Raw genomic sequence first — 56,431 nt, 5'->3', positions numbered from 1 at the left:
TATCGAGCGGGTCCGCGCAGTGATGGACGGCACCTGGCAAAGCGACGACACCTGGGACGGGATCGGCGCGGGCATGGTGAAGATCGGCGAGATCTCCTCGGCCGTGCCGGAAGAGGTGAAGGCCGAGGCGCTGGCGCTGAAGGACAAGATCGCGAGCGGAGAGTATCACCCGTTCACCGGGCCCCTGAAGAAGCAGGACGGGTCGGACTGGCTGGCCGAGGGCGAGACGGCGGACGACGGCACGCTGCTGGGCATGAATTTCTACGTCGAGGGTCTGACGGGCGACATCCCGAACTGAGGGCCTGTTCCGTGACAGGCGAAGGGCGCGCTCCTGCGAGGGGCGCGCCCTTTTTCGTTCGGGAGATGCGGGGTGACGCGCGGGCCTAGCGGATGGCAAGGCCGTCCTTGTCGAAGAAGTGGAAATCGCCCCTTGGCGCGATGCCGATGCGGTCGCCGGGTTTGCGGCCTTCGGTGTCGGCGGTGCGCACGGTGATGCGGCCGGCCTTTTCGGTCTCGACCAGCAGGAAGCTGTCGGCGCCGAGGTATTCGACCACTTCGACCGTGCCGCCGACAAGGCCTTCTCCGGGGGCCGCGGTCGCCAGGTGTTCGGGGCGGATCCCGAGCTTGACCGCCGGGCGGCTGCCCGGGAAGTCGAGCGACGCGCCGCCCGCCACCGTGGCCCGCCCGCCTTCGGTGGTGCAGGGCAGGATGTTCATGGCGGGGGAGCCGATGAACTCGGCCACGAACAGGTTGGCGGGGCGTTCGTAAAGCTCGCGCGGGGTGCCGGCCTGGGCGATGGTGCCGTATTCCAGCACCACGATCCGGTCGGCCAGCGTCATCGCCTCGACCTGGTCGTGGGTGACGTAGATCATCGTGCGCCCCAGCGACTGGTGCAGCTTGGCGATCTCGTAGCGCATTTCGACCCGGAGAGCGGCGTCGAGGTTCGACAGGGGTTCGTCGAAGAGGAACGCCGTGGGGTCGCGGACGATCGAGCGGCCGATGGCGACGCGCTGCCGCTGCCCGCCCGAAAGCGCCTTGGGCCGACGGTCGAGGTAGTCGTTCAGCTTCAGCACCCGCGCGGCCTCGTCCACCTTGGCGTCGATCTCGGACTTCGGGGCGCCCGCGGTCTTCAGCGAGAAGCCCATGTTGTCGCGCACGGACATGTGCGGGTAGAGGGCGTAGGACTGGAACACCATCGACAGACCGCGTTTCGAGGGCGGGTCCGAGGTCACGTCGCGGCCGTCGATGACGAGGGCGCCGCGGCTGATCTCCTCCAGCCCGCCGATCATCCGGAGCAGCGTGGACTTGCCGCAGCCGGAGGGGCCGACGAAGACGACGAACTCGCCGTCGCGGATGTCGAGGTCGATGCCCTTGATGACCTGGAGGTCGCCGAACCATTTCTCGATGCCGTTCAGTGCGATGGCGCCCATGGTCAGTCCCTCCCGTTCGCCCCGTTCGCCCAGGCCAGCCAGATGGCGGCGGTCCAGGTGAAGTTGTCGCCGCCGCAGGCGGTGCCGTCCTGCGGATCGAAGTACTCGAAGAAGCCGCCCTGGCGGATCAGGGCCGCGGTTTCGGCGCGCAGGCGCGTCTCCTCGGCGTGGCGCCCGGCGGAACGAAGGCCGATGGCGATCAGCGCGTTGACCACGGGCCAGGTGGGGCCGCGCCAGTAGCGCCGCGCGTTGAAGCTGGGGGCGGCGGGGTCGTTCGAGGGGATGCCGTAGGCGACCCGGTCCCACATGGCCGCCAGTTTCGTCTCCATGGCCGCGTTCTCGACCCCCGCGAGGAGGCCGAGGGCGGCGCCGGAGGACAGGCTCTCGGCGAAGGTGCCGGTCTTCATGTCGCGGGCGCAGTAGGCTTGCAGGTGGTCGTTCCAGATCGAGGGCAGCGCGGCTTCGAGTTCGGCCGCCATGGCCTCGGGCTCGGCCGGGTCCTCGCCCAGGGTGCGGGCGAGGGCGGCGAGGTCGCGGTTGGCGCGCATCAGGATGAAGTGGATCGCCGGGTCTGCCATGAGGAAGGGGCCGTCGTTCAGGATCGTGTCCTGGTCCCAGCCGCAGGCGCGGCCGAACTGGACGATGGCGAGGTAGCGGTCGTAATCCTCTTTCCCCGGGCGCATGGAGGGGTCGACGTGGCCGGTGTCGCGCCGCTGGTAGGGGCCGACGTTCGAGCCGTCGACGTTGGCCATGCCGGGATCCCAGTCGGGGCAGTTGTCGCGGCCCGATTCCCAGGGGTGGGTGATGCAGGCGGTGCCGTTCACGGTGCGCGCGCGCTGCCACCAGCGGTGCCAGGCCAGCATCTTCGGGTAGAGCGCCCGCAGGCGGTCGGTGCCGCCCGCGCTGTCGTGGATCAGGCGGGCGAGGATCGCGGCGACGGGGGGCTGCGAGATGCCGGAGGAGGGCGGCGTGGTGCCGGTGCCCCAGACGCCGGGACCGGGGAAATAGCCCTCGTCGTCGCGGTGGAAGATGATGTGGGGCACCATGCCGGTGTCCCATTGGGCGGAGAACAGGGTTTCAAGCTCGGTCCAGGCACGGGAGGGGTCGAAGGTGGCGAAGCCCCAGGCGGCGAAGGCGGAATCCCAGTTCCACTGGAACGGATAGAGCCCGCTGGTGGGGATCGTGTAGGTCCCGCGGTCGTTGCGGCGCAGGATATCGCGGGCGATGGAATCGAGGTCGTCTGTCTGCATGGTCATCCCTTGACGGACCCGGCGGTGAGGCCGCGGGTCATGAAGCGTTCGAGTCCGAGGAACAGCACCATGATCGGCACCGTCGCGATGACCGCGCCCGCCATCAGGTGCTGGCGCGGGATCTCGGACGAGTTGAGCGAGGCGATGCCCCGGGTGAGGGTGAATTTCGACGGATCGTCGAGCAGCATGAAGGCCAGCAGGAACTCGTTCCAGGCGATCATGAAGACGTAGAGCGAAACCGAGGCGAGGGCCGGAAGCGACAGCGGCAGCGTGATCTTCCAGATCACCTGCAGGCGCGAGAGGCCGTCCATCAGCCCCGCCTCCTCCACCTCCGCCGGAAGGCCGCGGAAGTAGCCCTGGAGCATGTAGAGCGCGACGGGGATGGTGGTGACCGGGTAGATCAGCACGATCCCGAGGATCGAGTTCCGAAGGCCCAGCATCGAGTAGCCGATGTAGATCGGCAGGGCGAGGACGATCATCGGCACCATGTAGATCAGCAGGATCGAGCGCGAGAACACCGCCGCACCCCGGAACCTCAGCCGCGCCACGGCATAGGCGCCGGGGATGGAGAAGGCGAGGGTCAGAAGGACCGTCAGGACCGATATGTAGAAGCTGGTCCAGAGGTAGGAGCCGAAGTTGAAGCGGGTCAGAAGCTCGACATAGCTGTCGAACAGGTGCCAGCCCTGGGAGAGGTCGAGGCTGAAGTCGAGCGGGTTCTGCACCAGCTGCTGCTGGTTCTTCAGGCTGGTCATCACCATCACGTAGAAGGGGATGAAGACGATGGCCGTGAAGAAGACGTAGCCGAAGCCGGTGAGGAAGCGGATCACCGCATCCTCGAACTCGTGCCGGGTGAGGGCGCCGGTGCCAAGGCCCCTCAGCATTCCGCCGAGGCCGAGCGCGATGGCGGCGGCGAGGGCGAGGACGGCGACGGCCTGGGCGACGGTTCCCGCGCCCTGGGAGAGCACGGGTCCGATGCCCACCGGCCCGAGCGCCGCCACGACGAGCGACGCCGCGGCCAGCGGCAGGCGGCCGTAAAGCGCCGCGATCCCGGCAAGCGCGCCGAGGACCAGCGAGACGAGCCCTGCGGGACGGAAGGCGTCGCCGGTGACGAAGGACATGGCGACGGCCACGGTGACGGCGGCGGTCAGGGTCCAGAGGGCGCCGATCAGCGCGGCGGTGATGTGGCCGTGGTAGAGGCGTTTCACAGGCCTTCCTCCCGGCTGATGACCTTGAAGAAGAAGACCGAAAACAGCAGCAGGCAGGCGAAGATCACCACCGCCACGGCGGCCCCCGCGCCGATGTTGGAGACGGCGAAGGCCTGTTCGTAGACGTTGACGGTCAGCGTGCGGGTGCCCGCGTTGCCGCCGGTCAGCAGGAAGATGTCGTCGAACTTGTTGAAGGTCCAGATGAAGCGCAGCAGGAACAGCACCGACAGGATGCCCAGAAGCTGCGGCAGCGAGAGGTACCAGAACTTCTGGAACGGGCTGGCGCCGTCCATGTCGGCGGCCTCGTACATGTCCTCGGGGATCGACTGCATCCGGGCGAGAATGAACAGGAAGGACAGCGGGAAGTAGCGCCAGATCTCGAACACCGTGACCATGACGAGGGCGAGGGGGCGGTCGCCGAAGAAGTTGATGGCGTTCCGGGTGACGCCCATCTGGAGGAGCAGCGCGTTGGCCGAGCCCGAGAAGGGATCGAACAGGATGATCCAGGTGAAGGCGACGGCGATCACCGGGGCGACGTAGGGAAACAGGTAGAGTCCGCGCAGGATGCCCTGGCCGCGGAACGACCGATCCAGCAGGAGCGCGGCGAAGAGGCCGACGAGCAGCGCGCCGAGGGTGCCGAAGACGGTGTAGAACAGGGTCACGCCGAGGACGCCCCAGAACTCGGAGCCGTCGAAGATGCGGGTGAAGTTTTCCAGTGTGAAGTCGAGGTTCGTCAGGATGTTCGGGGCGTCGCCGGTCAGGCGCGGCGGGCTCGACTCGGCCAGGTCGCCGAGCGGGCCGGTATCGCCCTCGGCGGTGACGAACAGCTCGATCTCGTCGCGCCCGCCGGCGTCGAGGTCGCCGAGGTCGCAGAAGATGTCGGCGCCGTCGACGGTACAGCGGTCGTCGGCGTCGCGCAGGGTCAGGCCCTCGGGGAGGGTGTCGGAGAGGGTGACGCCGGTGATGGCGATGTCCTGGGAGGAATTGCGCAGGCGGTATTGCAGGCGCAGGTCCTCGCCGTCGCCGCGCAGGTTCTCGCGCACCACGGGGGCGGGCGGGCGCAGGTCGGCGAGGCCGATGGGCTTGAACGAGATCCAGAAGATCGCGATCAGCGGCAGGATCACCACCGCCGAGACGATGGCGATGGTGGGCAGCAGGAGCCCCCAGGCGAGGCGCGCCTCGCGGGCGGCCAGCGGGCCGCGGCCCCTTGGCGGCACGGCGTGTGTCATGGTGCCTCCTCCCTTCGGTCTTCCCGGGCGCGGGGACGAACCCCGCGCCCTGCCCCGCTCACTCGATGGCGGCCAGTTCGTCGTTCATCCGCTTGACGGCCGCGGCGGCGTCGATCTCGCCGTCGAGGTAAGCGCGGACGGTGCGGTTGATGACCTGGCTGTTGACGATCTTGGAGGCGAGCGCGAGCTGGCCGTCCTTGATCCCCCAGCGTTGCGCCGTGTCGAGACCGCCGACGATCTCGTCGATCATCGCCGGGTCGTAGAGGTCGGAGAGCGCCGCCTTGCGGTCGACGCCGACCGGCAGCTTCGACCAGGCCTCGACATATTCCTCGGGGTTGTCGGCGGTGCCGCGGCGGACCGGGAACTTGCCCTCGGGGGCGATGGCGAGGGTCTGGGTGTAGCCGTCGCTCAGCGAGTATTCGACGAACTGCTGCGCCTCGTCGATGTCGGCGTCGGCGGTGATGCCGAAGTACCGGATGTCGGCCCAGGCAGCGCCGTCGGGGTTCGAGGGCCCCGAGAAGCTGGTGACGACGCCGGTCTTCGAGGCAAGCTCGGGCGAGGTGGGATCGTCGTTGATCGTGGGCGGCGAGCTGTCGCGCAGGCCCGCGAGTTCATCGAGGATGAAGGGCGACCAGATGATCATCGCCGCGTTGCCCGAGAAATAGAGCGTGCGCGACTGGTCCCAGTAGAGCTCGCCCGGGGGCGAGGCCTCGGCGATGGTCTTGTAGAATTCGAGGACTTCGGTCGTCTTCTTCTCGTCGAAGCCGGTGAAGCCGTCGGGGCCGACCGGGCTGGCGCCGTTGGCGAGGAAAACGTGCTCCAGCACCTGGGACATGAAGTTCTCGTCGACCTTTGTGGCGGCGACGAAGCCGAACATCTCGGGCGGGTTGTGCAGCGCTTCGACCGCGGCGGTGACGTTGGCGTAGGAGTTGGGCGGCTCCAGCCCCTTCTCGTCGAACAGGTCCTTGCGGTAGACGATCATCTGCGTCCAGCCGTCCACCGGGACCGCGGCCCAGCCCTCGTCGGTCTTGGCGAAGGAGAGGGCGCCCTGGGCGAAGGTGTCGGGGCCGAGGTTCTCGATCACTTCCGTGGCGGCGTCGGCGTCGAGGATGCCGGCCTCGACCCAGGGCAGGGCGTACTGGAGCGTGTGGTAGATCACGTCCGGCAGGTCGCCCGCGGCGAAGGCGGCGGTGGCGCGGGTGCCGAGATCGCTTTCCGTGACCGGGATGACCTCCACCGCGATGCCGGTCTTGTCCTTGAAATCGGCGGCAAGCTGCTGCTGGCGCTCCAGCCGCTCGGGCTGTTCCTCGGTGGTCCAGAAGCGGATGTCGGCCATGGCCGGGGCCGCGAGGACGGTGAGGGCCGTTCCGGCCAGTGCCATGCGGATCAGTTTCGAATGTCTCATGTGAGCCTCCCTTGGTTTTTCCGGTGTCAGGCGGGCGGACCGTCGGTGCCGCCCGGGCGCAGGACGGCATCCGCCGTCTCGCGCAGGGTTTCGGGATCGGCGCCGCCGATGCGCGCGATCAGGAGTTCGGCCAGCCGCGCCCCCGCGGCGGTCTGGTCCACGGCGTAGCTGGTCAGCGGCGGGTCGAGCAGCTGGCCCTCGCGGGTGCCGTCGTAGCCGATGACCGAGAGATCGCGGCCGATGGAAAGGCCGCGGGCGCGGGCGGCGCGGATCGCGCCGATGGCCAGCAGGTCGGTCGCGCAGATCAGCGCGGTGGGGGGCCTGGACAGCTCCAGCATCCGGCCGGCCGCCGCCGCGCCATCCTCTGCCGTCATGCCGCCGCGGTGGATCAGGGCGGGGTCTTCCGACAGGCCCACGTCGGCGAGACCGGCGAGATAGCCGTCGCGCCGCTTCCTGGCATAGGTGAAGGCATCGTCGGCGCCGACGAAGCCGATGCGGCGGTGGCCGAAGCCGTGGAGGCGCGCCACCGCGTCCTCCATCGCCGCGCCGCCGCGGATGTCGAACCAGGCGCAGCCCTCGGCATCGCCGGTGCGGCCGAACAGCACGAACGGGCAGCCTTCGTCGCGCAGCAGCGCCACGCGCGGGTCGTGCCACTGGCTGCGGGGCAGGATGAAGCCGTCGGCCTTCCGCTCGCGGATCAGGCGGCGGTAGGTGTCGAGCCCCTCCTCCTCGCTTTCCGCCGTGGCCATGGTCAGCGTCCAGCTGCGGGCCGAGGCGGCCTGGGTGATGCCGCGCAGGAACTCGGCAAGGAAGGGCCGCTGCGAATCGTGCTGCTCCATCTGGAGGACGAGGCCCAGCGCCTTCACCTGCCCGGTGCGGATCGCCTGGGCGTGGGAGAGCGGCGCATAGCCCAGGGCTTCGGCGGCTTCGGAAATGCGCTGACGGGTGGCCGGGCTGATGTCGGTATAGCCGTTCAGCGCCCGCGACACGGTGCCCTTGGACAGGCCCAGCGACCTGGCCAGGTCCTGGATCGTCGGTCGGCGCGTGGCCGCGGATATCGGGCGGTTCGGCTTCATCGGCGTGATATTGCGCTTACGAAACCGGTTTCGTCAACCCGTTTCGATCGTTTTGCAGCGCCGCGCGACCGTTGCCGGGCAGGAGGTCTGCGGCCCCGAGGCAGAGCGCGGCGTTGCCGAAGGGGCGCGTCTTGCCTATCGAGAGTGTCGCCGGAACCCCGGAGTGCGTCACCGGGCCGAGGGTGCAGTGGCCGGATCGGAAAGGTGCGATGGACGAGACGGATCGGACTGGCTGCTGCGCGCCCGCGCGGAACGGCGGGGGCGCTCCGCCCCCCCTGCCCCAACGGGGTCGCGCGGAGCTTGCCACCGTCGCAATTCCGGCAGCCGCGCGCCCGGTCCTCGGCACCGCGGTTCCGCGGATCGCCGACGATGGCGAGGGGCTGCGCCGTGCCGCTGCGCTGCGCGCCTTCCGGATCACACCGGGCGCGATCACCAACGCCGACTTCGCGGCCTTCGTCGCGGAGTCCGGATACGTCACCGAGGCAGAACGCTTCGGCTGGTCCTTCGTCTTCTGGTCGGACGTGCCCGAGCACATTCCCGTCTCGCAGGGCGTCGCCGGGATCGAGTGGTGGCGCCGGATCGACGGCGCGACCTGGCGCGACATCAACGGCCCCGGCACCGCCGAAACGGCGTGGCATCCCGACCATCCCGTGGTGCAGGTGTCCTGGAACGACGCGGCCGCCTTCGCCGCCTGGGCGGGCGGGCGCCTTCCCGGCGAGACCGAGTGGGAGCATGCCGCGCGCGGCGGCCTCGGCGACGTGCCCTATCCCTGGGGCACGGCAGAGCCCGACGACACCGCCACCCTGCCCTGCAACATCTGGCAGGGACGGTTTCCGCAGGTCAACACGGCCGCCGACGGCTATCGCGCCACGGCCCCGGCCCTGTCCTTCGCGCCGAACGGGTACGGCCTGTTCAACTGCGTGGGCAACGTCTGGGAATGGACGGCGGACGCCTACCGGATCCGGTCGCTGAAGACCGCGGTGAAGGCGCGGCTGCGGGCGATGGCGGGATACCGCGTCGCCAAGGGCGGCTCGTTCCTGTGCCACCGCAGCTATTGCTGGCGCTACCGGATCGCCGCCCGCTCCGGCAACTCGCCGGACAGCGCGACCCCGCACATGGGGTTCCGGGTGGTTTTCGACGTGTGACGCCCCGGCGAAGCTTGCGTCCGCGCACCGGGGCAGGCGGCCCCTGCCCTGCCGGATCGTCCGCCATCGGGCGGAAAGCTGCACAAGGCTGCGGCAGAGGGCCGGAACCCGTCGGCCGATCCGGGAGCAGGGGGTTCCATCTCCGGCCGCATTCCCTAGTTTTGCTGCACGGCAGCAAAAAGAGGGGAAGACCCCATGGACTCGATCTATTCCGTCGAAGACACGGTGGATGCCGTGGAAAAGCACGTCGAGACCACCGTCGGCTGGCTCTCGGGCTATGTGCCCGAGGTGCTCTGGCCCTGGGTGATCATCACCCTCGGCGTCATGCTGGCCGTGTCCCTGCACGGACTGATCTGGCGCGGCGTCACCCGGGCGCTGCGCGGCCATTCCGGGCTGTGGGTGTCGGTGGTGCGCCGCCTGCGCCGCCCGTCGCGGCTGTTCCTGCTGGTCGGCGTGTTCAACGTGCTGGTCAACACCGCCGGGCTGGACTTCAACTGGCGGGCCTGGCTGTCGCAAGGATCGGCCGCGATCCTGCTGGTGATCGCGGGCTGGGTGGTGATCGTCGGCATCGACACCGCCGCCGACCGCTTTGCCGCGAAGCTGAGGCTCGACGACGAGGACGACAACGTGGCCGCCCGGGCGCAGGCCACGCAGATCCGCATGCTGCAGCGGATCGGCCGGATCCTGGTCGGGCTGCTGACCGCCGGTCTGGTGCTCTGGACCTTCGAGCCGGTGAGGCAGTTCGGCGTCTCGCTCTTCGCCTCGGCCGGGGCGGCGGGCCTGATCCTCGGGTTCGCGGCGCGCCCGGTGCTGGCGAACCTGATCGCGGGCATCCAGATCGCGATCACCCAGCCGATCCGCATCGACGATGTGGTGATCGTCGAGAACGAATGGGGCTGGGTCGAGGAGATCGCGGCGACCTACGTCGTCATCCGCATCTGGGACCTTCGGCGGCTCGTCGTGCCGCTGTCCTTCTTCATCGAGCAGCCGTTCCAGAACTGGACGCGGGATTCGGGCACCATCATCGGCTCGGTCACGTTCCACCTGGACTACACCGCCCCGATCAAGGCGATCCGCGAGAAGCTGGAGGAGACGGTGCGCGCTTCCCGCCGCTGGGATGGCAAGGTGGTGAACCTGCAGGTGATCGAGACCTCGCGCGATACGGTCGAGGTGCGCGGCCTGATGAGCGCGAAGAACTCGCCCACCGCGTGGGAGCTGCGCTGCGAGGTGCGCGAGGCGGTTCTGGAATGGCTCCAGTCCGAGCATCCGGGCGCCCTGCCGAAGGTCCGGACCGAGTTGCGCGTCGCGGACGAGGAGAGCGCGGGCAGCGTCACCCAGCTGCGCCGGACGCCCGAGCAGCGGCGGGCCTGACGACGTCGCCCGCGGGCGGGGCGGGGCTTTTCAGGGCGCGGGGGCTGTGACAGTCTCTGCGCCATGACACACCAGATCACCGCCCCCGACGGCAGCCCCGCCTCCCGTTTCGCCTTCGGCACCATGCAGTTCGGGGAAGGCGCGTCCCACGCCGATTCCCGTGCCATGTATGACGCCTGCCGCGCGGCGGGCATCAACTTCTTCGACACGGCCTACAGCTACACCGGGGGCAAGTCCGAGCAGTTCCTCGGCGAATTCGCCGAGGGCGAGCGCGGGAAGCTGGTGATCGCGACGAAGCACGATTTCGCAAAGGGGGGCACCCGCGCGGTCATCGAACGCAGCATCGCCGAGTCGCTGGAACGCCTGCGGACGGAGAAGGTCGAGGTCTACTATCTCCACCGCTTCCATGACGAGACGCCGCTGGAAGAGACCTTCGAGGCACTGGCAGAGGCACAGCAGGCCGGGAAGTTCGACCACATCGGCGTGTCGAACTATGCCGCCTGGCAGGTGATGAAGGCCGATGCGGTGGCGCGGAAGCTCGGCACACGCGTTGCGGTGATCCAGCCGATGTACAACCTCGTCAAGCGCCAGGTCGAGGTCGAGATCCTGCCGATGGCGCGGGCCGAGGGCTTCGCCGTGGTGCCCTATTCGCCGCTCGGGGGCGGCTTGCTGACCGGGAAATACGCCTCGGGCGGCGGCGGGCGGCTGGAGAGCAACCGGATGTACGGCAAGCGTTACGGTCAGCGGTGGATGTACGACACCGCCGCCGCGCTGTCGGAGCTGGCGAAGGAGGTCGGCGTCTCGCCCGTCGTGCTGGCGGTGACCTGGGCCGCGCGCCATCCGGGCGTCACCGCGCCGATCATCAGCGGACGGACGGCGGAGCAGCTGCAACCCTCGCTCGACGCGCTCGGCTTCGAGATGGACGACGACCTTTACGCCCGGGTGAGCGCGCTGTCGCCCGCCCCCGCCCCGGCCACAGACCGGCTGGAGGAGGCATGATCCTCGTCATCGGCGGCGGCATCGCCGGAGTCTCGGCCGCGGCACGGCTTTCCGCCCTCGGGCCCGTGACGGTGCTGGAGGCGGAGAGCGCGCTGGCTTACCACGCCTCGGGCCGTTCGGCGGCGCTGTTCATCGAGGATTACGGCAACGACTCGGTCAAGGCGCTGAACCGGGCCAGCCGCGGCTACCTCGCGGCGCAGGAGGGCGTGACGAAGCCCCGCGGGCTGATGATGCTGGCCCGCGCCGATCAGGAGCCGAGCTTCGAGGAGGAACGGATCGGCTTCGGGATGGAGCGGCTGGCCGTGGACGAGGCGCAGGGCATGTTCCCGATCCTGAACCCCGCCACGGTGGCCCATGTCGGCTATCGCGCCGACGTGGACGACATCGACACCGACCTGCTGATCCAGGGCTTCGCGCGGCAGGCGCGGGCGAACGGCGCGACCTTCGTGACCGGCGCGCGGGTCTCCTCGATCTCGCGCGAGGGCGGCGGTTGGGTGGTCCGCTGGCCCGGCGGCGAGGCCACCGGCGATCTGCTGGTGAACGCGGCCGGGGCCTGGGCGGACGGCGTGGCGCGGATGGCCGGGGCGGCGCCGCTCGGGCTTCAGCCCTACCGGAGGTCGATGGCGCGGCTGCCCGCGCCGGGGGGCCACGACACGAAGCACTGGCCCTTCGTCGACGGTGTCGAGGGGCGGTGGTACGCGAAGCCCGACGCGGGCGGCTGGATCGTCTCGCCCTCGGAGGAGGATCCGATGGACCCCCACGACGCCTTCACCGACGACATGGTGATCGCCGAGGGGCTGGACCGCTACTCCGAGATGGTGACGGAGCCCGTGGTGAGGGTCGAGACGACATGGGCCGGCCTGCGCACCTTCGCGCCGGACAGGACGCTGGTGATCGGGCCGGATGCGGGGGCGCCCGGGTTCTTCTGGTGCGCAGGCCAGGGCGGCTACGGCTTCCAGACCTGCGCCGCGGCCTCGCAGCTGCTGGCCGATCTCGTTGGCGGGCGCGCGTCGGAGCTTCCCGGAGACATCGTCGCGGGGCTCGCGCCCGGTCGCTTCGGCTGAGGCGCGCTGTCGGAGGCACCGCGCAACCGTCTACCAAGGTGAGCTTACGCAAGATCCGGGTGTTGGGCGCGTGATCGCAGCGGTGACGCTGGCCGCCTGCCGTTCCGTGATCGCCGCATCCGGCCCGTTTCGATGGCGTCTGCCCCGCAGGCTGCCGGGTCGGTCCTGTCTCTCTTTCGGCGTGCGCCGCGGTCGCTGGGGGACGCGGCCGGATCTGCGCGATCCGACTTCCTGACATCGAGGGTCCTTGGAGTCGAGTGCTCAGGTGCGTGCGCCCCCCCCCCCCGCGATTGCGCGACAAGGCGATCGTCATTCAGTCGCATGACCGCAGTTCTGACGTTCAGGGCTTGCGCAAAGCGGTTTTGATTCCATATACCATCCACATGGATGGAGAAACACCATGAGCAACATCAGACAGCTTCGCGAGAAGACCCCCGAGAGCGAGAAGATCACCATCAACCTGGGCTATGTGGACCTCGGCCGCATCGACCTGCTGGTTCAGGAGGGCTTCTACTCCAACCGCAGCGACTTCATCCGGACCGCGATCCGCAACCAGCTTGGCTGCCACGCCGATGTCGTGACCAGGTCGGTCGAGCGGCACACCATGGAGCTTGGCCTGCGCGACTACACGCGGGCCGATCTGGAAGCGCTGCGCGACGCGGGCGAAGTGCTGCACGTCAAGGTCGTGGGGCTGGCCCGGATCGACCCGGACGTCAGCCCGGAGCTCGCGGTGCAGACCATCGGCTCGATCACCGTTCTGGGCGCCCTGCAAGCCCCACCGGAGGTGAAGAAGGCGCTCGCCGACCGCATTCGATAACGACACACCCTCACCCAAGGACCAGATTCATGTTCGATTTCAGAACCGGCGCACGGCGTCCGGTCAACGATGACGCGCGCGCCGAAAGGCTCGCCGATGCGCAGGCGCTGGTGCAGCGCACCCTCGCCCGGCACGGACTTGCGGCCCCGTCGCAGCTGCCCGGCACACACGGCCTGATGGACGTGTTGCAGCGGGGGCTTGCGCCGCAGGGCGGGGCGACGCCGCCACGATCCGATCCGCGCCGCGTCGAGGTGCCCGACGGAGCGCGGTTCCTCTCCGCCACCCATCGCGGCAAGAGCGGATCGCGCGCCTTCCGCACCTACGTGCCCGCCTCCGCCGCCTCCGACCCTGCTGCCGTGGTGATGATGCTCCATGGCTGCACGCAGACGCCCGAGGATTTCGCCATCGGCACGGGCATGAACGCGCTTGCCGAGCGTCACGGCTTCGTCGTGCTCTACCCCGAGCAGTCGCGCGGGTCGAATGCCCAGACCTGCTGGAACTGGTTCAGCCCGAACGACCAGCACCGCGACCGGGGCGAGCCGGAGATCCTCGCCGGCATGGCGCGGGCGGCGATGGAGCAGTACGGCATTCCGCCGGACCGCACCTTCGTGGCGGGCCTGTCGGCCGGAGCGGCCATGGCCGTGATCCTCGGCGCGACCTACCCGGACGTGTTCGCCGCGGCCGGCGCCCATTCCGGTCTGCCTTACGGCTCGGCGAAGGACGTCGCCTCGGCCTTTGCCGCCATGGCGGGCCGGGGGCCGGGACAACAGGGCACGCCGTCGGAAAAAGGCGTCCGCACCATCGTCTTCCACGGCGCGGCTGACGCCACGGTGCACCTGTCGAACGGCGACATCATCGCCCGGGACGCCGAGCGGTCGGCTCCGTCGCCCAGCCTCCAGACCACCCGCAAGGGCACGGAAAACGGGCGGACCTACACCGTGACGAGTTCCATCGGCCCGGACGGGCGCACCGACATGGAACACTGGGTGATCGACGGACTTGGTCATGCATGGTCGGGCGGCCGGCCCGGCGGCACTTATACCGACCCGCGCGGGCCCGATGCCAGCGCGGAAATGATCCGCTTCTTCTTCGACTCCAAGGACACGCTGAAATGACGATGACACTCACCTTCGACGCCGTCAGCGAAAGTACGCCCGGCGAAAAGTGGCGCGCCCGCTGGATGCGCTCCTGGCCCGCCTACGAGGCGTGGTTCCTTGCCCGCGGCGGCGATGCCGGCCCGGACCGGAAGACCTGCGAGGCGGCCCTGGCGCGGTACATGCCGGAACTTCTGCCGGTGCATCGCCGGCTTGTCGCGCTGGCGGGGGGCGGCGACCGCGCGGCGCGGTTCCTGACCACCTGGTGTCCGCCGCGGTATCTGAACGGCTGCTCCCTGGCCGCGATGTCCGATGGGACGGACGTGCGCCTGCTGCGCAACTACGACCTCTCGCCGGACCTGAACGAGGGACTGCTTCTGCGCAGCGAATGGACCGGCAGGCCCGTCATGGGGATGATCGAATTCCTCTGGGGCGTGTCGGACGGGATCAACGAGGCCGGGCTGAGCGTCGCGCTGGCCTATGGCGGGCGCTCGGAAACGGGCGAGGGCTTCGGCGTCACGACCATCCTGCGCTACGTGCTCGAGGTCTGCGACACGGTGGAGGAGGCGCTTGGCGTGCTGGACCGGGTGCCGTCGCACATGGCCTACAACATCGTGCTGGCCGACGCCTCGGGGGCGATCGCCAGCGTCGAGCTGAGCCCCGGTGGCGGCGCACGGCGGATGCCCCGCGCCATCGCGACGAACCATCAGAGCGGCGGCACCCTTCCCGATCGCGCCCCCTTCACCCGGACCTACGAACGGCACAGGCACCTCAGCGCGCTGCGCACCGGCGTCCGCGATCTGCACGCCGACTTCACCCGCGCGCCGCTGCGGCAGGACCGCTATTCCGAGGGGTTCGGCACGCTGTTCACCGCCGAGTACGATCCGCTGGAGCGCTCGCTCCGGCTGATCTGGCCGGACGAGGACTGGCACCAGACGCTGGCGCGGTTCGAGGAGGGCCGGAGGGACATCGTCTATGCGCCGGCCGACGCCCGTAATGACGCGCAGGGCTGGAGTTCCGGCAGCGACTGGTCACGGGCGGCCGAGGTGGATTGGGCGCAGGTGGGGCGGGACTATGCCGCGGGGGTCGGAAGACCGATCGAGGCCTACCTGCCGCAGCCGGGCCACGCCTGACGTCCCCAGGCAAGGGCACCCGGCAGGATCGCTTCCTTGGTCCCCGCGGACCGCGGGGGCGGCGCCGGGCACCCCGCCCGGAGTCGCGCGTCGGACCTGCCGGTGGCCGGGCCTACCTGACGCGCCGCTCCTCGATCGGCGGCAGGAACCAGACGGCCAGCCCCGCCAGCGGCAGGAAGGCGCAGAGCCGGTACACCGCCTCGACCCCGTAACTGTCCGCCATGACGCCCAGCAGCGCCGCCGCGATCCCGCCGAGGCCGAAGTTCAGGCCGTAGAACAGCCCGCCGATCAGACCGATGCGGTTCGGCAGCAGGTCCATGGCGTAGATCAGGATCGAGGCGAAGGCGCTGGCCATGATCAGGTTGATCCCCACCGTCAGCACCCCGGTCCAGAACAGGTCGGCATAGGGCAGGATCAGCGTCAGGGGCAGCGGCCCCAGCACCGAGATCCAGATGATCCGCCGCCGCCCGATGGCGTCGCCGACGATGCCACCGATCAACACGCCCACGGCCGCGGCGATCAGGAAGACGAACAGCATCATCTGCGAGGCCGGGATCGACAGGCCGAACTTCTCGATGAGGTAGAAGGTGTAGAACGAGCGGAAGCTCTCGCCGTAGGTGTTCTTGGTGAACATGAGGAAGGTGAGGACCGTCAGCCCCAGGGCGATGGTCGCGGCGGACTGCTGCGGCACGGGGCTCTCGGCCCGGCGGCGGGCGGAACGGTCGGTGAACTCGGCCCGGATCCGGTGCTGCTGACGCCCGATCCAGGCCAGCACCGCCATCGCGAGAAGCGCGAGCACCGCGAACCAGGCCAGGCTCGGCTGCCCCCAGGGCACGATGATCAGCGCGGCGAGGACGGGACCGAGCGCGCCGCCCGACTGTCCGCCGACCTGGAAGATCCCCTGCGCCAGCCCCTGCCGGTCGCCCGCGGCATAGCGCGCCATGCGCGTCGCCTCGGGGTGGAAGATCGAGGAGCCGATGCCGATCAGCGCCACCGCGACGAGGATCGCGGCATAGCTTCCCGCGAAGGCCAGGCAGACCAGCCCGGACAGGGTGAAGGCCATGCCGACGACCGGCGAATAGGGCGCCGGGTAGCGGTCCGTCACCATCCCCATCACCGGTTGCAGCAGCGATCCCGCGATCTGGAAGGTCAGCGTGATCAGGCCGATCTGCACGAAGTCGAGCCCGTAGGCCTCCTTCAGGATCGGATAGGCCGCGGGGATGAGCGACTGCATCAGGTCGTTCAGAAGGTGTGTCGCGCCGAGCGCGGTCAGTACGACGAGGTAGGTCCGGGCAGGCGTGGCAATGGTCAAGGCGGTCACTCTTTGAAGCTTCGCAAGGATTAAGCCTCAACTGGACGGCGCCACAAGGGAGATGTGTCGCGAGGGTACCCGTCCCGAGGCACCCAGGGTGGAGACCCTCCTTGCGGCGGTGGCCGACGCCGATCCCGCGCCCCCGCGACCCGATCCTGCATTCGAGCAGAAGATTTCCGCGACGCAGCGCAAGTCGAGAAGAGGTTCGCTCCCTCCGGCTTCATGCGCCCAAGATCCGCCCGTGGACGACCCGGACTGCACCTGCGCCACCGGACATCGACCCGTCCCCGCGCCGATCCCGGCAGCGGACTTGCATGCCATGGCGGGGCGAACCCTGTGCGGAAACAAGCCTGCCGTCTATCGCCATGCGACTTGAAGCACGCCCGTCCGGTCGTTAGGTCGGGAGGGACGAGGACGACCTCGCCCGATCATCGGGGCAGCGCTCGGGACGGCCCGGAGACAGACCGGAGTCCTTCATGCGCACCACCTTCGACCGTATCCGCCAGGCCGTCAGTTTCGAGATCGTCGGCCTGCTGATCGCAACGCCGCTGTTCGCCCGGGTCTTTGCGCATCCGCTGGACGAGATCGGACTCCTTGCGCTGTTCGGGGCCACCGTGGCGACACTGTGGAACTACTTCTACAACCTCGGCTTCGATCACGCGCTGCGATGCCTCACGGGCCGGACAACGAAGACGGTATCGTCCCGCGTCGTGCACGCGATCCTGTTCGAGGCGACGCTGCTTGCGCTGCTGCTGCCGCTCTTCGCCTGGTGGCTCGGGATTTCGCTGGTCGAGGCGGTGCTGATGGACCTGTCCTTCGCCGCCTTCTACGCCGTCTACGCCTTCGTGTTCACCTGGGCCTATGATACGCTCTTCCCGGCGGAGACGCGTGCCGAAGGGTCGGGGAGGCACTGATGGACGAGGACAAGGGTGGATCGAACGTCTGCCTCGCGCATCGGATCGTCGACGGGCACGTCGTCGATCCCGACACCGCCCGCGACGTGGCCCGCTTCCGCCGCGCGGCGCGGGCCCGGCTTATGGAGGCGCGCCGGCGGATCACCACCGCGGACCGCGCTGCCATGACCCCGGTCCTCGCGCAGGCGCTGGGCCGAGAGGTGACGATCCGGCCGGGGCTGAAGATCGCGGCCTACTGGCCGATCCGCGGCGAACCGGACCTGCGCGAGTGGATGGCTCGCGCCCATGCTGCCGGTGCGACGATCCTTCTGCCCGTCGTGTTGGAGAAAGCGGCGCCGCTGGTGTTCCGCGCCTGGGCACCCGGCTGCGCGATGGAGCGCGGCATCTGGAACATTCCGGTGCCGAGCGACGGCCCGGCCTTGCACCCGGACGTGGTCATCGCACCGCTTGTCGGCTTCGACGAAAGAGGCTTCCGGCTCGGCAACGGCGGCGGCTACTACGACCGCACGCTGGCCCGGCTTGCGCCGTCCCCGCGGACCATCGGCGTCGGCTGGCCCGACTGCGGGATCACGACCATCTTCCCGATGCCCTGGGACGTCCCGATGGATTGCATCGTCCTTGCCGACGGCAGGATTCGGCACCGGGGCTGATTCAGGCGACGAAGAAGATCACCGCACCCTCGGCACCGACGGCGATACCGGCGAAGCTTGCTTGGGTATCCGGGTCGATCATTGAATCGCGTCATTAACGCTCCCGTTCTCGCTGCCTTGCAGATTTTGGTGACCCTGGGCACCGGCTGCAATTTTGCTTTCCTGACAGCCGCACCGGGCACACGGAGATCGGCGGCGGGACGGGCATGTCCGCGTTTTGGGTCAATGAATCGGGATCGGCCATGCGGTGGTGTGAAAGATGGTCTCCATCGAGAACTTCGAAGTCACGTTCCGGCAGGGGAGCGCTTGGGTCAGCGCGAGGTAGAATGCATCGTATTGGCCCATGTCCTCGACCCTGACCTTGATCAGGTAATCGACATCCCCCGACATCCGATGCACCTCCACGATACAGGAAAAGCTCTTGATGACCTCGCGAAAGGTATCCCGCCATTCCGGCGTATGATCGAGTGCCTCGATCTCGACAAAGACGGCGAGACCGAGGCCGATCTTGTCCGGATCGACGATGGCGACACGGCGTTCGATGATACCTGTCGCCTCAAGCTTCTGCACGCGCTTCCAGCAGGGTGTCTGCGACAGGCCGACGCGCTCGGCCAGCTGGGCGATCGGCAGGGTGGCATCCTTCATCAGTTCGGCGAGGATCTTGCGATCGATCCGGTCAAGGTCGGTCTTGCCCATCGGGGGGTCCTGCACTCAGGCCGCCGTGAAGGACCGAACGAACTCGGTCGCGGGCCGCGATCTGATCTCGGCCGGTTTGCCCACCTGCTCGATGCGTCCCATCGACATGACCACGACGAGATCGGCGAGGCCCATTGCCTCCTCCTAATCGTGGGTAACGAAGACCGTCGTCAGACCGGTGCGGTCGTGGATCTCGCGCAGCCCCTGGCGCAGTTCCTTGCGCACCTTGGCGTCGAGTGCGCCGAAGGGTTCGTCGAGAAGCAGCATCCGCGGCTCGATGGCCAGGGCGCGGGCCAGCGCCACGCGCTGCCGCTGGCCGCCCGAGAGCTGGTTGGGATAGCGGGCCCCGATGTCAGGCAGCTGGATCAGGTCGAGGAGGCGGTTCACACGGCGTCCGATCTCGGCCTCGGTCGGGCGTTCCTTCCGTGGTCGCGCGCGCAACCCGTAGGCGACGTTCTCGAACACGGTCATGTGCCGGAAGAGTGCGTAGGACTGGAAGACGAAACCCGCACTGCGCTCCTGCACGCTGAGCCCCGTCGCGTCCTGGCCGCCGAACAGGACGCGCCCTGATGTCGGGAACTCGAGCCCCGCGAGGATGCGCAGGAGCGTCGTCTTGCCCGATCCGGACGGCCCGAGGAGCGCGATCAGCGCGCCCGAGGGGATGGAGAGCGACACCGGGTGCAGGGCCCGCGATGTGCCGAATTCCTTGGCCAGTTCCTCGATCTCGATGTTCACGGAGGGTGTCCTTTCTCAATGACGCCGCGTGGCCGCCAGCAGATCCGCATGGCGCCATTCGAGCAGGGATTTCAGGAGGAGGGTCAAAAGGGCCAGCATCGCCAGCACGGCGGCCAGAGAGAAAGCCGCGACCGACAGATACTCGTTGTAGAACATCTCGACCATGGTGGGCATGGTGGCCGTCTGGCCCCGGATCTTGCCGGAGATGACGGCGACCGCTCCGAACTCTCCCATGGCTCGCGCATTGCAGAGCAGTACGCCGTAGAGCAGCGCCCAGCGGATGTTGGGCAGCGTGACCGTGAGGAAGGTCCGCCATCCCGACGCCCCGAGCGTGAGCGCGGCCTCTTCTTCCGCCTTTCCCTGCTCGATCATGACCGGGATCAGCTCGCGGGCGACGAAGGGGAAGGTCACGAAGAGCGTGGCCAGGAGGATGCCCGGAAAGGCGAAAACGATGCGCATGTCGTTCGCGATCAGCCAGGCGCCAAGGGTCGAATTGGCGCCGAAGAGCAGCACCAACATGAGGCCAGCCACCACGGGAGAGACCGAGAACGGCAGGTCGATCAGGGTGATCAGGAAGGCCTTGCCGCGGAAGTCGAACTTGGCGATGGCCCATGCCGCCGCGATGCCGAAGACCGCGTTGAGAGGTACGGCAATGGCGGCGATGGTCAGCGTCATGCCGATCGCGGCCCGCGCGTCAGGCAGCGTCAGCGCGGCGATCACCCCGCACCAGCCCTCGGCCAGTGCTTCTGCGAACACGGTCACAAGCGGCGCGAAGAGAAAGAGCGCAACGAAGACGACCGCCAGACCGATCAGAGCCATGCGCGCGAACGTCGGCTCGGTGGTGACGGGCACCGGGCGGGAAAGGGCGATGTCAGACATTCACGGCTCCGTTCCGAGAGGATGGCCAGAGTCGAAACAGACACCTCGCGTTGTCGCATTTCGACAGATGGCGGGCATTGACCTTGATGTCCCAGAAGAGCTTGGCCAGCAGACATGCGGGGCTGACGAAGAACCAGGCAATGAGGGCCCAGAGCCATGCGCCGGTCAGGCTCCAGACGAGGATGGCAAGAATGACGCCGCCCAGCCCGACGAGAGAGGCAAGGGCAAGGCCCGCGCCCGGCGGCGGGCGCTGGTCGGTCGCACAGGTGCAGTGCTGGTCAAAATAATCAGACAAGTCCGATCCTCCGTCTGCTCCAGATCTGGATGGCGTTGATGGCGAGCAGCATTGCGAAGGAGATCACGAGCATGGTGATCCCGATCGCCGCAGCGGCGTCGCAGTTGTATTCCTCGAGCCGGATCACGATCAGCAGCGGCGCGATCTCGGTCGCCCCGGGGATGTTTCCCGCGATGAAGATGACCGAGCCGTATTCGCCGACCGAGCGCGCCAGTGCGAGCGCGAAGCCGGTGAGCAACGCCGGGGTGAGCGTGGGAAGGATCACCCGGCGCAGGGTATGGAGGCGGCGGGCGCCGAGCGTCGCGCTGACCTCTTCGAGATCCGGATCGAGCTCCTCGATCACCGGCTGGACCGTGCGCACGACGAAGGGCTGCCCGATGAACACCAGCGCCACCCAGATGCCGATTTCGGTATAGGCGACCCTGAGGCCGAGCGGCGCCAGCGCCTGCCCGAAGACGCCGTTCGGTGCATAGAGCGCGGTCAGCGCGATCCCTGCCACCGCGGTGGGCAGAGCGAAGGGAAGGTCCACCGCCGCGTCGATGAATCGCCGACCCCAGAAGCGGTAGCGCACCAGCACCCAGGCCAGCATCAGCCCGAACACCAGGTTGAAGAACGATGCGATCAGGGCCGCGCGGAAGGACAGCGACAGTGCCGCCCAGATCCGATCCGAGTTCACCATGTCCCACAACGCTCCGGGACCGATCATCAGACCGCGTCCCAGAAGGGCCGCGATGGGAAGAAGGACCACGATGGAGAGCATCGTCATCATGATCCCGAAGCTCAGCCCAAACCCCGGGAGAGGTGAGGGCGAGCGGAGAAGGCCCGCCTTCATGGATCACTCCCGGTAGATCTGGTCGAAGACGCCGCCGTCGCCGAAGTATTCCGGCTGGACCTTCGGCCAGCCGCCGAAGTCGGCGATGGTGACGAGGTCGAGGTCTGGGAAGCGGGCCACGTCCCCGGGTGCTGCTTTCGAGGTGTCCCAGGCACGGTAATAATGCTTCAGCGCCAGCGCCTGTGCCTCGGGGCTGTAGAGATGCTCGAGATAGGCCGATGCCGCGGCGCCCTGGGCGTCCGAGGTGATATTGCCGTCGACAAGCGTCACCGGCGGCTCGGCCAGCACCGAGACCGAGGGGACGACGATGTCGAACTTGTCCTCGCCGAGCTCGGCGAGCGCAAGGAAGGCCTCGTTCTCCCAGGCGAGAAGGACGTCGCCGACCCCCCGTTGCGTGAATGTGGTCGTGGAGCCGCGGGCGCCGGAGTCCAGCACGGGCACGTTCCGGTAGAGTGCGGTGACGAACTCTGTCGGGTCGAGCCCGCTTCGCTCGGCGAAGGCCCAGGCCGCGAGGAAATTCCACCGGGCCCCGCCGCTCGTCTTCGGATTCGGCGTGACGACCTGCACCTCGCCGGTGACGAGATCGTCCCAGTCCTCGATTCCCTTAGGATTGCCCTCGCGCACGAGGAACACGATCGTCGAAGTGTAGGGCGAGGAGTTGTGCGGCAATCGCGCCTGCCAGTCCGCCGGGATCCTGCCCGTGCGCTCCGCGATCTGGTCGATGTCGGCCGAGAGGGCGAGCGTGACGACGGTTGCCTCGAGCCCGTCGATCACGGCGCGGGCCTGCGCCCCCGCTCCGCCATGCGATTGCTGGATGGTGACCGGCAAATTGCCCTGCGCGATCCACCATGCGTTGAAGAGTTCGTTGTACTCCCGGTAGAACTCCCGGGTCGGATCGTAGGAGACGTTGAGGATCTCGACACTCTCCTGTGCCCCAGCAGGACCAGTGCCGGCCGAGGTCAGTCCGAGCGCCGCGACCGCAACGACGAGCCCCGCACGCAGATGGCCGCTTTCCAGAGCCTTGCTGAGCGCGCGATGGAAACGGCCCCCCGTCCGCGGCCCAGAAACCGTGACCGGACGGCCGGACAGGCGCTTGTGGCCGACGTCGATCTCGGTCCGGCCATTGCCGCGACTTCGGAGGAAGATGCCTTGGGCGAGCGCATGCCCGCCGAACTGGATGGTGCGATACATGACCTGTCCTTTGCTGTTCCCGGTCGAACTCTGGTGCCAGGTCGGCGGGGGCGTGCACCTGTCGCGAGGGGTCCCCGCACATGGTCGCGCCGCCAGCGCCGCCTGACATCAAAATAACGACAGAGTTAATCGTGTTTTGCAAAGGAATAATCACGCTCTTGTTGGTCGTGATTTTAGAATCCTATTCTCCGGGCGCCGGTGCATCCACGGCAAAGACCTCCAGCGGACGCGCATCCTCCATGAGATCGGCAAGTGTCAGCGATTCGATCATCAGGACATAGGCCGTGTAGAACCCGCCGAAGACCGCCCTGACGCGGCAAGTCTGCTCGTCCTTGCAATCATCGCAGCGTCTGTAGGCCCGACGCGACAGGCAGGGCAACGGCGCAAGCGGACCGTCGATCAGCCGCAGGACCTCCGCGAGCGACATCTGTCGCGGGTCCTTTATGAGTTCATAGCCCCCTTTTCGCCCGCGTCGGCTGCCGATCAGTTCGGCACGCTTCAGGTCGAGCAGGATGTGCTCGAGAAAGCGCTTGGGCGCACCGGATCGTTCCGCGATCTCCTCGATGCGCAGCGCCTCGGCGTCCCCGGCCTTCTCGTCGGCGAGCACCATCAGCGACTTCAGGGCGTACTTCGTCTTCTGGGTGATCATGCATCAGGTCTCCGGGAAAAGTGCGACCAACACGGTCGATTTTATCAGGATCACCTCAGGTTGCGAGACCATTCGGGCACGGCGGCGGCTCTCTTGCGAAAGCCGACGGTTTCCGGGGCCTTCGCAAGAAGTCTGGCTGGCATTGCCCCGATGTGGTCGAAAGCGCCACGGCCTGCCGTGGAAGCCCGCGTCACGCAGCAAAGGCGAGTGTTTGAATGGTCGCAGACCTGTCCGCCCGCGTCTGGCCCGCGTTCCGAGGGAGCCGCCTGCGCGCAGGTCACCCGGTCAGCATTCTTATGGCTTCCTTATGCGAATGCGCGGAACTTCGCATGGCGACCTTACGGACCCCTCCCATAGATACTGGCCAATCGTTCCGTATCCGGAGGGTCCTTCCATGGGCTTCGATCTCATGCTCGGCGGCCTCGTCGCCGCGGCGCTTCTCGTTTACCTGCTGGCCGTGCTGATGCGGCCCGAGCGTTTCTGAGGGGCGCATCATGTCCAGCACATCCAACCGATCCGTCTTCTCGGCCGACCTTGTCGGGCCGGCGCTCTGGCAGAGCGTCGTCAAGCTCGATCCGCGCCAGCTGGTCCGCAACCCGGTCATGTTCACGACCGCAGCCGTCGCGCTCCTCGCCACGGTCCTCTTCGTCCGCACCGTTCTTGTCGGCGGCGACGTCCTGTTCCAGGCTCAGATCGTCTTCTGGCTCTGGCTCACCGTCCTCTTCGGCAACTTCGCCGAGGCGCTGGCCGAGGGGCGGGGCAAGGCGCAGGCGGCCGCGCTGCGCTCGACCAAGGCCGAGCTCCGGGGCAAGCGCGTCAAGGGCGACGCGACGCAGGAGGTGCCCGCGAGCGAGCTCCGCAAGGGCGACGTCGTGCTCGTCGAGACCGGCGACCCGATCCCCGCCGACGGCGAGGTGATCGAGGGCGTCGCCTCGGTGAACGAGGCCGCCATCACGGGCGAGAGCGCGCCGGTGATCCGCGAGGCGGGCGGCGACCGGTCGGCCGTCACGGCGGGCACGCGGGTGATCTCGGACTGGATCAAGGTCCGGGTGACGGTCGAGCCGGGGACGGGCTTCCTCGACCGGATGATCGCACTCGTAGAAGGGGCGAGCCGCGCGAAGACCCCGAACGAGATCGCGCTGACAGTTCTATTGACGGGTCTCACGCTGATCTTCCTGATCGCCGTGGGCACCCTGCCCGCCTTCGCCGCCTATGCCGGTGGGACGATCGCGGTTCCCGTCCTGATCGCGCTCTTCGTGGCGCTGATCCCGACCACGATCTCGGCCCTGCTCTCGGCCATCGGGATCGCGGGCATGGACCGGCTGATCCGGTTCAACGTGCTGGCGAAGTCGGGCCGCGCGGTGGAGGCCGCGGGCGACATCGACACGCTGCTGCTCGACAAGACCGGGACGATCACGCTCGGCGACCGGCAGGCGACCGAGTTCCTGCCGCTCTCGGGCATCCGCGACGCGGAGCTGATGGAGGCGTCGCGGCTCTCGTCGCTGGGCGACGAGACGCCCGAGGGCCGCTCGATCATCGCCCTGGCCGGACGGGGCGAGGCGACCCCGGAGGGTGCGGAGGTGGTCGGCTTCACGGCACAGACCCGGGTCAGCGGCCTCGACATCGGCACGCGCCGGGTGCGCAAGGGGGCGGTGGACGCAGTGCTGAAGCTGCACGCGTTCGAACCCGCCGCAGTGCGCGAGCTGCGCGCGCTGACCGAGCGGATCGCGCGGGCGGGCGGCACGCCGCTGGCGGTGGCCGATGGGGAGCGGCTCCTGGGGGTGATCCACCTGAAGGACATCGTGAAGTCCGGCATCAAGGAGCGCTTTGCCGAACTCAGGCGCATGGGCATCCGCACGGTGATGATCACCGGGGACAACGCCCTGACCGCGGCGGCCATCGCGGCCGAGGCCGGGGTGGACGACTTCCTCGCCGAGGCGACGCCCGAGGACAAGCTGGAGCTGATCCGCAAGGAACAGTCGGGCGGCAAGCTGGTGGCGATGTGCGGCGACGGGACGAACGATGCGCCCGCGCTGGCGCAGTCCGACGTGGGCGTCGCGATGAACACCGGGACCCAGGCCGCGCGTGAGGCCGGCAACATGGTCGACCTCGACAACAACCCCACCAAGCTCATCGAGATCGTGGGGATCGGCAAGCAGCTCCTGATGACCCGGGGCGCGCTCACGACCTTCTCGATCTCGAACGACGTGGCGAAGTATTTTGCGATCCTGCCGGCGATCTTCGTGGCGCTCTATCCGGGCCTCGGCGCGCTGAACGTCATGGGGCTGGCGAGCCCGGAAAGCGCGATCCTCTCGGCGCTGATCTTCAACGCGCTGATCATCCCGCTTCTCGTGCCGCTGGCGCTGCGCGGCGTGGCCTACCGACCGCAATCGGCCGCGCGTCAGCTTGTGCGCAACCTTGTCCTCTACGGGGCGGGCGGCCTGATCGCGCCGTTCCTCGGCATCAAGCTGATCGACCTGGCCGTCTCGGGCCTCGGCCTCGCCTGAAGGGAGAGCCTCACATGATCCTTCTCACCTATGCCCTCGGGATACTCGTGTTCGCCGCGCTGATCGGCGCCGTGTCCCAACTCTTCAAGGACTGATGCAATGGACCACATCCTTCTCGTTTCGCTGATCGTCGGCGGCGCCGCGCTGCTGTCGTTCCCCCTCGGCCGCTACATGGCCTGGGCCATGGACCCGCAATCCCCAAACCGCTGGACGACCCTCTTCTGCAAGATCGGTGGCGCTTCGGACGAGCAGGACTGGAAGCGGTATCTCGTGACGCTTCTCGTCTTCAACGCCGTGATGTTCACCGTGACCTTCGCGATCCTCGCGCTCCAGCAATGGCTGCCGCTCAACCCCGACGGCAAGGGCGCGCTCGACCCGACGCTGGTGTTCAACACCGCGGCCTCGTTCACGACCAACACCAACCTCCAGCACTATTCAGGCGAGGTCTCGATGAGCTACCTGAGCCAGCTGGCGGGCCTGATGTGGCTCCAGTTCGTCTCGGCGGCGACGGGGATCGCGGCGCTGGCCGCGACGGCGCGCGGGATCGCGGGGCGGGCGTCCCTCGGCAACTTCCTGATCGACGTGCAGCGGGCGAGCTTCCTCGTGCTCCTGCCGGTGGCGGCGGTCGTGGCGCTGCTGATGGTCTTCGGCGGCATGCCGATGACGCTCAAGGGCGCGGCGGAGGCGACGACGCTCGAGGGTGCGGCGCAGACCATCGCACGGGGCCCGGTCGCGGCCTTCCTGGCGATCAAGCAGCTCGGCACCAACGGCGGCGGCTTCTTCGGCCCGAACGCCACGCATCCGCTGGAGAACCCGACCTTCTGGACCAATGCGCTGGCCATGGTCGCGATCGTCCTGATCCCGATGGCCTGCGTCTGGATGTTCGGCCGCATACTCGGCCGGATGCGCCACGCGTCGGTCATCTTCGCGGTGATGGCGGTGTTCCTTCTGGTCAAGATCACGGGCTCCGTCGCGTTCGAGAGCGGGCCGACCCCCGCCTTCGCCGGGCTTCCGGTGTCCGAGGCGACGGGCAACCTCGAGGGCAAGGAACTGCGCTTCGGCGCGACCGGCGGCCCGCTCTGGGCGGTGCTGACGACGGCGACCTCGAACGGCTCGGTCGGCGCGATGCACGACAGCCTGAACCCGCTGACCGGGCTGATGCCGATGATCGGAATGTGGCTCAACGCGACCTTTGGCGGCGTCGGTGTCGGCATGATCAACATGTTCCTCTACATCGTCGTCGCGGTCTTCGTGGCCGGGATGATGGTCGGGCGGACACCCGAATACCTCGGCCACAGGATCGAGGCGAAGGAGGTGCGTTTCGCCATCCTCGCGCTGTTCGCCCATGCCATCCTGATCCTCGGCGGCACCGCGCTCTTCGCGGGCACAGCGCTCGGCCAGGCGACGGTGCAGGAGGCGGGGCCGCACGGCTTTTCCGAGATCCTCTACGAGTTCAGCTCGGCCGCCGCGAACAACGGCTCGGGCTTCGAGGGCCTCGGTGACGGCACGGGGGCCTGGAACATCGCGACCGGGATCGTGATGCTGCTCGGCCGCTACCTGCCGATCATCCTGCCCCTCGCGATCGTCGGCAGCCTGACGGCCAAGCGGCGCGCGGCCGAAAGCGCGGGCACGCTCGGCGTCGAGGATGCCACCTTCGGCACCATGCTGGCGCTGACCGTCGTCATCTTCGGCGCGCTCACCTTCCTTCCGGCCGCGGCGCTCGGGCCGCTCGCCGAACATTTCTCGCTGCCCTGAGCGGCTGAAACTGGAGAACTGCACATGTCCGATCTTCTTTCCGGCCTGCGCGTCGCGGCGGCGACCATGGCCCTCTGCGTGGGCGGCTACACCGCTGTCGTCCTCGGCGTTGCGCAGGCCGTGTCCCCGGCCACCGCCAACGGATCGCTGATCGTGCGCGACGACGGCACCGTGATCGGCAGCCGCCTGATCGCCCAAGGCTTCACCGCGCCCGGCCACCTCTGGCCCCGCCCCTCGGCCGTGGACTACGACGCCGCAGGCGCGGGCGGATCGAACCTCTCGCCCGCCAATCCCGAACTCGCGACGCGGGCCGAGGGCCTGATCGCAGCCTACGGCGGGGCAAGCGCGGCCCGCCCGATCCCGGCCGAACTCGTCACCGCCTCGGGCGCGGGTCTCGATCCCCACGTCTCGCTGGAGGGCGCGTTGTTCCAGGCGCCCCGCATCGCCGAAGCGCGAGGGGTCGACGTGGGCCAGGTCAAGGTGCTGTTCGACCGGCTCGCCTTCGCTCCCGGCGGGCCGTTCACCGAGGGCCGCATCGTGAACGTGCTGGAGGCGAACCTCGCGCTCGACTCCGAACTTTCCGGTGCGGCACCGACCCAATAGGCTGCGACCATGACCGACGATGCCCGCCCCTCCCCCGAAGCCCTTCTCCGCGAAGCGGAGCGGGAGGGGCGTGGCAGCCTCAAGATCTTCCTCGGCGCCGCCCCGGGGGTGGGCAAGACCTACGAGATGCTTCTGGAAGGCGCCGAAAAGCGCGAGGCCGGTGCGGACGTGGTCGTCGGCATTGTCGAGACCCACGGGCGCAGGGAGACCGAGGCGCTGGTCGCGCCGCACGAGGTCGTCCCGCGCAGGAAGCTCGACTACAAGGGTCAGACCCTGACCGAGATGGACATCGACGCCGTCCTCCGGCGCCGCCCGCAGATCGTCCTCGTCGATGAACTGGCCCACACCAACGCGCCCGGCAGCCGCCATCCCAAGCGCTGGCAGGACATCGAAGAACTGCTGGCCGCCGGGATCGACGTGATGACGACGGTGAACATCCAGCATGTCGAGAGCCTGAACGATGTCGTCGGCTCCTTCACCCAGGTCCGGGTGCGCGAGACGGTGCCCGACAAGGTGTTCGAGAACGCCGAGATCGAGTTGATCGACCTGCCGCCGGAGGACCTGATCAAGCGGCTGGAATCGGGCAAGGTCTATGTTCCCGACCAGGCCCGCAGCGCGCTCGACCACTTCTTCTCCAAGGGCAACCTGCTGGCGTTGCGCGAACTCGCCTTGCGCCACGCCGCGCAATATGTCGACGCGCGGATCAGGGAACACCAAGGCGTCACCGGCCGCGACGCGCAAGGCGGCGGGCAGCGCATCCTCGTCGCCGTCTCGGGCGCGGCGGGGGGTGAGCAGGTGGTGCGTGCGGCCAAGCGCCTGGCCGACGCGCTGAAGGCGCCGATGACCGCGCTTCACGTCGAGACGACCACGGCGGGACAGTCCTCCGACGCGGACAGGATGCAGCTCGCCCGGACGCTGTCGCTCGCCTCCTCGCTCGGCGCGGTCCTTCAGTCGGTGCCGGGCACCTCGGTCCAGGAGGCGGTCCTCGCCCAGGCGAGGGAGCTGCGCGCGACGCAGCTTGTCCTCGGCAAGTCGCGATCCCGGCAGGGCGTCTTCCGGCGGCGCGACCGGATCGTGCAGGACATCCTCGACCGCACGACGGGGCTTGCCGTCCACGTCATCCCGATCAGCGAACCCGAAGCCGGACAGCCCTGGCGCCGCTTCGTCCCGCGGGGGCCATGGCGGGGCGACCTCATCGCGCTCGCAGCCGTCGGCGCGATGACCCTTGCCCTCTACACCGCGCAGGCCTGGCTCGGGCGCGGGCCGATCGACCTTCTCTACCTCGTCCCCGTGATCGCCAGCGCGAGTTTCTTCGGCTTCCGGGCCGGCCTCGTCGCGGCAATCGCCGCGGGCGTTGCCTACAACTTCTTCTTCCTGCCGCCCGTCTACACCTTCATCATCTACAGTCCGGCGAACGTCATCACCGCGGTCCTGCTGGTGATCGTCGCGATCATCACCGGCCAGCTCGCCGCCCGGGCCAGGACCGCCGCCGAACTCGCCATGCGGAGCGCGCGGGAGAACGCGGCGCTGGCCCGCTTCGCCACCCGCCTTGGCGCGGCCAGCACGACGGAGGAGACGGCGCAGATCGTCTGCGACGAGGTGCGCGCGCTCATCGCCGTGCAGGCGATGATCCTGCACGAGACGAGGGAGGGGCTGAGGATCACCGCCTCGGGCCAGACCCGGCCCGAGCTTTCCGCGGTGGACCGCGCGGCGGCGGAATGGGCCTTCGACCATGGCGAACCTGCGGGGCGCGGCACCGATACTCTGACGGCGAGCGACTGGCAGTTCCGCCCGCTCAGGACCGCGCTCGGCACCCTCGCCGTCCTCGGCCTGCGCAGCCCGGCGGGGCGCGAGGCCATCCCGACGGAGCGGGCGGCGCTGGCCGAGAGCCTGATCGACCAGGCGGCGCTGGCCCATGAACGGCTGAAGCTCGAGACCGACATGCGCGAGATGGAGGTGGTCCGCCAGCGCGATTCCCTGCGCGCCGCGCTGCTGGCCTCGCTCAGCCATGACCTGCGCACGCCGCTGACCGCCGTCACCGCCGCCGCCGAGGCGCTGGATGCGAGCGGCCCGGAAGCCGACCTCGTCCGGACGGTGCGGACCGAGGCGCGGCGGCTGAACCGCTTCCTTTCCGACCTGCTCGACCTGACGCGCATCGAGGAGGGCGCGGTGACGCCGGACCTCGCGCCGATCGACCTGACCGACGCCATAGCCTCCGCCGTCGCCGACCTGTCCGGGCCGCTGAAGGACCGGCAGGTGGGCATTTCCATCGACCCGACCCTGCCGCTGGTCCGGGCCGATGCGGTGCTTCTCCACCACGCGATCCTGAACCTGATCGACAACGCGGCGAAGTATTCGCCCGCCGAAGAGCCGATCGAGGTCGTCGCCCGCATGGGTCGGCGCGGCCCGGTGATCGATGTGCTCGACCGCGGCCCGGGCATCCCGCAAGGGACCGAGCAGCGGATCTTCGACCGCTTCGCCCGGGGCGAGACCTCGGACCGCACCGGCGGCTCGGGCCTCGGACTTGCCATCGTGAAGGGCTTCGCGCAGGCCATGGGCTTTTCGGTGGAAGCGGCGCGACGCCAGCGCGGCGGATCGCGCTTCACCATCCGCATTCCGGCCGAGGCCATCGTCCAGCTCTCGCTGGAGGACATCGCATGAGCGGCCGCATCCTGATCGTCGACGACGAGATGCCGATCCGGCGCCTGCTGCGCGTCTCGACCGAGCGCTGTGGCTACGAGACCGAGGAAGCCGCCACAGCGGCGGCCGCGCTGAAGGCGCTCGCGGTGCGGCCGCCGCGCCTTGTCCTGCTGGATCTCGGCCTGCCGGACCGCGACGGGCTGGAACTGATCGGACCTTTCCGGGAGAGGGGCGTACCGATCATCGTCCTGACCGCGCGCCAGGGTTCGGCCGAGAAGGTCGCGGCGCTCGATCTTGGCGCGGACGACTACGTGACCAAGCCCTTCGACAGCGAGGAGCTGCTGGCGCGCATCCGCTCCTGCCTGCGCCGCGCCGACCGGAGCGGGGGCATGGCGCGGAAGATCGTCGTCGGCCGGGTCGAGATCGACCTCGACGCGCACAGCATCCGCAAGTCCGGTGTCGAGGTGAAGCTGACGCCCAAGGAGTTCGACCTGCTCGCCCAGATCGCCGCCCATCCCGGCAAGGTGCTGACCCATACCCACCTCCTGCGCGAGGTCTGGGGCCCGGCCCATACCGACCGCATCGAATACCTGCGCGTGACGGTCCGGTCCCTGCGCAAGAAGCTGGAGGACGATCCGGCAAGCCCGACGCTGCTCCAGAACGAGCCGGGCATCGGCTACCGCCTGAGCGAGACCACGTCCCGCGGCGGGTGATTGGTGGGCCGTCGTGGACCTTGGCCTGGCCGCCGGACCCTGCCCTTGGCCATGCACGGTGCAAGGTGTCACCGATCGCTTGGCGGGCACGATGCTCCGGCTGAGAGGGGCGTTTGGAGACTCTTCAGGAGGCGCCTCCTCCAGAGATCAGTTCGCAAGGACACGTCGGTCACACCCATATTCCGACCGACAGACACGCAAAGTCGGCGGGTCGAGGTCGGATTCAGCCAACTTCGGCATGGGCCTTCTGCTATGATCCCTGCGGTTGCACCGGAGTTCTTCAAGCGATGGTATACAAAATGCTTTTGCGCGGCCTCACATACCTTGTAGGATGCCGCGTAACCGTGCGCACCCTTGCTTGATTTCATTGGAGAAAATCATCGAACTGCGCCCGAAGGCTTGCGCGACCTTCGCCCAGAGCAATGCGCATTTTTCCCGTAATATTGCGCACTTACAGTGCGCGCCGTGGCCTGCGCGATCACCAAATGGATACAGCGAAATTCATGGCCTGTCGAGCCGCGAAGTCTCGAAACGAAAAAGCCGCCAAGGGCTCCCTTGGCGGCTCGTCTTGAGATGGCTCGCTGTTTGGTGGCTGGTCAGCCCGGCGAAAATGCCAGCATCTGTGCCAAGTCGCGGGTCACGTCCGTCAAGTTGGTGTAATTTCGCGGATGGCCTGAGTGCATGATCAGGCGGCTTCTGTTGTGATGCTGAGAATGGGGTCGATCTCTTCGGTGTCGATCTGGGCGAAGGCCTCGACCATCATGTAGCGGCTTGCGGTCTGCCATTCGTCGTTCTGTTCGAACAGCACCGCGCCGATCAGGCGCATGATGGAAGCCTCGTTCGGAAAGATGCCGACGACGTCTGCCCGGCGCTTCACCTCCTTGTTGAGGCGTTCGATCGGGTTGGTCGAATGCAGTTTCGTGCGATGCTGTCGGGGAAAGGACGTGTAAGCCAGCACGTCGTGTTCGCTTGCGTCCATCAGGTCGGCGAGCTTGGGCCAGCGTGGACGCAGCTGCTCGGAGACCTTGCGCCAGGTCTCGCCGGCATGGGCGCGGTCGGGCTGGTCGAAGACCTGCCGGATCGCGGCGGCGACGACGGTGTGCTGACCGCGGGAGACATGCGCGAGTGCGTGCCTCATCCAGTGAACGCGACATCTTTGCCGTTCGCAAGCTCACCCTCAAAGACCCGGGCAATGGCGGCCTTGAGACCGGTATGCGAATCGCTGATGACCAACCTGATACCGCCGAGGCCACGGGCCTTCAGCGAGCGCAGGAACTCGGTCCAGAAGGTCTCGGCCTCCGAAGGTCCGATCCCCAGACCGATGATCTCGCGCCGCCCCTCGGTGTTGGCGGCGACGGCGATTATGGCTGCGACCGGCACGATGCGCCCGCCCTGGCGGACCTTGAGATAGGTGGCATCCAGCCAGAGATAGGGCCACTCGCCGCTGAGCGGGCGGTTCAGGAACTCGCCGACGCGCTCGTCGATGTCCTTGCAGAGCTTTGAAACCGTGCTCTTCGAAATGCCCGAGAGCCCCATCGCCTGGACCAGATCATCGACACGCCGGGTCGATACCCCGCCGATCCACGCCTCCTGAATGACCGCGACCAGCGCTTGCTCCGAGGTCTTGCGGGCCTCGAGGAAGCCGGGAAAGTAGCTGCCCTGCCGGAGCTTCGGCACCCGCAGGTTCAGCGTTCCCAGACGGGTATCGAGGGCGCGCTCCCGATACCCGTTTCGCCAGGTCGTGCGTTCGCCGCTGCGCTCGTGCCGACCGGCGCCGATCAGGCCCTCGACATCGGCCTCCATGATCAGCTGCAGAACCGCCTCAGCGACAGCGCGTAGGAAATCGCCCTGGTCGTGCTTTGCCAGAAGCTCGGAAAGGTCCATGTTCGTCTTGGTCATCGGGGTCTCCGTGTGGTCCGTGGTTGAAGTCGCCAAACTCCACCTCGACCAGGCCCGAGGCTTTGCCTACAGGCCGCTTTCCGACCTCTTGGAGGCGCCTCTGGAAGACGTTCTGGAGCGCGTGGAGGCATCCTTTGCCGATCCCGCGACAGAGACCGCCAAGGCGCTCCTCGGCGCTGTGGAGGAGCCTGCTCTGCGGCTCTCCGGACTCGTCGAAGAGGTCGAGCGTATCGCGGCCCACGACAACCGCTACAAGAGCGAGAACCAGATCCCCGTAGATTGGATCACAGAGAAGTGGTTCGCGCCCGGCGCATTCGACGGCACCAACGATGAAGCGCGGGACATCCTGCTGATTTCTGTCGAGACCGGATGTCGTCAGTCGGAGATCTGCGACCTGCCGCCAGAGGCGATCGTGTTGGATCACCCGATTCCGCATCTTCGGCTGAAGTTCGAAGAAGGCGAGAACCGGCGCGAGATCAAGAACACGTCGTCTGTTCGCGAGGTACCCCTGGTCGGGGTGGCGCTGGCTGCGGCGAAGCGCCACGCCGACGGCTTCCCGCGCTACCGTGGCAAGAGCACCTACTCGGCAACGATGAACCAATACTTGCGGAACAACGGGCTGCTGCCGTCATCAAAGCACACCATCGGAGGCGTTCGGCATACGTGGGAGAGCCGGATCCTCGCAGAAACGAAGCGTATGGATGTCAGCGGTGAGATGATGGGGCACTTCTCACTGGAAATCAACAATCATGCGATCCATCTGCTGGCAGCTTGCAGCGCGGCGAAGCCGCTTCTGCTGTAAGGGAAATTGACCAGATCTTGCCCAAACTTGGTGCCGCTCGGTGCCTCTCAGTGCCACTTGAGGCGGTTTTCGATGTAAGGGAGTTTTCTCGCTCAGAAGGCAGTTTCGCCTTGTAATCCCTATGTTTGCTTGGCTATACGCGTCGACGGAGACGTGGCCGAGTGGTCGAAGGCGCTCCCCTGCTAAGGGAGTAGGCGGGAAACCGTCTCGAGGGTTCGAATCCCTTCGTCTCCGCCATTTTCGCTGCCTGTAAGGCCGGAAATATAAAATAATAACAAAGGCTTAACGTTATCCTGCCCTGAAAGCGGCCTGGGCGTTGCTACACAATTTGCTACACATTTCCGGAGACCGCTCCGCCAGTATGAAGCAGAAAGTGAAGCAGGCGCGCCGACATCTGTAGCAGCAGAAGGTTCGTCGGCGCGCCCTGAGGCGGGTGTTCCGGCCCGCGTGTCTCATCAGGCTGCGGAGCGCAGCCCCTCCAAGGCCTTCTCGGCGCGCAGGATGTCGTGCACCGCCGAGAGGGTGGCGTAGAGCTCGATCAGCACCGCGAGGGCGTTCGACAGGCGATCAGCCTCCGGCGTGAGCCGCTCCTGGCCCCAGGTCTTGTAGTCGGAGACGTTCTCCGGGCTGTGGTCGTAGCGCGGCTCGACGTAGGTGCCTTCGGCGATCTCGGCGTCGAGGACGCCGACCAGCTCGTGCAGCATCGCCAGGATGCCCTTGTCGAAGATCTTGCCAGCCCGCAGCAGCGTGGCGAGTTTCTTGGCCTCCTGCTTCGGCTTCGGCGCAACGAGGTCGAGCACGTCCTGGTCGATCCCGGTGGCAGCGGCCCGCGCCAGCGGGAAGCACGAGGCGGCCATGGCGGTGATCTCGGAGGCGGATTTGAATGGCATATCCAATGGTCTTTCCTTGTGTTGATTGAAAGGGAGGAGCAGCGGCGAAAGCGCGGTTCCCTATTGGAAACCGCGGTCTTCGCGCGCCTGCTCTTCCCCCCACTTTTCTTCGCGGTAGTAGGCAGCGATGTCGGCTTCGGCCTGGATCCGTGCCCGGACGGCATTCATCCGCTCCAGCAGGACTTCATCGAGACGACCGATGATATGAGGCCCCTTCGTCCTGCCGTCGAAGCCTCTGTGGTTGACGTGCACTATGATGCGCCGTGCGCAGACGAACCACGTGGGCTTCGACAAACCGGCTGTCGCTCGTGCGGCGGATTGCTTGACGATGACCTCGTAGCCGCGGTTTGCGCGCGTATCAGCAGACGTGCCGTATTCCAAATGAAGAAATCGCTGTCCCAGAAGCCTGCCCGAAAGGCGTCGCAGAGCGCGCGCAGGAGCAGGTCGAGCGGTGGAAGGCCGAAGATGAAGCAGCCAAAGGCGCTATCGCAAGCCCCCGCCGGCCGACCTCAAGGATCGCGTTCTGGCGCATGGCTGGGAGTTCCAGGCATGATGGGCAAGATTTGGGAATCGGAAATTAGGCAAACAAAAAAGCCGCTGAAAATCAGCGACTTGTCTGAAAAGTATGCTCGCTTAGCAGGGGAGCGCCTTCGACCACTCGGCCACGTCTCCGCCGACGCGTATAGCCAAGGAAACATAGGGGGTACAAGGCGATTCTGTCCTTGGCCCGAAAATCCTTGCCGCCCCGAAAACCGGCGAGAGTGGCCCGGAAAGGCGCCGTCTCAGGGCAGGATCGGCGCGATTTCCACTGGCGCGCTCCTGCTCTGGGCGTGAGGAAGCGGCGCGGCACCGCCTGCACTGCTGGCATCAGAGATGCCGCCAGGCACGCTGAGACGGCGGTCATTCTCCTACGCCGGACCCTGCGGAGGAGCGCCCCCGCGCACCCATTGCCCGCTCCCTCCGGTCGGGGTGGAGACATCGTCGCCCGGCATCTTCATGCGGCATGGGCTTGCAGGCGGACCGTGACCTTCAGTCCGGGTCCGGCGTCCGACAGGGCGAGTTCCGCTCCGTGGAGGTCCGTGACGGCCTTCACCAGGGCGAGGCCGAGGCCGGAGCCCGGCGTGGTGCGGCTGGACTCGCGGCGGTAGAGGCGGCGCAGGACGGCGGCGTGTTCGGCCTCGGGGATGCCGGGGCCCTCGTCGCGCACGGTCAGCTCGGTGCCGCGCAGTGCGAGGGCGATCCGCCCGCCGGGCGTGTGCTTCAGCGCGTTCTCCACGAGGTTGGCCACCAGCCGCGACAGGAGGGTGCGGTCGCCCAGAACCGGCACGGGGTCCTCGATCCGCAGGTCGATGGCGTGGCCGCTCTCCTCGGCCGCCGGGGTGTAGACCTCGGTGATGTCCCTAAGAAGTGCGCCAAGATCGACGGGGCCGAGCAGGCCGCGGCCCTGCCCGCCTTCGAGTTGCGCGATCTGGAGCAGCACGCGAAAGGTCTCGATCACCCCGGCCGTCGCGTCCCGGGCGCGGTCGGCCAGCGCTGCCGCCTCGCCGTCGGGCAACGTTTCGGAGAGCCGTTCGAGCAGGACCGCGACCCGCTGGATCGGCGTGCGCAGGTCATGGGCGATGTCGGAGGAGACCTGTCGCAGCGCCTCGGTCGCCGCCTGCCGCGCCTCGGCCATGCGGTCGAGGTCGGCCGCGATCTCGTCGAGGTCCGGGGCTCCGGCCCTGCCCGGCGGCACGCGGGCGGCGAGGTCGCCGACCCGCAGGCGCCCGAGCGTGGTGCGGATCGCGTCGACCCGCGCACCGGCGCGGCGGGCGGCGACGAGGCCGATGGCGCTGGTCAGCAGCGTGGCAGGCACGACGCTGAGGCCGAGGATGGCGGCGAAGATGGCGTTCAACTCGGCCAGGGCCTCCTGCCCCACCAGCACCGTCAGGCGTCCGCCGCCCACCGTACCCGACCAGCCCGCATAGCGTTCGGCCCGCTCGCCCCCCCGGCCCAGGTCGTCGCCGCCGAAGCTGCCGTATCCGTCGAAGCGCGGGGCCGCGACGTTGCCGGCCGACATCCCCTCCGCGGCATAGGAGATCAGCAGCCGCTCGGGATCCGCGGCGGCGGCGAGTTCGCGGACCCTTTCGATCCGCTCCTCGGCTTCGGGGATGACGGCGATCTCGGAGACGATCTGTTCCAGACGCCCCGCCGTCTCCTCCGTCAGCGTGCCGCGCAGCGTCGCATAGGCGACGGTCAGCCCCGCGGCCAGGAACAGCACGAAGACCCCGATCACCACCAGCGCGAGGCGCAGCGGGGTCGAGCGGGGGGCGAGGCCGGTCATTCGACGATCCGGTAGCCCGCGCCGCGCACCGTCTCGATCAGGGGCGAACCGAAGGGCTTTTCCACCTTCGAACGGATGCGGCTGATGTGGGTTTCGACCACGTTCGTCATCGGGTCGAAATGCAAGTCCCACACGCCCTCCAGCAGCATGGTGCGGGTCTGCACCCGGCCCTTGCGGCGCAGCAGGAACTCCAAGAGCGCGAACTCGCGGGGTTGAAGGTCGATCTCCTGTCCGGCGCGCCGGACCTTGCGGGTCAGCAGGTTCATCTCCAGGTCGCGCACCCGCAGCAGCGTGGGTTCGTCCGCCGGGGGAGGACGGCGGCAGAGCGCGGCGACGCGCGCCGAAAGCTCGCCGAAGGCGAAGGGCTTCACGAGGTAATCGTCGGCCCCGGTGTTCAGCCCCTCGATCCGGTCCTCGATCCCGTCGAGCGAGGTCAGGACCAGCACCGGCACCGGGTTCTTCGACGCCCGGAGCGTGCGCAGCACCGACAGACCGTCGAGCGATGGCACCATCCGATCCAGCACGATCACGTCGTAGCTTGCGGTCGAGGCGCGCAGGAGACCGTCGCGCCCGTCGGGTACCAGGTCGACGACGTGCCCCTCCTGGCGCAGGCCGGTGGCGAGGTAGTCGCCGGTGGTCGGGTCGTCCTCGATGACGAGTATTCTCATGGCGTCTCCTTGGGCCGGCGCGAAACGCCGACCCTTGCCTTACACGATCCGCGGCGAGAGGTCAGTCGTTCTGCTCCTCGCCGTCGCCGTCGGAGCCCTCGTGATCGTCGTTGCTTTCGGGCGCGGCCATGACCGAGCCGTCGCTGGCGTTCACAAACAGGGTCTTCGTCCCGCCCGAGGCATCGGCGATCTCCACCTCGTAGCCCGCCGAACCGTCCTGTTCGAGCGTCCACTCGGCCGAGACGGCCTTGCCGCCCTGGGCCTCGGCTTTCGACACGGCGTCGCCGATGCTCATGTCGGCGGACATGAAGGACTGCATCTCGGCCCGGTCGGTGGGCTCGCCGCCCGGGGATGCGGCATAGCCGGTTCCGGCGGCGAGGATCAGCGCGGGAACGGCGGCGAGGGTCAGCATGCGTTTCATGGGTGTTCCTTCTTCTCTGGTTGCTGCGGGCATCATCGCCCGGTGCAGCAGATGTCGAACCCGGGTCTCGCCGGGGCCTGACCGAAAGATTGGGAATCGGTAATCCGGAAACGCCCCACATTACCGTTTCCCAATCTTCCGATCACGTGGCCGCCCGGTCGCTGCTCCACCCTCCGCCCATCCCGAAACAGGAGCACCGCAATGAAACAGATACTCCTTGCCACCACCCTCATCGTCGTGCCGATCGGCGTCTTCGCGGCGGTCGAGCATTTCGTCCTGCCTGCCGCCCCGCCCCCGGCCACCGCGCAGGCCACGGCCGCGCCGCTCGGCGATCTCTCCGGCCTCGACGCCATCGCCGCCGACACGGCACGCCTCGTGGACGCCAACGATCTGAAAGGCGCGACGGCCCGGATCACCGATTTCGAGACGGCCTGGGACGAGGCGCAGCCGAAGCTGCAACCGATGGACCCCGCCGCCTGGGGCACCGTGGACGCCGCCGCCGACGGGGCGATCTCGGCCCTGCGCGCGGCGTCGCCCGACCCGCAGGAGGCCGCGGCGAAACTCGCCGCCCTGAGCGACGCCCTCGCTCACCCCGCTGCGGTGACGGGCGGCAGCACGAGGCAGGTCGCCGGGATCGACGTGACCGATCCGGCGGGCCACCCGCTGCCCTGCGAGGCGATGCTGAAGGACCTGCGCACCGCCCTGTCGGACGGGCGCATCGCCGGGGCCGACGTCCCGACCGCGAAGGCCCTCCAGTCCCAGGCCTTCGGACGCTGCAACGCCGACGACGACGCCGGCGCCGACCGATACACCGCCCAGGCGCTTGCGCTGGCAAAATGAGGAACCGCACCATGCACACCGAAACCGCAAACAAGGTCCCCGAGGTCACCGCCGGGTTCTGGCTGATCAAGCTGATGGCCGTCACCATGGGCGAGACCGCCGCCGACTACCTTGCCGTCAATCTCGGCCTCGGTCTTACCACCACCTCGATCGTGATGGCCGCCGTGCTGTGCGGCGCCCTCGCGCTCCAGTTCGCGCGCGACCGTTACGTGCCCTGGACCTACTGGCTGGCGGTCTTGCTCGTCTCGATCGTCGGCACGCTCGTCACCGACAACCTGGTGGACAACCTCGGTGTGAGCCTCGTCACCTGCACCTGGGTGTTCAGCGTGCTGCTCGCGCTCACCTTCGCGGTCTGGTACCGGATGGAGCGCACGCTCTCGATCCACGCCGTCACCAATGTCCGGCGCGAGGCGTTCTACTGGCTGGCGATCCTCTTCACCTTCGCCCTCGGCACCGCGGTCGGAGACCTGATCTCCGAGCAGTTCGCCCTCGGCTACCTCGCCGCCGGGATCCTCTTCGGCGCGGTCATCGCCAGCCTCTCGCTCGGCTACTTCGCGCTCGGTCTCGACGGGATTCTCGCCTTCTGGCTGGTCTACATCCTGACCCGGCCGCTTGGCGCCTCCTTCGGCGACCTCCTCTCCCAGCCCGGAGACCACGGCGGACTCGGGCTCGGGACGGTGGACACCAGCCTGATGTTCCTCGCCGTCATCGCCGCCACGGTCGCCGTGATGACCTTCCGCGGCGCGGACCAAGCCGCGGAACCCGCGCACTGACCGGGTGGACGGCCCGCGCGATCCCTCGTCCGGGCCGTCCGCGTTGCACGGGCCGTCATGCCGAGCCTCGCGTCCCGCTTCGTCGCCGCCCTCGGCCGGTCCAGGGGCGTGACACGACGGGCGTCTGCGAAAACCGCGTCGCTCACGCCTTCGCGAACAGGCTGCCCTGGGCCAGCACCGATTTCTCGTAAACCACCGGCGGTGTCGCCTTGCCGCCGATGTAGCCCTGGATGGCATGGCACCCTTCCTGCCTGAGCCATTCGAGCTGCTGCATGTTCTCGACGCCCTCCGCCACCGTGCGCAGCCCGAAGGAGCGGGCAAGCATCAGGATGGCCCGGACGATGGCCTCGGGCTTGCCCGCCTCGGGGGTGGAGCCGAGACTGTGGATGAAGCTCCGGTCGATCTTCACTTCCGAGACGAGCAGGCGCTGGAGGTAGCTCAGCGAGGAATAGCCGGTCCCGAAATCGTCGATCGACAGGCTGACCCCGGCGCGGCGAAACCTCTCGATGTTCTCCAGCGCATGCTGCGAGGTCGAGACGAGCGAGGTCTCGGTGATCTCCACGGTCACGTCGGACGGCGTCACGCCCTCGTCGGCAAGGAGGGCCAGGAGGCGCGGCGCCAGCGTCGGGTTCTCGAAGCTGACCGGCGACAGGTTTATGCTGGCGGACACCGCGGTTCCCTGCCGTTTCCAGTGCCCGAGCTGGCGGGCGAAGATGCCGACGACATGGAAATCGATGTCCGAGATCACGCCCGCGGTCTCCGCGATCGGAATGAACTCTCCGGGCCCGATGGTTCCCAGGGTCGGAGAGTGCCAGCGCAGCAAGGCCTCGGCGCCGCACAGGGGGTATCCGTCCTCCAGCGAGTACTTGGGCTGGAAGGCGAGTTCGAACTGGTCGCTCTGGAGCGCCTCGCGCAGCGCCTGGACGATGGCGCTGCGCCGGGAGATGCTCCGCTCCATCTCGGGCGAATAATGCGCGTGCCGGTTGCCGCCGTCCGACTTGGCCGCGAAGCTTGCCATCTCGGCCTGCCGGATCAGGTGGTCCGGGGTTTCGCTGCGCGCCGTTCGGCGGGTGACGCCGACGCTCGCCGTGATGAATATGTTGAAGTTGTCGAGATTGAAGGGCTGGACCGTCGCCGCCTTGATGTTCACGGCGATCTCGTCGGCCGCGGCGCCGTCCACCTGCGCGAAGAGGATGAAACAGTCGGCTTCGGCACGCGCAAGAAAGGCCCGGCCCGAGGCCACGGTCCCCAGACGGTCGGCCATGGCCCGCACCAGGTCGTCGCCGACCTCGTTCCCCAGAACGGTCTTGATCGACTTGAACTTGTCGAGGTCGACCAGCATCACGTGAAGGTCGGTCTTCATCGACGGGTCGGCCTGGAACATCTCCTGCAGGACTCGTGTCAGGTGACGCCGGTTCGGCAGGCCCGTCAGCTGATCGTGCTCGGCATCGTAGAGCGCCCTGGCCGCGGCCTCGCGCTTTCTCTCCTTCTCCTCATACTGGGCGGTGATGTCGGTCAGGGTGATGACGACGCGGGCCGACGACGCCACCCCGGCCAGCGGCATGGCGTTGACCGAGAGGACGCGCCGCGGCAGGCCCTTGCGGTTCAGCGCGACCGTCATGTTGCGCACCGGCCTGCCGCTGCGCATGACGCGCCGGAAGGGGGATCCCGTGTCGGAATTGCCCTGTGCCTCGATACTTTCCAGGGGCCAGGTATCGGCCCTCGGAAACTTCCGCCGCCCCTTCGGTTGCAGAAGGGCCTTCGCCTCGGAATTGGCGAAGACGCAGCCCCCGCGCGCGTCGCAGGCCACGATGGCCGAGACGCTGCTTTCCGTGAGCGCCGCGAGGAAATCGCGCTCGGCCCGGAGTGCGACCTCGAGTCCCCTCCGCTCGGTGATCACCGTCTCGACGAAGACGAAACCCGTGATCTCGCCGTCGGCGCTGCGCAGCGGCTGCATGTTGAACGTGACCCAGTCGGGGACGCCGTCCTTCGAATAGTTGATGTTCTCGCCCTCGAATCCCTCTCCCCGCGCCATGGCGGCGCGCACCGCCTCGATCGTGTCGCGGTTGCTGGCCTCGCCGTGCAGGAGATCGCCCAGATCGAGCCCCCGGATATCCCTCAGCCGGTGCCCGGTCTGGTTCTCGAAGGCCTTGTTCGCCCAGACGATCCGCTGTTCGGGATCGACGATGACGACGAGGTTGGTCATCATCTCGACGATCCGGCCAAGGCGCGTCATCTCGGCCTCGTCCTTGATCCGGGCCGTGATGTCCCTGAGCAGGAAGAGATAACCGGTTTCTCCGCCCGGCGCGCTTGCTTCGGCGGTATATCCGGACAGCGCGTACCAGAGATTGCGCTTGCTGGTCTTCACCTCCATGACCCGGCCCAGGATCTGACCGTGGGCGTCGATGTCGCGCATGTGCTGCCGGGTTTCGCGAACGATCTCGGGCGGCAGGACCTCCTCCAGAAGCGCCCCCAGCAGCTGTTCGGGCTGCCGGGTATGCGCCGCGGCATCGGCGAAGACCGCCCTGCGGAAGCGGCCTTCGCTGTCGAGTTCGAACAGGAAATCGGGCTGGTTGGTCCGGCCATCGTCCGGCAGCTCGTCGTCCGGTACGGCCTTCTCCTGCCGATCGAACTCGTTCGACGCGCCGAGCTGCAGCATGATCGTCTGGATCAGTTCCGCGACGATTCCGAGCGTGCTCTGTTCTTCCGCATTGTCGATCATCGCGGGGCTCACGTTCTCGAGCCCGAGAACGCCGGTCAGGCCCTGCTCGCCGTTCATGGGAACGAGGAAGGCAACCCCGACCGTCGGATGCGGAAGCTCCGAGCCGGGCGGGACGTGCACGCTGACCCCGTCGTCCAGAAGGTCGCGCCAGCGGGCGATGGCCCTGGCCGGCAGCACCTCGGCAACCTTGTCCTGACGTTCGGTCCCCTGTCGGAACCAGAACGCCGACCGGCGGAAGGAACCATCCCTGTGCAGGCGGTACACATAGGCTGAATCGGCACCGTAGTGCTCGACCGTGTGGCGCAGGGCCGTTTCGACCGACTCGGTCACGTTCACGCCGGTGGCGCTGAGCGCAAGGCGCATCATCGTGGCAAAGTAATCCTGCCGCGCCCGCTGCGCCTCCGGCGTCTGGTCTCTCTGCGCGTCAGTCATGCAGCGTAAATGACGAAGGCGCCATCATCCGGCAAGGATCATTCGAATGACGTTGCGGTAAAACGCGAAAAGGCTGCGCCAAAGTCAAGCCAGGTCCGAACGGAATTCCGGAAGGACATCGTCCCAATAGATGGTCCGCCCGCGCCCCTCCATCTTGGCACGGTACATTCTTTCGTCGGCTTTCTTGTAGATTTCGCTGAAACCCGGATTTTCCCCGTCCACATCGACAAGCCCCGCCGAAAAGGTGACGGAAACCGGATCGCGCAGGCGGGGAAAGGCATCCGTCTGCAGGTCGGAGCGGAAACGGTCGAGAAGTTCGGCAGCCCATTCCATCCGGCAGCGCGGAAAGAAGACCACAAACTCCTCGCCCCCGACCCGGAACAGCGGCCATTCGACATCGAGCCGCGCGCGCAGCAATCGGGCGAAATCCCGAAGCACCCGATCGCCGACCGCGTGCCCGTAATTGTCGTTGATCTTCTTGAAATGGTCGATGTCGATGATCGCGACCACGAAGCTGCTCTTCTCGATGCGGGTGGCGTCGGCGAGACGCGTGAAGGTCGCCTCGATGCTGCGACGGTTCAGGACGCCCGTCAGCGGATCCACGAGCAACTGGCGTTCCAGATCGTCGCGCAGTTCGGAGATTTCCTTCAGGCGTATCTCGTTCAGGTTCAGCGCAGCCTGAAGCTTCATGTTCGCCAGTCGCAGTTCGGTCGTGTCGTTCAGCTGGATGAGAAAGCCCATCGGCGCGGCCCCGTAATCGAAGGGGCGCAGGATCGGCGTGACCTGGACGGACATGTGACGGTGTCCGATCTTCAGGCTCTCGGGAAGGCGGTCCTCGGCGAAGGCACGCGCGGTGCCCGCAAAGTCCGAAAGATGCGGAAGGCTCTCGACCGGCATCCCGATTCTCGTGGCATCAAGTCCGAGCAATGCCTTCGCGCGCGGATTGCCGCCGATGATGCGTCCGTCGGCGCCGATCACGAGAACCGAGTTCCAGGACCCGTAATAGAGCAGGTCCTTGGCAATCGCGGCGATATCGAACAGGCGCTCGGTATAGATCAGCCACACGATCATTCCGAGGACCGCGGTGAATGCGAAGGGCGTCGGGTCGAGGCCCGCGATCGTGAACCCGAACACGACATAGAACGAGTTGGCCACGAGCGGCATCACGGACAGGGCCAGCAGGAAGATGAAATAGGACTGGTGCGTCCTGTCCGAGCGGCGAATGCCCGCGATGACCACGCCGATGGCCGCGCCCATGACCACGTAGAGATAACCCACGGCAAGTTCGAAGAACGGTCCGTGATCGAACACGGCACCGGCATGGCCGTCGATGTCGGCCAGCCGCGTCGCATCGCCATAGAACAGGCCATGCCAGGGATTGCTGAAGGCCATGGCCGTGATGATCAGCGGTCCGGCGACGAGAAAGACAAGTTCCCACGGCCCGAGAGGCCGCTGGATCGTGTAGGCGTAGCGGCGAAGGAACAGGGCCCAGCACGACGGCAGAAGCGCGATCGCGGGCCATGCGGCGTAGGCCCAGAACACCTTGCAGTCGAGGCTCGGCGACAGGCTTTCGGCGAGAACGGCGAGCAGCCATAGGATCATCGAATAGGTGCAGGCGACGAACAGCTTCCGGCCCGGGAAGAACGGCTGCTTGCGCAGCCAGAGGTTCATCAACGCGATGCCGGCGATCAGGGCGAAGATGAACAGCCCCACCCCGCTCGGCGTGTCGATCCGCAGACACTCACCCATGATGGGCAGGATTCATGACGACGGCTTCGACGGATACCGGGCCCCGGCCGCGCCCTTCGCCCGTCCCGTACGGGCCGCACCAGTCGGGGAGGGCGCAGGCCGTGTCCGGGACGCCGCAGAATGGTGTCGTCATGATTTTGACCACTTCCAGTTGCAAAAGAAATCGTCGAATCTACTACTGGCCTCAGTCTGTGCCCATGGGCCCCTGTTCGCAAGTATGGTTGATCGCACCGCGGGGGAAGGTCCGGCAATCGGCCTGAACCGCAAGAATTGTTTACCAGGTGACCGGCGTATCCGGACCGGAATGGAGGAAGACATGCGACCCGTACGAAAGGCGATTTTCCCGGTGGCCGGACTTGGAACGCGGTTCCTTCCCGCGACCAAGGCACAGCCCAAGGAAATGCTGACGGTGATCGACAAGCCGCTGATCCAGTTCGCCGTGGAAGAGGCGCTGGATGCGGGGATCACTCATCTCATATTCGTCATCGGCCGCACCAAGCGCAGCATCGCCGATCACTTCGACGGCAACCCGGAGCTCGACGCGCTCCTGCGCTCGAAGGGCAAGGACGACATGGCGGACTACCTGCGCAACATCGTCCCGTCGCATTGTTGCTGCATCTACTTCCGCCAGGCCGAGGCGCTCGGGCTTGGCCATGCCGTGGCCTGCGCCGCACCCGTGATCGAGGAGGACGAACCCTTCGCCGTCCTGCTGGCGGACGACCTGATGAACGGGCCGGTGCCGATCCTCACCCAGATGGTGCGCCAGCACGAGAACACCGGGCGCAGCGTGCTTGCGGTGCAGGAGGTTCCCCGGAGCGAGGTCTCGAGCTACGGCATCGTGGATACGGACATGGCGTCCGAGGGTTCGCTGAGCCGGGTCAGGGCGATGGTCGAGAAGCCGTCGGCAGACTCGGCGCCGTCGAACCTGGCCGTGGTGGGGCGCTACATCCTCGACGGTCGCATCATGCAGATGCTGAAGACCCAGGCGCCCGGGAAAGGCGGCGAGATCCAGTTGACCGATGCCATCGTGCGGCTGATCGACGGGCCGGGGATCGACGCCTACCGCTTCGACGGTCAGCGCTACGACTGCGGCTCGAAGATCGGCTTCATCGAGGCCACCATGGCCCATGCGCTGGCCCACCCCGAGTTCGGCCCGGAGGTCCGGCGCATGATGAAGGCCATGATGGCGTCCGAAGAGGGAAAGGCCGAGCTTGCCGACTGATCCGACAGCAATGACTGTCTCCAAAGCGGAGACAGCGCTTTCCTTGGTGGATGAGACAATTGCGCAACGGTTTTGCCCGATTTCCGTCCGGTCCATGGAGTCGTATGGAAAGGACACCGCGTGCGCTTCATTCAGGAGCGTGGATGCCGGGGTCTTTCGTGCGAGGTATCTTCGTGTTTTCGAGTAAGAGATCAGACCTGCTCTCCGCCACCGCGAACCGGCTTGCGCTTGTCGGGTTCCTGGCGGTCGCGGCGTGCACCGCCTCACCGGGCCTGTTCAGCGCCGGTGTCGGCGCGACCAGATCCGCTGCCCAGTACGCGCTCGGGCGGCTGGACCGGCTGTGGGCGACCCCCGCGGAGGCGCTTGTCATGGTGCAGCGCAGGGTCGGGCGCGAGAGCGAGCAGCTGATCGGGCTGGAGAACGACACCACGCTCGAGGGCGACAACTACCTGATGCTGATCGCCCGGCTTCCCGACGGCCTTCCGGCGGGGCGCTTCGTGCTCGGCGATTTCCTGGCGCGGGTCGGCGGCGCCCCCTACCCGTTCCGCAACGTGAGCGACAAGAGCCTGCGAAGCGCGTCGGACAGCGCCGGGACCTATTTCTGGCTCCAGTATTCCGCGGGCACCCAGACCAACTGCGTCCTGGCCTTCCGGCGGCTTCAGGGCAGTGACCGGCTTCTTCCCCGGGGCACGAACCTGATGGAGGCGCTGCTGCGCAACTGCGTGAACGGCTCCGTGGAAGAGGCGCTGGCGCCGATCCGGGACTCGCAGATCCGGCTGGGCGCCATCTCGAACACCTCGGCGCCGAACGGCGGCAACCGGATGCTTTCGCCCCTCGCGGGCCCGCCGCAATGAGAACCGCGGGGACAACTCCGGGCGGGCCGGGCGCATGATGGGACTCGGATCAGGCCAGACCACCCGCAACCGGCCCGTCTTCGCGCTGTGGTGCCTGCTGGCGGTGCCGATCGCGGTCCTGATCAGCGTTCCGACCTCGACCTCGGGGCAGGCCTTCCTCGGGATCGTCGCCGTCCTGATCGTCGCGCTGCTGAAGCCCTTCGCCCGCCACCTCGTGCCACGCTTCATGCTCCTGGCGACAGCGACGGTCGTCGTCCTGCGCTACTGGCTCTGGCGGGTCATCGAAACCGTGCCCGAGCCCTCGCTCTCGGTTTCCTTCCTCGTCGCCGCGATCCTGCTCGCGGTCGAGACCTATTCGATCCTCGTCTTCCTGCTGAACGCCTTCATCTCCGCCGATCCCACCGAGCGGAGGTTCCCGCCCCAGGTCTCGCCCGAGAACCTGCCGACGGTCGACATCCTCGTCCCCTCCTACAACGAGCCGGTCGAGATGCTCAGCGTGACGCTCGCCGCGGCCAAGAACATGATCTATCCGACCGACAAGCGCACGGTGGTGCTGTGCGACGACGGCGGCACCGACCAGCGCTGCAATTCCCCCGATCCCGAACTGGCGGAACGCGCCCGCAAGCGGCGCCTCGAACTCAAGCAGCTGTGCCTCGGGCTTGGCGTCAAGTATTCCACGCGCGCGCGGAACGAGAACGCGAAGGCCGGCAACATGAGCGCCGCGCTGGAAAGCCTTACGGGCGATCTGGTCGTGGTATTCGACGCCGACCACGTGCCTTCGCGCGATTTCCTTGCGCGCACCGTCGGCTATTTCGTCGACGACCCGAAGCTGTTCCTCGTCCAGACGCCGCACTTCTTCATCAATCCCGACCCGATCCAGCGCAATCTCCGGCTGAGCGACAAGTGCCCGCCGGAGAACGAGATGTTCTACTCGCAGATCCACCGCGGGCTCGACCGCTGGGGCGGCGCCTTCTTCTGCGGTTCGGCCGCGGTGCTGCGCCGGTCGGCCCTGGACAGCGTCGGCGGCTTCGCGGGCGAGACGATCACGGAGGACGCCGAGACCGCGCTGGAGATCCATTCGTCCGGCTGGAAGAGCGTCTACCTGAACCGGGCGATGATCGCCGGCCTGCAGCCCGAAACCTTCGCATCCTTCATCCAGCAGCGCGGCCGGTGGGCGGCAGGCATGATGCAGATGCTGATGCTGAAGAACCCGCTGTTCCGCCGCGGCCTGCGCCTGCCGCAACGGCTGTGCTACATCAACTCGATGAGCTTCTGGCTGTTTCCGATGATCCGGCTCACCTATCTCTACGTGCCTCTCGTCTACCTGTTCTTCGGCGTCGAGATCTTCGTGGCGACGTTCCAGGACGTCATGGCCTACATGCTGAGCTACCTCGCCATCGCCTACATGGTGCAGAACGCGCTCTACAGCCGCTACCGCTGGCCGCTGATCTCGGAAATCTACGAGGTCGCCCAGGCTCCCTATCTTGCCGGGGCCGTGCTGCGCACGATCCTGAAGCCGCGCGGCGCCAAGTTCAACGTGACCGCCAAGGACGAGACGCTGGCCGAAGACTACATCTCCCCGATCCACTGGCCGCTGACGCTGCTCTGGCTTGCCATGTTCTCGGGCGTCGTCGCGCTGGTCGTCCGCTGGATCCTCTTTCCCGGCGATCATTCGGTCCTGAGCGTCGTCGGGGGATGGGCGATCTTCAATTTCATCCTTGTCTCGATCTCCTATCGCGCCGTCGCCGAGAAGCAGCAGCGCCGCGCCTCGCCCCGGGTCAGCATGAACCTGCCCGGCCAGATGTGGCGGGCCGAGGGCGAGAAGATCGAGACGCCGGTGCGGATCGTCGACGCCTCGACCAGCGGCATCCGTGTGCTGTTCGAGAATGCCGGTGTCGCCGCGCCCCGCGTGACGGACCTGAAGGGCAGCATGGTCTACGTCCGGCCGAACTTCGCTGAGTCGCCCCATCTGCAGACGCCGGTCCTTGCCCGCGTGATGTCCGTCCAGACGACGCCCAAGGGCCAGGTGTTGGGCCTGCTTCTGGAAGCCGGCCAGTCGCAGAAGGTTCAGGAAGCGGTGGCCTTCCTGATTTTCGGCGACAGCGAGAACTGGCGGCGGATCCGGGTCGCGACACAGGCCAGCAAGGGCGTGCTCGCGGGCATCTTCTATGCCCTGTCGCTGTTCGTGCGGGGCTTTCCGGCCCTGCTGCTCGATCTCGCCCGCGAACCGGGACGCCGGGCCGCGATCGACGCGGCGGCGCCCGTCGCACGCAAGCCCGCGCACCTTCTCGCCTTCGGCGTGGACCTCGAAGAGCGGGAACGCGAGGAGAACCGGCGGCAGGAAGAAGAGGCCGCCGAAGAGAACCGACTCGCCGGGATCGCCTCGTGAAACGCGGATGTCTCCCGATGGCGGCCTTCGGCCTTGGGCTGGCCGTCGCCTCTCCGGCCTTCTCCCAGGCGACGGAGACCCCGCCGCCGTCCGATCAGGACGTGCCGATCATCAACCTCGACCCGCTGCTGCAAACGCTCCCCGGGGACGCGCCCCCGGCCACGGCGGAGGGCGACGGGCCGGTGACGATCCCCGAATACTCCCGCACGTCCGAGTCGGCGGATCCCCTGCCCGCCCGCCCCGACTCGTTCCTCACCGGGCTGAAGTCCGAGCGCAACGACCCGAACCGGATCCTCCGCCTGTCGGGCGAGCGGCAGTCCGCGACCCTGTTCGTCGACGTCCCTGCCCCCGCGGACGTCATCGCGTTCGTTCTTTCCTACCGGGTCAGCATCAACGTGCTTCCCAGCCGGTCCGAACTCCTTGTCACGGTCAACGGGACCGAGGCCCCGCCGATCACCCTTTCCCCCGAGGACGGGTTCGTGGCCGCGGAGCTGCCGGTCGAGCTTCTCCGGGAGGGGCACAACCGGATCGAGATCACCGCGCGGCAGGCGCACCGGATCTTCTGCGGTCCGGACGCGACCTTCGCGATCTGGACCGAGATCGACCTGGGCCAGAGCGGCGTGAGGATACCGTCCGCGGACATCCCCATGGACGAGGCGGGGTTCGCGACGGCGCTGAACGGCCAGCTGGCCACGCAAGGCAACGTGCCGATCCGGATGGATCCCGATGCCTCCAGCGATCTGCTGCACGACATCGCCGTCCGAGTTTCCGGCCTTTCGGGCGGCAGTGCCGTCGACCTGAAGCTGGAAAGCCCCTATGACGTCGGCGGCGCCGCTCCTCCTCTGGCCCGCATCGCGATCCTCGAAACGGCCCCCGCCACGACGGGTGTCCGACGTGGCGCCGACGGCGCGGCCGTGCTCGTCCTCGGCGGGCCGCAGGACGGGATGCGTGCCGAACTCGACGCGATCCTTCCCCCGCCCGAGCCGTTGCAGGATATCGCCTCGCTCGTGCCGGGCGTGACGACCAGCCTCGCGGATCTCGGCTTCACCGATACGACGACCTTCAACAGGTACGCCGAGCAGAGGCTGGTGTTCCGCCTCCCGGACGACTGGCTGATGCTCTCGAACGCCGAGGCGCTCCTGCGGCTGACCTATGGCTTCGCCGAGGGATTGCCGCAGGGCGCACTGATGCTGGTCAAGCTGAACGGCACGACAGTGCGCCTCCTGCCCCTCGATTCCGGCGGCGGGCAAGTGCTCGAACCGCTCGATATCGGGTTCAAGGCGAACCTCCTGAATCCGGGTCCGAACGCGCTCGAGTTCGTCACCATCGTCCCCGGCGACCCTCCCGATCAGCCTTGCCCCCAGATCGCCGGCCCGCTGCTGACGATCGTCGACGACTCGACGCTTCTCGTCCCCCCCACCCCGCGGATGTCCTTCATCGGGCTGCGCAGCGCCCTCACCTCGCTCGGCCCGGACCAGGTGGTCCCTGTGACCCCGGAGGCGCGGAGCCCGTGGCTGGAGCGGCTCGACCTCGCGATCCAGTCCACGCTGCGCCCGATCTCCGGCCGGGAAAGCAACGCCGGCGCGCGGCTGAACGTCGTCGGCGCCGACAACCTCGGAGCGTTCTCCTTCGGCACGCTGGACCTCAGCCGCAACGACCTCGAGGGCCTGTTCTACGACAGGGGCCCCGAGGTGCTGCAGGAGCCCGTCGAGGACCCTTCCGGCGGTCCGCGCTACGCCCGCCGGGTGCAAAGCATGGTGGCGGGCTTCGCGCGGCAGATCGGTCAGCTGGCCAAGCCGGGCGACGGCCCGCTGAAGACCTGGATCGCGGGACGCAAGGCCCAGGCTGCGCTCCTGATGCCCGACCCCGAACATCCCGAGACGCTCTGGCTGATCGCGTCCCCCGGTGTCGATCCGGCGCTACTTGCCGGCGACCTGGCGGCGGCACGGGTTTCGCCCGACGGCCCGCGCGGGCGGGTTTCGATCCTGACCGCCGCAGGACAGTGGCAGAACTGGCAGGACGCCAGCATGATGCCGGTCCTGAAAGAGCCGCTGACCTTCCGGAACTTCCGCAACGTGGCGGGCAACTACGCGTCCTGGTCGCCGCTCTATTTCGTGTCCGTCCTGTTCGGACTCACGCTGCTCTCCGTGGTGCTGGCGCTGATATTCGTTGTTTCGACCAGAGGAAGGCGCAAGAGATGAACAGACGCTCACTGATGGGCGGGATCGCCGCCTCGGGGCTTGCCGCGTCGCTCCTGCCCGGCCTCGCCCGGGCGCAGCAGGGAACGGCGGCCCTGTCCGGGCCGCGCAATCCCCTGGCCGCGCCGTGGTCCGCGTGGAAGGCGGCGTTCCTCGACGAAAGCGGTCGCGTGATCGACAAGCTGCAACAGGGGGCAAGCCACTCCGAAAGCCAGGGGTACGGGCTTCTGATGGCCGCGACCTTCGGTGATGCCGCGGCCTTCGATCTCATCCACGACTGGACCGAGCGCAACCTTGCGATCCGTTCGGATGCCCTGCTCGCCTGGCGCTGGCTGCCCAGCGGCTCGGGCCGGGTGCCCGACCGCAACAACGCGGCCGACGGCGACCTCTTCTATGCCTGGGGGCTGGTGATCCGGGCGCAGCGCGAGCAGCGTGCGGACCTGCTCGACCGGGCGAGCGCCATCGCGGCCGACCTCGTGTCGACCTGCGTCGTCGCGGCGCCGGACGGATCCGGACGGATGCTGCTGACGCCCGCCGCCGAGGGGTTCGACCGCGAGGGCGGACAGATCATCAACCCCTCCTACTACATGCCCCTCGCCATGCGCGAGGTCGCCCGGGCCACGGGGCAGAGCGCGCTCGCGACCTGCGCCACCGACGGCGAGGCGCTGATGGCCGAAATCGCCGCGGGCGGCCTGGTGCCGGACTGGGTGCAGATCGGCCCGGGCGGAACCGGCCCCGCCGAGGGGATGTCGGGTCGCAACGGCTATGAGGCGGTGCGCGTGCCGCTGTTCCTCTGCTGGTCGGGAAGCGCGTCCCACCCGGCCGTCGCCCGGCAGGCGCAGGCCTACCGCGAGGCCGAGACCGGTGGCGGACTTTCGCTTGGACAGTACCCCATCGTCATGGACACCGACACCGGGAAGGTGATCGAAACCAGCGCGGACGTCGGCTATGGCGCGGTCGCCGCGCTTGTCCAATGCGCCGAGAGCAACAGGTCGGGCGCGCCGATACCGTTGTACCGTACCGCCAACCAGCCGTATTACCCGGCAACGCTGCATCTGATGACCCTGATCGCACAGATCCTTTCCGTGCCCGAATGTGTACCGATATGAACAGAACCGTCCGCCGACTGCACTCCCTCGTTCCCGCCTGCGTGCTGCTGGCCGGCCTTTCGCTGGCCTCGGCGTCGTCGGCCCAGACGACGCCCAGCCCCGATGACCTGCGGGCCCTGCGATTCTACATCGAGCAGGACGAGACCGCGGCGGTACAGGCCGAGCTGCGCCGGCTGCGGATGGAGTTCCCGGGCTGGACCCCGCCCGCGGACCTGTCGGAACTGCTGAAGACCGGCCCCACCACCGAGATCGCCGACATCTACGCGCGCATCGCGCGCAACGACCTGGACGGGGCCCGCCGTCTTCTTCAGGAGACCCAGTCGCGCTATCCGTCGTGGAAGGTGCCGCCCGATCTTCAGCGGCAGCTGGACCTTGCCGAGGGACAGGCTGCGCTGGATCGCGCGGTCGAGACGCGCGATGCCGCCGGTGCCGTGCGGGCAGCATCGCAGACCCCGGCCCTGCTGCGCTGCGACCGGATCAACAACGCCTGGAACCTGGCCGAGCTTCAGGCCGACAGCGGCAACTCCAACGGCGCGCTCGCCGCCTACCGCCAGATCGTCGGCACCTGCACCAACGTGCCCGAGATCGTGGCCACCATCGAGAAGGCGGAACCGGTCGCGAGCGACGCGCAGCTCTCCGCGCTGATCGACACGGCGAAGCAGCGCTTCGCCTCGCAGGCCGGCGTCTTCGACACGCTCGAACGGCGCCTTCTCGCCGGGCGCGGGCGCGCGCCCCAGCCCTCGACCCCCGCGACGAAACCGCGGACCACGGCGCCTGCCGCGGCTCCGGCCCCTGCCCCCGCACCCGCGCCCGCCCCGGCACCGGCGCCGAAGACGCGAAGCGCGCCGCGGGCGGCCGCGACCGCCGAACCTCCCCGCCAGGCCAACACCGCCCTCAGGTCCTATTCGCCGCCGAACCTCAGCCGCCTGCCGCGAAGCGGTGACGGCAGGGTGAGCAGCACCCGGTCCGCGGCGCAGGTCGGCAACTATCGCGAATGTCTCGCCCGCTCGGCGCGGCCCCGCTCGCTCGACATCGCCTACGAGCGCGCCTGGTGCGCCTACAACCAGGAACGCCCGCTGGAGGCGCTGGCCTATTTCTCCGCCGCCGCTCAGGGCGGTCTCGGCGCGACCGTGAGCCGCGACGCAAGGTTCGGGATGGCGCTTTCGTTCCTCAAGCTCGACATGACCGACGACGCCTCCCAGATCGCGGCCTCGACCGACCTGACCCTGAAGCAGCGCCGCGAGATCGAATCCATCATCCTGAACCAGCGGGGCGTCGCAGCCTACCAGGCCGGGGACTACCGCCGTGCGATCGACTACTTCGACGCGCTCGAGCAACTGGACGGAAGCCTGCCGAGGGATCTCGCGCTGCTGCGCGGCTACGCCTACCTCAACCTCAAGGACTATGTCGCGGCACGGGACCAGATCATGGCCCTGCACAACGCCCTCTCGACCCCCGAAACCCGCGCGGCCCTGAAGGCCCTGGATGAAAGCCAGCCCTGACATGACATGCCTTCGCCTGCCCTCCCCCACCCGGCGCCGCCTGCCGGGGCTCGTGCCTGTCGCCCTGGTCACTCTCGCGGCCTGTTCCGGTTCGGGCCCGGCGACCGTCGCTCCCCCGGTCGGCCAGGAGATCGAGACGCCCGGGATCGAAGGCTACACCACCCAGCACAACGGCTTCACGCGGGCGCGGATCGACAATGCGACAACCCCCGGTGACCGGGCAATCCTCGCCCAGTTCGAGGACGCGAATCCCGACAGTCCCGCCGGGTACCGCAACCTGATCGCGCAGACCGAACAGCGCTATCTCGACAACATGGAGATCGAGGTGATCGCCCAGGTGGCCGCGACCGTCAACGGAGAGCGGGTGGTCCGCGTGCTGCGCCTGACGGCCGACCAGGGCCCCTTCGAGAACGTGGATTCCCGCGGCAACCTGATCGCCAAGGGCGAGTTCTTCTTCCGCGGCGCGGCCGAGGTCTATGCCAGGGTCGATGGCGGCGCCCTCCAGCGTGGCGTCGGCGAGTTGCAGAACATGGTCGTGGACTTCGACAAGCAGTCGGTCTCGATCAACCTTCGCACGCCGTTCGATCCGACCGGCGGGTCGGACATCGAAACCGAGCTGACGGCGGCCTCGATCCCGCTGAATGTCGTCACGGGCACCTTCGGCGGTCCTGTCACGGTCAGCACGAGATCGGGCGACACCGGCGAGATCCTGACATCCGACGGCCTCCTGCGGGGCAACCTCAACGGCGACGCCGCGGGGCTTTCGCGGCTGGTCGAGAACATGACGACCTCGGGCCTGTTCACCGTCGGCGGCATCGGCGACCGGTTCACCGCGGACGGCGTGTTCTGGGGCAGCCAGCTGAACTATGCCGACTAGGCTCGGTCTCGCGGCGCTGGCATGCGTCGCGCTGCTGGCATGCCCGCTGCGGGCGCAGCAGACGCCGGACGACCTGCGCAGCTCCATGCAGCTGGTCGTGTCCGAGCGGCTGCGCACCTTCTCCCTCGCCCGGGGTCTGAGCCCGGAGCCGGAGAAGATCGGCATCGCGCAGGACCTCAAGGCACTGCTTCTGCGGCAGGGCTTCTACCTCGACAGGTCCGGACCTGAAGTCCTGCTTCGCCGCCACGCGGTCTATCCGCTGCTCACCTGGGATCCGAACATGAACGGCGGCGCCGAGAACCGCACGCTGAACCTCGGCGGCCTGATCTTCCAGGTCAACGAGGACAGGCTGGCCCGGGGCGGGCTGGCCGCCGGAATCGGGTACGAGGGACAGGTGCGGCTCGGCTGGAGCCAGGGACGCTATGTCGAACTCAGGGCGCAGGCCGAAGCGTCGCACGCACCGCGATCCGAACTGACGCGGACGGAAGGACGTCTGACGCTCTGCTCGCGCAACCATGTGACCGGGTGGAGCTTCGCCGACCTGTGCCTGCGGCAGACCCGGATCGACCGGGACATCACCGACCGGTTCCGGCGCGAAGCCGAGCTTTCCGTCTCGCAGCTGTTTCAGACCGGGGGGACGGCGCACGAGGTGACGCTCGGCTTCGGGCGGGCCCTCGGGGCGGACGTCTCGGGCTCCTTCGTGTCGGTCGGGCTCGACTCGGCGGGCGACGGGATGGCAAGCCGCCTGAAACTGACCCTCAGCGAACCGCCCCAGGGGACCAGCGGCATGGACGCCGCCTTCAGTGCCGAGGCGCGGTGGAACATGGCGGGCCATGTCGCCGGACTCGGACTGTCTGTGGCGCGCAGCGCGCCCTCACCGTTTCTCGGGCTGGTGCGGCGCGACCTCGCCCTCGGACTGAACGCACTTTACGAGATCCGCGAGAACGTCCTTTTGAACGTGTCCTTCAGCACCAACAGGTCGACCGTCGACTTCTTCGACAGCAGCGGCGTTCAGGTGCAGATTTCCTTCGTCCTGCCCTGAGGCAACGCGCAGGCGAGCCGGTTCCGCCCGTCCCCCTTCGCGGTGTAGAGCGCATGGTCGGCCCGGTTGCACAGGGCATCCAGCGTTTCGCCGTCCTGGAGCTGGGCAATGCCGCCGCTGATCGTGCAGC

At 67.9% G+C, this 56,431-nt stretch carries 48 protein-coding genes, 1 tRNA gene and 2 pseudogenes (2 of these 51 only partly in view); 28 read left to right on the top strand and 23 right to left on the bottom strand.

All coding sequences use genetic code 11. The features are described 5' to 3' along the window. On the top strand, window positions 1–298 hold the final stretch of the coding sequence (locus tag A7B20_RS05045) for a BMP family ABC transporter substrate-binding protein (RefSeq protein ID WP_102107463.1). Its footprint begins 785 nt before the window's first position; the window shows 298 of its 1,083 coding nt (coding positions 786–1,083); the start codon falls outside the window, past its left edge; it ends in the stop codon at window positions 296–298. Window positions 299–383: 85 nt separating this feature from the next. Here A7B20_RS05045 and A7B20_RS05040 read toward each other — a convergent pair whose 3' ends face one another. From A7B20_RS05040 to A7B20_RS05015, 6 genes are read right to left on the bottom strand one after another with little or no spacing between them, the layout of a single operon-like run. Beyond that, window positions 384–1,430 carry an ABC transporter ATP-binding protein gene (locus A7B20_RS05040; protein WP_102107462.1) on the bottom strand — a complete coding sequence of 349 codons (1,047 nt, stop codon included), beginning with the start codon at window positions 1,428–1,430 and terminating at the stop codon, window positions 384–386. Between the two features lie 2 nt (window positions 1,431–1,432). After that, window positions 1,433–2,680: an MGH1-like glycoside hydrolase domain-containing protein gene (locus tag A7B20_RS05035; RefSeq protein ID WP_342747218.1), complete on the bottom strand. Its 1,248-nt coding sequence runs from the start codon at window positions 2,678–2,680 to the stop codon at window positions 1,433–1,435. A gap of 2 nt (window positions 2,681–2,682) precedes the next feature. Next, entirely contained in the window at window positions 2,683–3,885 is a 1,203-nt protein-coding gene (locus A7B20_RS05030) for a carbohydrate ABC transporter permease (protein ID WP_102107460.1), read from the bottom strand. Continuing rightward, entirely contained in the window at window positions 3,882–5,114 is a 1,233-nt protein-coding gene (locus A7B20_RS05025; RefSeq protein WP_102107459.1) for a sugar ABC transporter permease, read from the bottom strand. The genes A7B20_RS05030 and A7B20_RS05025 overlap by 4 nt, the downstream gene beginning before the upstream one ends. Before the next feature lie 58 nt (window positions 5,115–5,172). Next, window positions 5,173–6,519: an ABC transporter substrate-binding protein gene (locus A7B20_RS05020; protein ID WP_102107458.1), complete on the bottom strand. Its 1,347-nt coding sequence runs from the start codon at window positions 6,517–6,519 to the stop codon at window positions 5,173–5,175. 26 nt (window positions 6,520–6,545) lie between these two features. Then, complete coding sequence (locus A7B20_RS05015; protein ID WP_102107457.1) at window positions 6,546–7,595, bottom strand: LacI family DNA-binding transcriptional regulator; 1,050 nt, start codon at window positions 7,593–7,595, stop codon at window positions 6,546–6,548. Window positions 7,596–7,804: 209 nt separating this feature from the next. On the opposite strand from A7B20_RS05015, the gene A7B20_RS05010 reads away from it, so the two are divergent. From A7B20_RS05010 to A7B20_RS04980, 7 genes are all read left to right on the top strand, one after another. Beyond that, window positions 7,805–8,740 carry an SUMF1/EgtB/PvdO family nonheme iron enzyme gene (locus A7B20_RS05010; RefSeq protein WP_102107456.1) on the top strand — a complete coding sequence of 312 codons (936 nt, stop codon included), beginning with the start codon at window positions 7,805–7,807 and terminating at the stop codon, window positions 8,738–8,740. Window positions 8,741–8,935: 195 nt separating this feature from the next. Next, window positions 8,936–10,111 carry a mechanosensitive ion channel family protein gene (locus tag A7B20_RS05005; protein WP_102107455.1) on the top strand — a complete coding sequence of 392 codons (1,176 nt, stop codon included), beginning with the start codon at window positions 8,936–8,938 and terminating at the stop codon, window positions 10,109–10,111. Between the two features lie 63 nt (window positions 10,112–10,174). Next, window positions 10,175–11,110, top strand: a complete 936-nt coding sequence (locus A7B20_RS05000; protein ID WP_102107454.1) for an aldo/keto reductase — start codon at window positions 10,175–10,177, stop codon at window positions 11,108–11,110. Further along, a complete protein-coding gene (locus tag A7B20_RS04995) occupies window positions 11,107–12,174 on the top strand; it encodes an NAD(P)/FAD-dependent oxidoreductase (RefSeq protein ID WP_102107453.1) in 1,068 nt (355 codons plus the stop codon). The genes A7B20_RS05000 and A7B20_RS04995 overlap by 4 nt, the downstream gene beginning before the upstream one ends. A gap of 400 nt (window positions 12,175–12,574) precedes the next feature. Next, a complete protein-coding gene (locus A7B20_RS04990; protein WP_102107452.1) occupies window positions 12,575–12,991 on the top strand; it encodes a CopG family transcriptional regulator in 417 nt (138 codons plus the stop codon). Between the two features lie 29 nt (window positions 12,992–13,020). Then, a complete protein-coding gene (locus tag A7B20_RS04985) occupies window positions 13,021–14,106 on the top strand; it encodes an extracellular catalytic domain type 1 short-chain-length polyhydroxyalkanoate depolymerase (protein ID WP_102107451.1) in 1,086 nt (361 codons plus the stop codon). Continuing rightward, on the top strand, window positions 14,103–15,218 hold the full coding sequence (locus tag A7B20_RS04980) for a C45 family autoproteolytic acyltransferase/hydrolase (RefSeq protein WP_102107450.1): 1,116 nt from the start codon (window positions 14,103–14,105) through the stop codon (window positions 15,216–15,218). Before A7B20_RS04985 ends, A7B20_RS04980 begins: the two co-directional genes overlap by 4 nt. Before the next feature lie 112 nt (window positions 15,219–15,330). On the opposite strand, the gene A7B20_RS04975 is transcribed toward A7B20_RS04980, so the two are convergent. Beyond that, on the bottom strand, window positions 15,331–16,530 hold the full coding sequence (locus A7B20_RS04975) for an MFS transporter (protein ID WP_102107449.1): 1,200 nt from the start codon (window positions 16,528–16,530) through the stop codon (window positions 15,331–15,333). A gap of 476 nt (window positions 16,531–17,006) precedes the next feature. On the opposite strand from A7B20_RS04975, the gene A7B20_RS04970 reads away from it, so the two are divergent. Both A7B20_RS04970 and A7B20_RS04965 read left to right on the top strand, forming a co-directional pair. Next, the gene (locus A7B20_RS04970; protein WP_102107448.1) at window positions 17,007–17,444 is read left to right on the top strand and encodes a PACE efflux transporter; all 438 of its coding nucleotides are present in this window, start codon (window positions 17,007–17,009) and stop codon (window positions 17,442–17,444) included. After that, complete coding sequence (locus A7B20_RS04965; protein ID WP_102107447.1) at window positions 17,444–18,094, top strand: 5-formyltetrahydrofolate cyclo-ligase; 651 nt, start codon at window positions 17,444–17,446, stop codon at window positions 18,092–18,094. Before A7B20_RS04970 ends, A7B20_RS04965 begins: the two co-directional genes overlap by 1 nt. Window positions 18,095–18,316: 222 nt before the next feature. Here the strand turns inward: A7B20_RS04965 and A7B20_RS04960 are convergent, their stop codons facing one another. The 7 genes and pseudogenes from A7B20_RS04960 to A7B20_RS04930 form a co-directional block, all read right to left on the bottom strand. Then, entirely contained in the window at window positions 18,317–18,790 is a 474-nt protein-coding gene (locus A7B20_RS04960; RefSeq protein WP_102107446.1) for an Lrp/AsnC family transcriptional regulator, read from the bottom strand. Between the two features lie 15 nt (window positions 18,791–18,805). Then, a pseudogene (locus A7B20_RS04955) lies at window positions 18,806–19,525 on the bottom strand (sulfate/molybdate ABC transporter ATP-binding protein). A gap of 15 nt (window positions 19,526–19,540) precedes the next feature. After that, entirely contained in the window at window positions 19,541–20,404 is an 864-nt protein-coding gene (cysW, locus tag A7B20_RS04950) for a sulfate ABC transporter permease subunit CysW (RefSeq protein WP_102107445.1), read from the bottom strand. Then, window positions 20,397–20,699: a hypothetical protein gene (locus A7B20_RS04945; RefSeq protein ID WP_102107444.1), complete on the bottom strand. Its 303-nt coding sequence runs from the start codon at window positions 20,697–20,699 to the stop codon at window positions 20,397–20,399. Before A7B20_RS04945 ends, cysW begins: the two co-directional genes overlap by 8 nt. Next, window positions 20,692–21,531, bottom strand: coding sequence for a sulfate ABC transporter permease subunit CysT (gene cysT, locus A7B20_RS04940; protein WP_102107443.1), 840 nt, complete (start codon window positions 21,529–21,531; stop codon window positions 20,692–20,694). The genes A7B20_RS04945 and cysT overlap by 8 nt, the downstream gene beginning before the upstream one ends. Window positions 21,532–21,534: 3 nt before the next feature. Next, window positions 21,535–22,722, bottom strand: coding sequence for a sulfate ABC transporter substrate-binding protein (locus A7B20_RS04935; RefSeq protein ID WP_245866563.1), 1,188 nt, complete (start codon window positions 22,720–22,722; stop codon window positions 21,535–21,537). A gap of 181 nt (window positions 22,723–22,903) precedes the next feature. Beyond that, window positions 22,904–23,371: an RrF2 family transcriptional regulator gene (locus tag A7B20_RS04930; protein ID WP_102107442.1), complete on the bottom strand. Its 468-nt coding sequence runs from the start codon at window positions 23,369–23,371 to the stop codon at window positions 22,904–22,906. 394 nt (window positions 23,372–23,765) lie between these two features. Here A7B20_RS04930 and kdpF point away from each other — a divergent pair, with 394 nt between their 5' ends. The 6 genes from kdpF (at window position 23,766) to A7B20_RS04895 (ending at window position 31,589) form a co-directional block, all read left to right on the top strand. Then, window positions 23,766–23,855 (top strand): K(+)-transporting ATPase subunit F, encoded by a 90-nt coding sequence (gene kdpF / locus A7B20_RS04925; protein ID WP_102107441.1) that lies wholly within the window; start codon window positions 23,766–23,768, stop codon window positions 23,853–23,855. Window positions 23,856–23,865: 10 nt separating this feature from the next. After that, on the top strand, window positions 23,866–25,878 hold the full coding sequence (gene kdpB, locus A7B20_RS04920) for a potassium-transporting ATPase subunit KdpB (RefSeq protein ID WP_102107440.1): 2,013 nt from the start codon (window positions 23,866–23,868) through the stop codon (window positions 25,876–25,878). A 99-nt stretch (window positions 25,879–25,977) separates the two neighbouring features. After that, window positions 25,978–27,633 carry a potassium-transporting ATPase subunit KdpA gene (gene kdpA, locus A7B20_RS04910; RefSeq protein ID WP_102107438.1) on the top strand — a complete coding sequence of 552 codons (1,656 nt, stop codon included), beginning with the start codon at window positions 25,978–25,980 and terminating at the stop codon, window positions 27,631–27,633. Between the two features lie 24 nt (window positions 27,634–27,657). Further along, a complete protein-coding gene (locus tag A7B20_RS04905; RefSeq protein ID WP_102107437.1) occupies window positions 27,658–28,236 on the top strand; it encodes a potassium-transporting ATPase subunit C in 579 nt (192 codons plus the stop codon). 9 nt (window positions 28,237–28,245) lie between these two features. Continuing rightward, window positions 28,246–30,897: a sensor histidine kinase gene (locus A7B20_RS04900; RefSeq protein WP_102107436.1), complete on the top strand. Its 2,652-nt coding sequence runs from the start codon at window positions 28,246–28,248 to the stop codon at window positions 30,895–30,897. Beyond that, window positions 30,894–31,589 carry a response regulator gene (locus A7B20_RS04895; protein WP_102107435.1) on the top strand — a complete coding sequence of 232 codons (696 nt, stop codon included), beginning with the start codon at window positions 30,894–30,896 and terminating at the stop codon, window positions 31,587–31,589. Before A7B20_RS04900 ends, A7B20_RS04895 begins: the two co-directional genes overlap by 4 nt. 685 nt (window positions 31,590–32,274) lie before the next feature. On the opposite strand, the pseudogene A7B20_RS04890 reads toward A7B20_RS04895, so the two are convergent. Beyond that, a pseudogene (locus A7B20_RS04890) lies at window positions 32,275–33,488 on the bottom strand (IS256 family transposase). Here A7B20_RS04890 and A7B20_RS04885 point away from each other — a divergent pair. Beyond that, window positions 33,472–34,290 (top strand): site-specific integrase, encoded by an 819-nt coding sequence (locus A7B20_RS04885; protein WP_109791151.1) that lies wholly within the window; start codon window positions 33,472–33,474, stop codon window positions 34,288–34,290. The pseudogene A7B20_RS04890 and the gene A7B20_RS04885 sit on opposite strands and share 17 nt — an antisense overlap. Before the next feature lie 147 nt (window positions 34,291–34,437). After that, a tRNA-Ser gene (locus A7B20_RS04880) sits at window positions 34,438–34,527 on the top strand. Window positions 34,528–34,745: 218 nt separating this feature from the next. Here the strand turns inward: A7B20_RS04880 and A7B20_RS04875 are convergent. The 5 genes from A7B20_RS04875 to A7B20_RS04855 form a co-directional block, all read right to left on the bottom strand. Continuing rightward, the gene (locus tag A7B20_RS04875) at window positions 34,746–35,180 is read right to left on the bottom strand and encodes a hypothetical protein (protein WP_102107433.1); all 435 of its coding nucleotides are present in this window, start codon (window positions 35,178–35,180) and stop codon (window positions 34,746–34,748) included. A 60-nt stretch (window positions 35,181–35,240) separates the two neighbouring features. Next, complete coding sequence (locus tag A7B20_RS21180) at window positions 35,241–35,561, bottom strand: hypothetical protein (RefSeq protein WP_157937601.1); 321 nt, start codon at window positions 35,559–35,561, stop codon at window positions 35,241–35,243. Window positions 35,562–36,174: 613 nt separating this feature from the next. Further along, window positions 36,175–37,503, bottom strand: a complete 1,329-nt coding sequence (locus tag A7B20_RS04865) for a sensor histidine kinase (RefSeq protein WP_102107431.1) — start codon at window positions 37,501–37,503, stop codon at window positions 36,175–36,177. After that, on the bottom strand, window positions 37,500–38,171 hold the full coding sequence (locus A7B20_RS04860) for a winged helix-turn-helix domain-containing protein (protein WP_102107430.1): 672 nt from the start codon (window positions 38,169–38,171) through the stop codon (window positions 37,500–37,502). The genes A7B20_RS04865 and A7B20_RS04860 overlap by 4 nt, the downstream gene beginning before the upstream one ends. Before the next feature lie 61 nt (window positions 38,172–38,232). Continuing rightward, a complete protein-coding gene (locus A7B20_RS04855; RefSeq protein ID WP_102107429.1) occupies window positions 38,233–38,592 on the bottom strand; it encodes a PepSY domain-containing protein in 360 nt (119 codons plus the stop codon). A 201-nt stretch (window positions 38,593–38,793) separates the two neighbouring features. Here A7B20_RS04855 and A7B20_RS21465 point away from each other — a divergent pair, with 201 nt between their 5' ends. Together A7B20_RS21465 and A7B20_RS04845 are read left to right on the top strand one after the other, a co-directional pair. Beyond that, entirely contained in the window at window positions 38,794–39,432 is a 639-nt protein-coding gene (locus A7B20_RS21465) for a hypothetical protein (protein ID WP_216641170.1), read from the top strand. 11 nt (window positions 39,433–39,443) lie between these two features. Beyond that, window positions 39,444–40,205, top strand: coding sequence for a COG4705 family protein (locus A7B20_RS04845; protein WP_245866560.1), 762 nt, complete (start codon window positions 39,444–39,446; stop codon window positions 40,203–40,205). Window positions 40,206–40,347: 142 nt separating this feature from the next. On the opposite strand, the gene A7B20_RS04840 is transcribed toward A7B20_RS04845, so the two are convergent. Further along, window positions 40,348–43,359: a sensor domain-containing protein gene (locus A7B20_RS04840; RefSeq protein ID WP_102107427.1), complete on the bottom strand. Its 3,012-nt coding sequence runs from the start codon at window positions 43,357–43,359 to the stop codon at window positions 40,348–40,350. Window positions 43,360–43,443: 84 nt separating this feature from the next. Next, window positions 43,444–45,072, bottom strand: a complete 1,629-nt coding sequence (locus tag A7B20_RS04835; protein WP_172960967.1) for a histidine kinase N-terminal 7TM domain-containing diguanylate cyclase — start codon at window positions 45,070–45,072, stop codon at window positions 43,444–43,446. A 352-nt stretch (window positions 45,073–45,424) separates the two neighbouring features. Here A7B20_RS04835 and galU point away from each other — a divergent pair, with 352 nt between their 5' ends. The 8 genes from galU to A7B20_RS04790 all read left to right on the top strand — a co-directional run bounded on the left by galU (window position 45,425) and on the right by A7B20_RS04790 (window position 56,301). Continuing rightward, a complete protein-coding gene (galU, locus tag A7B20_RS04830; RefSeq protein WP_102107480.1) occupies window positions 45,425–46,330 on the top strand; it encodes a UTP--glucose-1-phosphate uridylyltransferase GalU in 906 nt (301 codons plus the stop codon). A gap of 173 nt (window positions 46,331–46,503) precedes the next feature. Further along, window positions 46,504–47,184, top strand: coding sequence for a hypothetical protein (locus A7B20_RS04825; RefSeq protein WP_157937600.1), 681 nt, complete (start codon window positions 46,504–46,506; stop codon window positions 47,182–47,184). A 37-nt stretch (window positions 47,185–47,221) separates the two neighbouring features. Then, window positions 47,222–49,573 (top strand): UDP-forming cellulose synthase catalytic subunit, encoded by a 2,352-nt coding sequence (bcsA, locus tag A7B20_RS04820; protein WP_245866557.1) that lies wholly within the window; start codon window positions 47,222–47,224, stop codon window positions 49,571–49,573. 17 nt (window positions 49,574–49,590) lie between these two features. Next, window positions 49,591–51,774 (top strand): cellulose biosynthesis cyclic di-GMP-binding regulatory protein BcsB, encoded by a 2,184-nt coding sequence (locus A7B20_RS04815; protein WP_102107423.1) that lies wholly within the window; start codon window positions 49,591–49,593, stop codon window positions 51,772–51,774. Further along, window positions 51,771–52,880 (top strand): family 8 glycosyl hydrolase, encoded by a 1,110-nt coding sequence (locus tag A7B20_RS04810; protein ID WP_102107422.1) that lies wholly within the window; start codon window positions 51,771–51,773, stop codon window positions 52,878–52,880. The genes A7B20_RS04815 and A7B20_RS04810 overlap by 4 nt, the downstream gene beginning before the upstream one ends. Continuing rightward, window positions 52,877–54,382 carry a hypothetical protein gene (locus A7B20_RS21175; RefSeq protein ID WP_157937599.1) on the top strand — a complete coding sequence of 502 codons (1,506 nt, stop codon included), beginning with the start codon at window positions 52,877–52,879 and terminating at the stop codon, window positions 54,380–54,382. Before A7B20_RS04810 ends, A7B20_RS21175 begins: the two co-directional genes overlap by 4 nt. Next, window positions 54,366–55,259 (top strand): viral aspartic protease, encoded by an 894-nt coding sequence (locus tag A7B20_RS04795; protein ID WP_245866554.1) that lies wholly within the window; start codon window positions 54,366–54,368, stop codon window positions 55,257–55,259. The genes A7B20_RS21175 and A7B20_RS04795 overlap by 17 nt, the downstream gene beginning before the upstream one ends. After that, window positions 55,249–56,301, top strand: a complete 1,053-nt coding sequence (locus A7B20_RS04790) for a hypothetical protein (RefSeq protein ID WP_102107419.1) — start codon at window positions 55,249–55,251, stop codon at window positions 56,299–56,301. Before A7B20_RS04795 ends, A7B20_RS04790 begins: the two co-directional genes overlap by 11 nt. Here the strand turns inward: A7B20_RS04790 and A7B20_RS04785 are convergent. Continuing rightward, window positions 56,271–56,431 carry the 3' portion of a sensor domain-containing diguanylate cyclase gene (locus A7B20_RS04785; RefSeq protein ID WP_102107418.1) on the bottom strand. Its footprint extends 847 nt past the window's final position, so the window shows 161 of its 1,008 coding nt (coding positions 848–1,008); its start codon lies off the right edge, out of view; its stop codon occupies window positions 56,271–56,273. The two genes, A7B20_RS04790 and A7B20_RS04785, sit on opposite strands and share 31 nt — an antisense overlap.

The organism is Oceaniglobus roseus, assembly GCF_002869745.1.
Classification (GTDB): domain Bacteria; phylum Pseudomonadota; class Alphaproteobacteria; order Rhodobacterales; family Rhodobacteraceae; genus Oceaniglobus; species Oceaniglobus roseus.
Note: the sequence above shows the minus strand (reverse complement) of the source record. Positions and strands in the feature narration are given on the sequence as shown.

What these genes read in the sequence shown, in the direction of transcription:
- A7B20_RS05040 (WP_102107462.1), bottom strand. Translation starts at nt 1,430, where the DNA reads ATGGGCGCCATCGCACTGAACGGCATCGAGAAATGGTTCGGCGACCTC.
- A7B20_RS05035 (WP_342747218.1), bottom strand. Translation starts at nt 2,680, where the DNA reads ATGCAGACAGACGACCTCGATTCCATCGCCCGCGATATCCTGCGCCGC.
- A7B20_RS05025 (WP_102107459.1), bottom strand. Translation starts at nt 5,114, where the DNA reads ATGACACACGCCGTGCCGCCAAGGGGCCGCGGCCCGCTGGCCGCCCGC.
- A7B20_RS05020 (WP_102107458.1), bottom strand. Translation starts at nt 6,519, where the DNA reads ATGAGACATTCGAAACTGATCCGCATGGCACTGGCCGGAACGGCCCTC.
- A7B20_RS05015 (WP_102107457.1), bottom strand. Translation starts at nt 7,595, where the DNA reads ATGAAGCCGAACCGCCCGATATCCGCGGCCACGCGCCGACCGACGATC.
- A7B20_RS05010 (WP_102107456.1), top strand. Translation starts at nt 7,805, where the DNA reads ATGGACGAGACGGATCGGACTGGCTGCTGCGCGCCCGCGCGGAACGGC.
- A7B20_RS05005 (WP_102107455.1), top strand. Translation starts at nt 8,936, where the DNA reads ATGGACTCGATCTATTCCGTCGAAGACACGGTGGATGCCGTGGAAAAG.
- A7B20_RS05000 (WP_102107454.1), top strand. Translation starts at nt 10,175, where the DNA reads ATGACACACCAGATCACCGCCCCCGACGGCAGCCCCGCCTCCCGTTTC.
- A7B20_RS04995 (WP_102107453.1), top strand. Translation starts at nt 11,107, where the DNA reads ATGATCCTCGTCATCGGCGGCGGCATCGCCGGAGTCTCGGCCGCGGCA.
- A7B20_RS04990 (WP_102107452.1), top strand. Translation starts at nt 12,575, where the DNA reads ATGAGCAACATCAGACAGCTTCGCGAGAAGACCCCCGAGAGCGAGAAG.
- A7B20_RS04985 (WP_102107451.1), top strand. Translation starts at nt 13,021, where the DNA reads ATGTTCGATTTCAGAACCGGCGCACGGCGTCCGGTCAACGATGACGCG.
- A7B20_RS04980 (WP_102107450.1), top strand. Translation starts at nt 14,103, where the DNA reads ATGACGATGACACTCACCTTCGACGCCGTCAGCGAAAGTACGCCCGGC.
- A7B20_RS04970 (WP_102107448.1), top strand. Translation starts at nt 17,007, where the DNA reads ATGCGCACCACCTTCGACCGTATCCGCCAGGCCGTCAGTTTCGAGATC.
- A7B20_RS04965 (WP_102107447.1), top strand. Translation starts at nt 17,444, where the DNA reads ATGGACGAGGACAAGGGTGGATCGAACGTCTGCCTCGCGCATCGGATC.
- A7B20_RS04960 (WP_102107446.1), bottom strand. Translation starts at nt 18,790, where the DNA reads ATGGGCAAGACCGACCTTGACCGGATCGATCGCAAGATCCTCGCCGAA.
- cysW (WP_102107445.1), bottom strand. Translation starts at nt 20,404, where the DNA reads ATGTCTGACATCGCCCTTTCCCGCCCGGTGCCCGTCACCACCGAGCCG.
- cysT (WP_102107443.1), bottom strand. Translation starts at nt 21,531, where the DNA reads ATGAAGGCGGGCCTTCTCCGCTCGCCCTCACCTCTCCCGGGGTTTGGG.
- A7B20_RS04935 (WP_245866563.1), bottom strand. Translation starts at nt 22,722, where the DNA reads ATGTATCGCACCATCCAGTTCGGCGGGCATGCGCTCGCCCAAGGCATC.
- A7B20_RS04930 (WP_102107442.1), bottom strand. Translation starts at nt 23,371, where the DNA reads ATGATCACCCAGAAGACGAAGTACGCCCTGAAGTCGCTGATGGTGCTC.
- kdpF (WP_102107441.1), top strand. Translation starts at nt 23,766, where the DNA reads ATGGGCTTCGATCTCATGCTCGGCGGCCTCGTCGCCGCGGCGCTTCTC.
- kdpB (WP_102107440.1), top strand. Translation starts at nt 23,866, where the DNA reads ATGTCCAGCACATCCAACCGATCCGTCTTCTCGGCCGACCTTGTCGGG.
- kdpA (WP_102107438.1), top strand. Translation starts at nt 25,978, where the DNA reads ATGGACCACATCCTTCTCGTTTCGCTGATCGTCGGCGGCGCCGCGCTG.
- A7B20_RS04905 (WP_102107437.1), top strand. Translation starts at nt 27,658, where the DNA reads ATGTCCGATCTTCTTTCCGGCCTGCGCGTCGCGGCGGCGACCATGGCC.
- A7B20_RS04900 (WP_102107436.1), top strand. Translation starts at nt 28,246, where the DNA reads ATGACCGACGATGCCCGCCCCTCCCCCGAAGCCCTTCTCCGCGAAGCG.
- A7B20_RS04895 (WP_102107435.1), top strand. Translation starts at nt 30,894, where the DNA reads ATGAGCGGCCGCATCCTGATCGTCGACGACGAGATGCCGATCCGGCGC.
- A7B20_RS04885 (WP_109791151.1), top strand. Translation starts at nt 33,472, where the DNA reads ATGTTCGTCTTGGTCATCGGGGTCTCCGTGTGGTCCGTGGTTGAAGTC.
- A7B20_RS04875 (WP_102107433.1), bottom strand. Translation starts at nt 35,180, where the DNA reads ATGCCATTCAAATCCGCCTCCGAGATCACCGCCATGGCCGCCTCGTGC.
- A7B20_RS04865 (WP_102107431.1), bottom strand. Translation starts at nt 37,503, where the DNA reads ATGACCGGCCTCGCCCCCCGCTCGACCCCGCTGCGCCTCGCGCTGGTG.
- A7B20_RS04860 (WP_102107430.1), bottom strand. Translation starts at nt 38,171, where the DNA reads ATGAGAATACTCGTCATCGAGGACGACCCGACCACCGGCGACTACCTC.
- A7B20_RS04855 (WP_102107429.1), bottom strand. Translation starts at nt 38,592, where the DNA reads ATGAAACGCATGCTGACCCTCGCCGCCGTTCCCGCGCTGATCCTCGCC.
- A7B20_RS21465 (WP_216641170.1), top strand. Translation starts at nt 38,794, where the DNA reads ATGAAACAGATACTCCTTGCCACCACCCTCATCGTCGTGCCGATCGGC.
- A7B20_RS04845 (WP_245866560.1), top strand. Translation starts at nt 39,444, where the DNA reads ATGCACACCGAAACCGCAAACAAGGTCCCCGAGGTCACCGCCGGGTTC.
- A7B20_RS04840 (WP_102107427.1), bottom strand. Translation starts at nt 43,359, where the DNA reads ATGACTGACGCGCAGAGAGACCAGACGCCGGAGGCGCAGCGGGCGCGG.
- galU (WP_102107480.1), top strand. Translation starts at nt 45,425, where the DNA reads ATGCGACCCGTACGAAAGGCGATTTTCCCGGTGGCCGGACTTGGAACG.
- bcsA (WP_245866557.1), top strand. Translation starts at nt 47,222, where the DNA reads ATGGGACTCGGATCAGGCCAGACCACCCGCAACCGGCCCGTCTTCGCG.
- A7B20_RS04815 (WP_102107423.1), top strand. Translation starts at nt 49,591, where the DNA reads ATGGCGGCCTTCGGCCTTGGGCTGGCCGTCGCCTCTCCGGCCTTCTCC.
- A7B20_RS04810 (WP_102107422.1), top strand. Translation starts at nt 51,771, where the DNA reads ATGAACAGACGCTCACTGATGGGCGGGATCGCCGCCTCGGGGCTTGCC.
- A7B20_RS21175 (WP_157937599.1), top strand. Translation starts at nt 52,877, where the DNA reads ATGAACAGAACCGTCCGCCGACTGCACTCCCTCGTTCCCGCCTGCGTG.
- A7B20_RS04795 (WP_245866554.1), top strand. Translation starts at nt 54,366, where the DNA reads ATGAAAGCCAGCCCTGACATGACATGCCTTCGCCTGCCCTCCCCCACC.
- A7B20_RS04790 (WP_102107419.1), top strand. Translation starts at nt 55,249, where the DNA reads ATGCCGACTAGGCTCGGTCTCGCGGCGCTGGCATGCGTCGCGCTGCTG.